The organism is Mesorhizobium sp. B2-5-11 (genome assembly GCF_006440835.1).
In the GTDB taxonomy this organism is placed as follows: domain Bacteria; phylum Pseudomonadota; class Alphaproteobacteria; order Rhizobiales; family Rhizobiaceae; genus Mesorhizobium.
Genome location: NZ_VFUK01000011.1, coordinates 114,518 through 160,621, shown reverse-complemented (window position 1 = coordinate 160,621; position 46,104 = coordinate 114,518). Strand labels below are relative to the sequence as shown.

51 protein-coding genes and 1 tRNA gene (1 of these 52 running past the window's edge) are annotated in these 46,104 nt (G+C 62.6%); 13 read left to right on the top strand and 39 right to left on the bottom strand.

Features of this window, described 5'->3' with window-relative positions; translation table 11 throughout:
* Positions 1-106 precede the first annotated feature (106 nt).
* On the bottom strand, positions 107-523 hold the full coding sequence (locus FJ490_RS27225; protein ID WP_140515339.1) for a hypothetical protein: 417 nt from the start codon (positions 521-523) through the stop codon (positions 107-109).
* A 20-nt stretch (positions 524-543) separates the two neighbouring features.
* Entirely contained in the window at positions 544-1,239 is a 696-nt protein-coding gene (locus FJ490_RS27220) for a metal-dependent hydrolase (RefSeq protein WP_140656318.1), read from the bottom strand.
* A 123-nt stretch (positions 1,240-1,362) separates the two neighbouring features.
* On the opposite strand from FJ490_RS27220, the gene ruvX reads away from it, so the two are divergent.
* Complete coding sequence (ruvX, locus tag FJ490_RS27215; RefSeq protein ID WP_140525331.1) at positions 1,363-1,869, top strand: Holliday junction resolvase RuvX; 507 nt, start codon at positions 1,363-1,365, stop codon at positions 1,867-1,869.
* Here ruvX and FJ490_RS27210 read toward each other — a convergent pair.
* The 3 genes from FJ490_RS27210 to FJ490_RS27200 all read right to left on the bottom strand — a co-directional run bounded on the left by FJ490_RS27210 (position 1,787) and on the right by FJ490_RS27200 (position 4,423).
* Positions 1,787-2,128, bottom strand: a complete 342-nt coding sequence (locus FJ490_RS27210; protein WP_140525332.1) for a DUF6105 family protein — start codon at positions 2,126-2,128, stop codon at positions 1,787-1,789. The two genes, ruvX and FJ490_RS27210, sit on opposite strands and share 83 nt — an antisense overlap.
* On the bottom strand, positions 2,128-2,676 hold the full coding sequence (locus FJ490_RS27205; protein WP_140525333.1) for a hypothetical protein: 549 nt from the start codon (positions 2,674-2,676) through the stop codon (positions 2,128-2,130). Before FJ490_RS27205 ends, FJ490_RS27210 begins: the two co-directional genes overlap by 1 nt.
* 118 nt (positions 2,677-2,794) lie before the next feature.
* Positions 2,795-4,423, bottom strand: coding sequence for a DNA alkylation response protein (locus FJ490_RS27200; protein WP_140525334.1), 1,629 nt, complete (start codon positions 4,421-4,423; stop codon positions 2,795-2,797).
* 149 nt (positions 4,424-4,572) lie between these two features.
* Between FJ490_RS27200 and FJ490_RS27195 the strand changes: the two genes are divergently transcribed.
* Genes FJ490_RS27195 through dprA form a run of 4 tightly spaced genes read left to right on the top strand, consistent with a single transcriptional unit; the run spans position 4,573 to position 8,600 of the window.
* A complete protein-coding gene (locus tag FJ490_RS27195) occupies positions 4,573-5,538 on the top strand; it encodes an aspartate carbamoyltransferase catalytic subunit (protein WP_140525335.1) in 966 nt (321 codons plus the stop codon).
* Complete coding sequence (locus FJ490_RS27190) at positions 5,535-6,821, top strand: dihydroorotase (RefSeq protein WP_140729205.1); 1,287 nt, start codon at positions 5,535-5,537, stop codon at positions 6,819-6,821. Before FJ490_RS27195 ends, FJ490_RS27190 begins: the two co-directional genes overlap by 4 nt.
* 58 nt (positions 6,822-6,879) lie before the next feature.
* A complete protein-coding gene (plsY, locus tag FJ490_RS27185; protein WP_140515331.1) occupies positions 6,880-7,467 on the top strand; it encodes a glycerol-3-phosphate 1-O-acyltransferase PlsY in 588 nt (195 codons plus the stop codon).
* Positions 7,464-8,600: a DNA-processing protein DprA gene (gene dprA / locus FJ490_RS27180; RefSeq protein ID WP_140525337.1), complete on the top strand. Its 1,137-nt coding sequence runs from the start codon at positions 7,464-7,466 to the stop codon at positions 8,598-8,600. Before plsY ends, dprA begins: the two co-directional genes overlap by 4 nt.
* Positions 8,601-8,609: 9 nt before the next feature.
* On the opposite strand, the gene FJ490_RS27175 is transcribed toward dprA, so the two are convergent.
* From FJ490_RS27175 to FJ490_RS27155, 5 genes are all read right to left on the bottom strand, one after another.
* On the bottom strand, positions 8,610-8,822 hold the full coding sequence (locus FJ490_RS27175; RefSeq protein WP_140498769.1) for a hypothetical protein: 213 nt from the start codon (positions 8,820-8,822) through the stop codon (positions 8,610-8,612).
* A gap of 52 nt (positions 8,823-8,874) precedes the next feature.
* Entirely contained in the window at positions 8,875-9,678 is an 804-nt protein-coding gene (gene otsB, locus FJ490_RS27170) for a trehalose-phosphatase (protein ID WP_140557734.1), read from the bottom strand.
* Positions 9,678-11,447: a trehalose-6-phosphate synthase gene (locus FJ490_RS27165; protein ID WP_140564502.1), complete on the bottom strand. Its 1,770-nt coding sequence runs from the start codon at positions 11,445-11,447 to the stop codon at positions 9,678-9,680. Before FJ490_RS27165 ends, otsB begins: the two co-directional genes overlap by 1 nt.
* A gap of 82 nt (positions 11,448-11,529) precedes the next feature.
* Complete coding sequence (locus FJ490_RS27160) at positions 11,530-13,692, bottom strand: amylo-alpha-1,6-glucosidase (protein WP_140525405.1); 2,163 nt, start codon at positions 13,690-13,692, stop codon at positions 11,530-11,532.
* 45 nt (positions 13,693-13,737) lie between these two features.
* Complete coding sequence (locus FJ490_RS27155) at positions 13,738-14,796, bottom strand: glycosyltransferase family 4 protein (RefSeq protein WP_140564501.1); 1,059 nt, start codon at positions 14,794-14,796, stop codon at positions 13,738-13,740.
* Between the two features lie 167 nt (positions 14,797-14,963).
* On the opposite strand from FJ490_RS27155, the gene FJ490_RS27150 reads away from it, so the two are divergent.
* Positions 14,964-15,449, top strand: coding sequence for a hypothetical protein (locus FJ490_RS27150; RefSeq protein ID WP_140564500.1), 486 nt, complete (start codon positions 14,964-14,966; stop codon positions 15,447-15,449).
* Position 15,450: 1 nt separating this feature from the next.
* Here FJ490_RS27150 and FJ490_RS27145 read toward each other — a convergent pair.
* Positions 15,451-15,526 (bottom strand) — tRNA-Lys (locus FJ490_RS27145).
* A 300-nt stretch (positions 15,527-15,826) separates the two neighbouring features.
* Here FJ490_RS27145 and FJ490_RS27140 point away from each other — a divergent pair.
* A complete protein-coding gene (locus FJ490_RS27140) occupies positions 15,827-16,297 on the top strand; it encodes a BA14K family protein (RefSeq protein ID WP_140669967.1) in 471 nt (156 codons plus the stop codon).
* A 99-nt stretch (positions 16,298-16,396) separates the two neighbouring features.
* Here FJ490_RS27140 and FJ490_RS27135 read toward each other — a convergent pair whose 3' ends face one another.
* The 16 genes from FJ490_RS27135 to FJ490_RS27060 form a co-directional block, all read right to left on the bottom strand.
* Positions 16,397-16,864 carry a DUF6882 domain-containing protein gene (locus tag FJ490_RS27135; protein ID WP_140498781.1) on the bottom strand — a complete coding sequence of 156 codons (468 nt, stop codon included), beginning with the start codon at positions 16,862-16,864 and terminating at the stop codon, positions 16,397-16,399.
* Between the two features lie 27 nt (positions 16,865-16,891).
* Entirely contained in the window at positions 16,892-18,385 is a 1,494-nt protein-coding gene (gene glpK, locus FJ490_RS27130; RefSeq protein WP_140633188.1) for a glycerol kinase GlpK, read from the bottom strand.
* 93 nt (positions 18,386-18,478) lie between these two features.
* Positions 18,479-20,203: an ABC transporter substrate-binding protein gene (locus FJ490_RS27125; protein ID WP_140498786.1), complete on the bottom strand. Its 1,725-nt coding sequence runs from the start codon at positions 20,201-20,203 to the stop codon at positions 18,479-18,481.
* 82 nt (positions 20,204-20,285) lie between these two features.
* Positions 20,286-20,573 (bottom strand): DUF2160 domain-containing protein, encoded by a 288-nt coding sequence (locus FJ490_RS27120; RefSeq protein ID WP_140498788.1) that lies wholly within the window; start codon positions 20,571-20,573, stop codon positions 20,286-20,288.
* Between the two features lie 2 nt (positions 20,574-20,575).
* Entirely contained in the window at positions 20,576-21,496 is a 921-nt protein-coding gene (locus FJ490_RS27115; protein WP_140498790.1) for a carbohydrate ABC transporter permease, read from the bottom strand.
* A 1-nt stretch (position 21,497) separates the two neighbouring features.
* Positions 21,498-22,364, bottom strand: a complete 867-nt coding sequence (locus FJ490_RS27110; RefSeq protein ID WP_140498792.1) for a sugar ABC transporter permease — start codon at positions 22,362-22,364, stop codon at positions 21,498-21,500.
* Positions 22,365-23,432, bottom strand: coding sequence for an ABC transporter ATP-binding protein (locus tag FJ490_RS27105; RefSeq protein ID WP_140656334.1), 1,068 nt, complete (start codon positions 23,430-23,432; stop codon positions 22,365-22,367).
* Between the two features lie 10 nt (positions 23,433-23,442).
* The gene (locus FJ490_RS27100) at positions 23,443-24,522 is read right to left on the bottom strand and encodes an ABC transporter ATP-binding protein (RefSeq protein ID WP_140515321.1); all 1,080 of its coding nucleotides are present in this window, start codon (positions 24,520-24,522) and stop codon (positions 23,443-23,445) included.
* 36 nt (positions 24,523-24,558) lie between these two features.
* Complete coding sequence (glpD, locus tag FJ490_RS27095; protein ID WP_140498798.1) at positions 24,559-26,085, bottom strand: glycerol-3-phosphate dehydrogenase; 1,527 nt, start codon at positions 26,083-26,085, stop codon at positions 24,559-24,561.
* Positions 26,086-26,209: 124 nt separating this feature from the next.
* Positions 26,210-26,977: a DeoR/GlpR family DNA-binding transcription regulator gene (locus tag FJ490_RS27090; RefSeq protein WP_140515319.1), complete on the bottom strand. Its 768-nt coding sequence runs from the start codon at positions 26,975-26,977 to the stop codon at positions 26,210-26,212.
* A gap of 128 nt (positions 26,978-27,105) precedes the next feature.
* The gene (locus FJ490_RS27085; RefSeq protein ID WP_140729206.1) at positions 27,106-28,515 is read right to left on the bottom strand and encodes an aspartate aminotransferase family protein; all 1,410 of its coding nucleotides are present in this window, start codon (positions 28,513-28,515) and stop codon (positions 27,106-27,108) included.
* 99 nt (positions 28,516-28,614) lie between these two features.
* Positions 28,615-29,346, bottom strand: coding sequence for a peptidase (locus FJ490_RS27080; RefSeq protein WP_140498804.1), 732 nt, complete (start codon positions 29,344-29,346; stop codon positions 28,615-28,617).
* 133 nt (positions 29,347-29,479) lie between these two features.
* Positions 29,480-30,274 carry a transglutaminase family protein gene (locus FJ490_RS27075; RefSeq protein WP_140498806.1) on the bottom strand — a complete coding sequence of 265 codons (795 nt, stop codon included), beginning with the start codon at positions 30,272-30,274 and terminating at the stop codon, positions 29,480-29,482.
* 7 nt (positions 30,275-30,281) lie between these two features.
* A complete protein-coding gene (locus tag FJ490_RS27070) occupies positions 30,282-31,223 on the bottom strand; it encodes an alpha-E domain-containing protein (protein WP_140498807.1) in 942 nt (313 codons plus the stop codon).
* Positions 31,224-31,362: 139 nt separating this feature from the next.
* Positions 31,363-32,775 carry a circularly permuted type 2 ATP-grasp protein gene (locus tag FJ490_RS27065; RefSeq protein WP_181165357.1) on the bottom strand — a complete coding sequence of 471 codons (1,413 nt, stop codon included), beginning with the start codon at positions 32,773-32,775 and terminating at the stop codon, positions 31,363-31,365.
* A gap of 170 nt (positions 32,776-32,945) precedes the next feature.
* Entirely contained in the window at positions 32,946-33,182 is a 237-nt protein-coding gene (locus tag FJ490_RS27060; protein WP_010909609.1) for an Lrp/AsnC family transcriptional regulator, read from the bottom strand.
* A 264-nt stretch (positions 33,183-33,446) separates the two neighbouring features.
* Between FJ490_RS27060 and FJ490_RS27055 the strand changes: the two genes are divergently transcribed.
* Positions 33,447-33,866, top strand: coding sequence for a DUF4864 domain-containing protein (locus FJ490_RS27055; protein WP_140729207.1), 420 nt, complete (start codon positions 33,447-33,449; stop codon positions 33,864-33,866).
* Positions 33,867-33,870: 4 nt separating this feature from the next.
* Here the strand turns inward: FJ490_RS27055 and tgt are convergent, their stop codons facing one another.
* The 7 genes from tgt to coaD all read right to left on the bottom strand — a co-directional run bounded on the left by tgt (position 33,871) and on the right by coaD (position 38,448).
* Complete coding sequence (gene tgt / locus FJ490_RS27050) at positions 33,871-35,001, bottom strand: tRNA guanosine(34) transglycosylase Tgt (RefSeq protein WP_140729208.1); 1,131 nt, start codon at positions 34,999-35,001, stop codon at positions 33,871-33,873.
* On the bottom strand, positions 34,994-35,263 hold the full coding sequence (locus FJ490_RS27045) for a hypothetical protein (protein WP_140498815.1): 270 nt from the start codon (positions 35,261-35,263) through the stop codon (positions 34,994-34,996). Before FJ490_RS27045 ends, tgt begins: the two co-directional genes overlap by 8 nt.
* Positions 35,253-36,341: a tRNA preQ1(34) S-adenosylmethionine ribosyltransferase-isomerase QueA gene (queA, locus tag FJ490_RS27040; protein WP_140729209.1), complete on the bottom strand. Its 1,089-nt coding sequence runs from the start codon at positions 36,339-36,341 to the stop codon at positions 35,253-35,255. The genes FJ490_RS27045 and queA overlap by 11 nt, the downstream gene beginning before the upstream one ends.
* Complete coding sequence (locus FJ490_RS27035; protein WP_140498819.1) at positions 36,341-36,790, bottom strand: DMT family transporter; 450 nt, start codon at positions 36,788-36,790, stop codon at positions 36,341-36,343. The genes queA and FJ490_RS27035 overlap by 1 nt, the downstream gene beginning before the upstream one ends.
* A 12-nt stretch (positions 36,791-36,802) precedes the next feature.
* Positions 36,803-37,315 (bottom strand): peptidylprolyl isomerase, encoded by a 513-nt coding sequence (locus tag FJ490_RS27030; RefSeq protein ID WP_140525351.1) that lies wholly within the window; start codon positions 37,313-37,315, stop codon positions 36,803-36,805.
* Positions 37,316-37,342: 27 nt separating this feature from the next.
* Entirely contained in the window at positions 37,343-37,837 is a 495-nt protein-coding gene (locus FJ490_RS27025) for a peptidylprolyl isomerase (RefSeq protein WP_224518951.1), read from the bottom strand.
* A 110-nt stretch (positions 37,838-37,947) separates the two neighbouring features.
* Positions 37,948-38,448 carry a pantetheine-phosphate adenylyltransferase gene (coaD, locus tag FJ490_RS27020; protein WP_140525353.1) on the bottom strand — a complete coding sequence of 167 codons (501 nt, stop codon included), beginning with the start codon at positions 38,446-38,448 and terminating at the stop codon, positions 37,948-37,950.
* Positions 38,449-38,642: 194 nt separating this feature from the next.
* Here coaD and FJ490_RS27015 point away from each other — a divergent pair, with 194 nt between their 5' ends.
* Positions 38,643-38,795: a hypothetical protein gene (locus tag FJ490_RS27015; RefSeq protein ID WP_140498827.1), complete on the top strand. Its 153-nt coding sequence runs from the start codon at positions 38,643-38,645 to the stop codon at positions 38,793-38,795.
* A gap of 68 nt (positions 38,796-38,863) precedes the next feature.
* On the opposite strand, the gene gyrA is transcribed toward FJ490_RS27015, so the two are convergent.
* Together gyrA and FJ490_RS27005 are read right to left on the bottom strand one after the other, a co-directional pair.
* The gene (gyrA, locus tag FJ490_RS27010) at positions 38,864-41,662 is read right to left on the bottom strand and encodes a DNA gyrase subunit A (RefSeq protein ID WP_140729210.1); all 2,799 of its coding nucleotides are present in this window, start codon (positions 41,660-41,662) and stop codon (positions 38,864-38,866) included.
* A 183-nt stretch (positions 41,663-41,845) separates the two neighbouring features.
* Positions 41,846-42,676 (bottom strand): AraC family transcriptional regulator, encoded by an 831-nt coding sequence (locus FJ490_RS27005; protein WP_140729232.1) that lies wholly within the window; start codon positions 42,674-42,676, stop codon positions 41,846-41,848.
* Positions 42,677-42,763: 87 nt separating this feature from the next.
* Here FJ490_RS27005 and FJ490_RS27000 point away from each other — a divergent pair, with 87 nt between their 5' ends.
* Positions 42,764-43,300: a hypothetical protein gene (locus tag FJ490_RS27000; RefSeq protein WP_140498831.1), complete on the top strand. Its 537-nt coding sequence runs from the start codon at positions 42,764-42,766 to the stop codon at positions 43,298-43,300.
* Positions 43,301-43,473: 173 nt separating this feature from the next.
* The gene (locus FJ490_RS26995; protein ID WP_140498833.1) at positions 43,474-44,103 is read left to right on the top strand and encodes a MarC family protein; all 630 of its coding nucleotides are present in this window, start codon (positions 43,474-43,476) and stop codon (positions 44,101-44,103) included.
* Positions 44,104-44,108: 5 nt separating this feature from the next.
* Here the strand turns inward: FJ490_RS26995 and FJ490_RS26990 are convergent, their stop codons facing one another.
* From FJ490_RS26990 to FJ490_RS26980, 3 genes are read right to left on the bottom strand one after another with little or no spacing between them, the layout of a single operon-like run.
* On the bottom strand, positions 44,109-44,534 hold the full coding sequence (locus tag FJ490_RS26990; protein ID WP_140633179.1) for an OsmC family protein: 426 nt from the start codon (positions 44,532-44,534) through the stop codon (positions 44,109-44,111).
* A gap of 22 nt (positions 44,535-44,556) precedes the next feature.
* A complete protein-coding gene (locus FJ490_RS26985) occupies positions 44,557-44,970 on the bottom strand; it encodes a DUF2306 domain-containing protein (RefSeq protein WP_140633176.1) in 414 nt (137 codons plus the stop codon).
* A 40-nt stretch (positions 44,971-45,010) separates the two neighbouring features.
* Positions 45,011-45,523, bottom strand: a complete 513-nt coding sequence (locus FJ490_RS26980; protein ID WP_140498840.1) for a single-stranded DNA-binding protein — start codon at positions 45,521-45,523, stop codon at positions 45,011-45,013.
* A gap of 236 nt (positions 45,524-45,759) precedes the next feature.
* On the opposite strand from FJ490_RS26980, the gene FJ490_RS26975 reads away from it, so the two are divergent.
* Both FJ490_RS26975 and FJ490_RS26970 read left to right on the top strand, forming a co-directional pair.
* Positions 45,760-46,074, top strand: coding sequence for a metalloregulator ArsR/SmtB family transcription factor (locus FJ490_RS26975; RefSeq protein ID WP_140498842.1), 315 nt, complete (start codon positions 45,760-45,762; stop codon positions 46,072-46,074).
* Positions 46,071-46,104, top strand: partial view of an SRPBCC domain-containing protein gene (locus FJ490_RS26970; protein WP_140729211.1) — the beginning only. It continues 470 nt past the right edge of the window; 34 of the gene's 504 nt are visible here — the first part of the coding sequence; the start codon lies at positions 46,071-46,073; its stop codon lies off the right edge, out of view. The genes FJ490_RS26975 and FJ490_RS26970 overlap by 4 nt, the downstream gene beginning before the upstream one ends.

Here is a 46,104-nt window from a genome sequence, read left to right as displayed (position 1 = left end):
GAACCGCTTCGACGCCAAAACAGAAGCGGACAGATCATGTGCTACCAAACCGGACAACTTGATTAGCTACCGACACATGTGCATGCCCACAATCGGGCAAATGACCTCACGGCGGGGCCATGCCCTCGCACAGATAGTAGCTGCCGCTGTTGCCGCTCGCCTCGCTCTCGTCTTCGATGGGCCGGACGGAGACGAGATCGATCTGAGTCGGGCTCATCTGCGTCACCGAGAGCACGTCGGGAAAAACGTAGCCCGGCTCCTGGCAAATGGCCGTCACCGCCCAGCTCGGCGAGCGTGTCGCCTTGCTGATCTGCAAGAACTCGCAATTGTATTCGACCCCTTGCAGGCCATGGGCCGACAGCACGATGTTGCCGGCATCGATCAGCGTCTGCAGGGTATCTTTCCTGGCCTGTGCGCAGAGCTCCTCGGACTTGAGGTATACTCCTTCAATGAAATCGTCCGCGGCAAGCGCCGGCGACGCCGCAAACAGCATCGAAACGCAAAGAGAGTTCCTCAAGCCCATGGTTTAATTCCGTTTTCAATTTATAGTGTGACCGCCTCGCCGATCCCAGGCACGACGACATTCACGCCCGAACCCTCCATTCCGGCGACGAATTTGTCGGGCGTCTGGTCGAGCAGGCCGAAAGTCGCATAGTGGCATGGCACGGCGACATCGAACTTGAAATAGCGGCGGCAGGCGAGAGCCGCGACAGCACCTCCCATGGTAAAGCGGTCGCCGACCGGCACCAGGCCGATCTTCGGCTCATGCAGCTCGTTGACCAGCGCCATGTCCGAGAAGATGTCGGTATCGCCCATGTGATAGAGCGTCTTGTCGTCCTGGAAATGCAGGACCAGCCCGCAGGGATTGCCCATATAGATGCCGTCCCCATAGGACGAGGAATGCAATGCCTGGACAAAAGTCGTCGTGAACGGGCCGCAGTCCACCGTGCCACCGGTGTTGCCCTGGTTGACATTGTTCTGGTCGACGCCCTGGCCGCCGAGATAGCCGCAGACCTCGGGGTTGGCGACCAGCATCGCTCCGGTCTTTTTGAGGATCTCGAGCGCATCGCCGACATGGTCTCCGTGACCATGCGTCAAAAGCACATGGGTGACACCTTCGGCCGGGCCTTCCCAGCTTTTCTTCCAAAGCGGATTGCCGCTCAGGAACGGGTCCATCAGGATGCTTGCGCCCGCCACCTCGATCTTGAAGGCGGATTGTCCGTACCAAGTGAGTTTCATCAGCGAGTTCCTCGATTTTTGCTCCGCCGGAGGATAGAACGGCGTCAGCTCAAGAGCAAAGTGTTACGGCGTTCTCGCGTGTTCAAAACGCCGCGACGGCGCTGTCGGGTCAAAGGAAAACCGTTGGCTATCATTACCATCGAGGAATTGCCGGCACGGCTGGCTGGCGGCAGGACGCTTGCCGGGCTCGATCTCGGCGACAAGACCATCGGCGTCGCCGTTTCGGACCGTGGCTTTTCCTTCGCGCATCCGCGCCCGGTCATCATCCGACGGAAATTCTCGCTCGACGCGGCCGTGCTGCTGGATCTGCTGCAAAAGGAGAATGCCGGCGCGGTGGTGATTGGACTGCCGGTCAACATGGACGGCTCGGAAGGTCCGCGCGCGCAGAAATCGCGCGCCTTCGTACGCAACATGGCCGCCTTGAGCGACCTTCCCTTCCTGCTATGGGACGAGAGGCTGTCGACGGTAGCCGCTGAACGGACGCTGATCGAGATGGATTTTTCGCGCGCCAAACGCGCCGGCAAGATCGATTCGGCCGCCGCCGCCTTTATTCTGCAGGGAGTTTTGGACCGGCTTCGCTCGCTCGGTGCAGCCGCTCGAACTGCACCGGAACCGCCGGCCGCCTCCTGATCCAGCCGATGATTTCACGACGGCGGCGAAACGCCCAGATCGCCAGCAGCAGCAGGCCGTCGAATATACAGGCTCTTCCCACCATACCGGGAATGATTGCCGGGTCGATGCCGAGCATCTGGCCGTAGAGTTGGAAGACGAAATCATGCAACTGCCGGCTCAGCATGACGTAGCCGAAATTCATGTCGTTGAGCGACAGGTAGAACCAGCCCCAGAAAAGCGCCATCGGAGCCGCCCACAATGCGAAGATGTAACGCATCAGCGGCCTCCCTTCCGGGTCGGCTGGGGTCGGCCCGATATCAGCGAAAGCAGCGAATTGTGGGCTGCGGCCCTGGCCATGCTGTGCGCCGTGGCGTGGATTTCAACCTCATCCGATGTGGCCAGGGTGCGGCGCTCGGCAAGCATGGCGACATAGGAGGCCAGAAGTGCGGCCAATTGCACGGCGACGCCCAGGAACAGCCCGTTGATGCCTTGCGCCGCGCCTCCGACCAAGATCAGCGACAGCACGCCGGAAGCGCTGATGAAGGCGATGCGGGCAACGCTGTCGGCGCCCGGATTGCTGGCATTGTTGATCAGCGCCTCGACAAAAGCCCAGAAGAACAGCACCGCCACGACAAGCAGGGCCGTTGCCAGAGGCGCAACCACGACGACATTTTCGAGATCGACGAAGCGGGCGCTCTCGATCGTCACGCCCAGCACCCCAAGCGCCCCGGCCACGCCGCGGTTTCCATCGATGCAGATGATCGCCAGCAGGGCGAAAACGATCGTCCAGTGCAAGGCGAGAAAAGAGGTCAATACCTGTCGCATCGTGATTCCTGCTTCGACAGGAATGACAGTGGGCTTTGCCGCCAGCCCTCGCAACGGAAACCATTTGTTAAGGTTAACGGCGCGGGGGAATGACCAAGGCGTGGTCCATGGCTGCTGCTCAGGTGGTTGGCGGATAGAGCGTGTCGATGATCATGCGCGCATCATGGCGCGAATCGAGCATGCCGTAGGTGTTGCGCCACTGGCCCGCCAGCCGCGTCTCGACGAAGGCATCGGCGATCCGCCCTGCCCCCAACCGGCGCAATTCCGCCGCCGCCGCCGACAGCGCCAGTTGCTCCGTCAGCAGGCGGGCCGAGCCTTCGTCGGTCGCGGCGACTTGCATCGCCGCCTTCAGCACACCGATGGTGCCGCGTCCGCCCGCGCCCAGGTCGCGATCGATGCCGGCAAGCACCTCCTCGAACAGGCCCGGCGCGCGGCCAAGCACGCGCAGCACATCCAGCGCCATGACATTGCCCGATCCTTCCCAGATAGCGTTGACCGGAGCTTCGCGATAGTAGCGAGCGAGCGGCGCCTCCTCGACATAGCCGTTGCCGCCGAGGCATTCCATCGCCTCGTAGAGCAGCGGCGGCGCAATTTTGCAGACCCAATATTTGACGACCGGCGTCATGGCACGGGCAAAGGCCGCCTCGCCGCGATCGCTCGCCGCCTCGTCGAAGGAACGCGCCAGACGGAACGACAGCGCCGTGGCAGCGGCGACGTCGAGCGCCATGTCCGCCAGCACGCGCTGCATCAGCGGCTGCTCGATCAGGTTGGTGCCGAACACCTGGCGATGGCGGGCGTGATGAACGGCTTCGGCCAGACCCGCCCGCATGATCGCCGAAGACGCCACGGCGCAGTCGAGCCGGGTCAAGGTCACCATGTCCATGATCGTCTTCACGCCGGCGCCCGGCTCGCCGACCATCTCACCGATCGCGTTGACGAACTCCACCTCGGAAGACGCATTCGACCGGTTGCCGAGCTTGTCCTTCAGGCGCTGGAAACGGAAGCCGTTGCCCGAGCCGTCGCCAAGGACGCGCGGCACGAGGAAGCACGACAATCCCTCCGGCGCCTGCGCCAGCACCAGGAAGGCATCCGACATCGGCGCCGACATGAACCATTTATGGCCGGTCAGGCGATAGAAGCCGCTGCCGACGCGCTCGGCCCTCGTTACATTGGCGCGCACGTCCGTGCCGCCCTGTTTCTCTGTCATGCCCATGCCAAGCGTAAGCCCGGTCTTCTCGACCGGCGGCTTTTGGCTCTGGTCGTATTTGCGCGTCGTCACGCGCGGCGCCCACTCGCGGAACAGTTTCGGGCTCGCCATCAGCGCTGCCAGCGAAGCGCTGGTCATGGTGATGGGACACAGATGTCCGGTCTCGAGTTCGGCCGTCAGGTAGAACCGGGCCGCGCGCACCTGATGGCGGCGGCCGATCTCGGCATCGCCATTCTCCCAGACCGAGGAGTGCAGCCCGTTGGCTACGGAACGGCGCATCAAAGCGTGATAGGCGGGGTGAAACTCGACCAGATCGATGCGCCGGCCCTGGCGATCATGCGTCCTGAGCCTCGGCGTTTCGACATTGGCGAGGCGGGCCAGTTCCTGGGCCTCCTGCGTCAGCACGAAGCGGCCGAGCCCGTCGAGATCCTTGCGCACCGGATCGGAAAAGCGCTCGGCAAGCTGGATCAGCAACGGATCGCCCCGCCAGGCGTTGCCGCCTGTCAGCGGCGGCGGCTGGTTCGTCACGTCGTCGGTCACGCTTCATCCTTACTGCCAGGCGGCTACGAATCCGGAGCCATCGGCTAGATATAGCCCAAGGCTCGCGACGAAAATACCGGGGAGAACAGCCGCAATCCAAAGCTGGCGCTTGCAGCCATGGAACGTCCACCCTATAGCAGCCCCTTGAGATGACCGACGCTTCGTCCCTGCCACTCTATCCCCACCGCCATCTTCTGGGCATCCGCGATCTTTCCCCCGCCGACATCGAGCTTCTGCTCGACAGGGCGGACCGGGCTGTCGCGATCTCGCGGCAATCCGAGAAGAAAACCTCGACACTGCGCGGCCGCACCCAGATCAACCTTTTCTACGAAGCCTCAACGCGGACGCAGTCGTCGTTCGAACTGGCCGGAAAGCGTCTCGGCGCCGACGTCATGAACATGTCGGTGGCGAGTTCCTCGGTGAAGAAGGGCGAGACGCTCATCGACACGGCCATGACGCTGAACGCCATGCGGCCCGACATATTGATCATCCGCCACCAGTCGGCCGGTGCGGCCGCCCTCCTGGCGCAGAAGGTCGGCTGCTCCGTGGTCAATGCGGGGGACGGCGCGCACGAGCACCCCACACAGGCGCTGCTTGACGCGCTGACCATCCGTCGCGCCAAGGGTCCGCTGTCGAAACTGATCGTGGCGATCTGCGGCGACATCCTGCATTCGCGCGTCGCCCGCTCCAACATCATGCTGCTCAATGCGCTCGGCGCGCAGGTGCGCGTCGTCGCACCCTCGACGCTGCTGCCTGCGGGCATCGACAGGATGGGTGTGATCGTCACCGGCTCAATGGCCGAGGGCCTGAAAGATGCCGACGTGGTGATGATGCTGCGCCTGCAGCGCGAGCGAATGGAAGGCGCCTTCGTGCCTTCGGTGCGCGAATATTTCCGCTATTTCGGCCTCGACGCCGAGAAGCTGAAGGCCGCGAAAGACGATGCGCTGGTGATGCATCCGGGCCCGATGAACCGTGGCGTCGAGATCGCTTCGGAAATCGCCGACGGCCCGCAGAGCGTCATCCAGGAACAGGTCGAGATGGGCGTCGCCGTGCGCATGGCGGTGATGGAAGCGCTGCTCGATCCGCGCCGCAACCATGAGGGCCGCGGCGCATGACCATTACGGTGTTCGAGCGCGCCCGCATCATCGACCCCTCGCGCGGCGTAGACGAGACCGGGACGGTCATCGTCGACGGGAAGAAGATAGCCGCCGCCGGCAAGGCTGCGCTGAACCAGGGGGCGCCCGAGGGCGCCACCATCATCGACTGCGCCGGCAAGGCGGTCATTCCAGGCCTGATCGACGGCCGCGTCTTCATCGGCGAACCGGGCGGAGAACATCGCGAAACGATCGCGTCGGCAAGTGTCGCCGCGGCTGCCGGCGGCGTCACCTCGATCGTCATGATGCCCGATACCGATCCGGTCATCGACAATGTGGCCCTGGTCGAATTCGTGCTGCGCACCGCCAAGGACACGGCAATCGTGAATATTTTCCCGGCCGCAGCCATCACCAAGGGCCTCGACGGCCGCGAGATGACCGAATTCGGGCTGCTGCGCGAGGCCGGCGCCGCCGCCTTCACCGACGGCCGCCACACCATATCAAGCGCGCTGGTGATGCGCCGGGCGCTGACTTATGCCCGCGATTTCGGCGCAACCATCGTGCACGAAACCCAGGATGCCGACCTCGCGTCGTCGGGCGTGATGAACGAGGGACTCTGCGCCAGCTGGCTGGGGCTTTCCGGCATTCCGCGTGAAGCCGAAACCATCCCGCTGGAGCGCGACCTTGCCCTGGCGCGCCTGACGCGCGGCTCCTACCATGCGGCAAAGATATCGACGGCGATGGCGGCGGCATCGGTGGCGCGCGCGAAGACCGACGGCGCGACCGTCACATCGGGCGTGTCGATCCACAATCTGTCACTCAACGAAAACGATGTCGGCGAATATCGCACCTTCTTCCGGTTGACCCCGCCGCTGCGCGCCGAGGAAGACCGCCTGGCGATGATCGAAGCGATCAGGGACGGCACGGTCGACATCATCGTCTCCTCGCACGATCCGCAGGACGTCGACACCAAGCGCCTGCCCTTCGCCGACGCCGCAGCCGGCGCCATTGGGCTCGAAACGTTGCTGGGCGCGGCCTTGCGGCTCTACCACAATGGCGACGTGCCGCTGCCGCGGCTGATCGAGACCTTGTCCACGGCGCCGGCAAGGCTGTTCGGCCTGCCTGGCGGCACGCTCAAGCCCGGCGCTGTCGCGGACCTTGCGCTTGTCGATCTGGATGAACCCTGGATCGTCAGCGAAAGCGGCATTCGCTCGCGCTCGAAGAACACCTGTTTCGAAGGCGCGCGCCTGCAGGGCAAGGTCTTGCAAACGCTGGTGGCGGGCCGCACAGTGTTCTCGGTCTGAGCTGGCGGCGGCGCATCGCGCCGAATTCAGCCCGTCAGGGGGAAATGCGGGGGGAACAATGACTTACAACCTGATCCCGGCGCTGGTGCTCGGCTATTTCTTGGGCTCGATTCCGTTCGGGCTTCTGCTGACCCGTGCGGCAGGGCTTGGCGACGTGCGCCAGATCGGCTCCGGCAACATCGGCGCGACAAATGTGCTCCGCACCGGCAACAAGGGCCTTGCCGCGGCCACGCTGCTGCTCGACGCGCTGAAGGGCACGGCCGCGGTGCTGATCGCGGGCCATTTCGCGCCCGAACTCGGCGCTTGGGCCGGCCTTGGCGCCTTCCTCGGCCATCTCTTCCCGATCTGGCTCGGATTCAAGGGAGGCAAGGGCGTCGCCACCTATCTCGGCGTGCTGATCGGCCTTGCCTGGCAGGTGGCGCTGATCTTCGCCATCGTCTGGCTGGCCATGGCATTCCTGTTCCGCTACTCCTCGCTTGCAGCGCTGACGGCCGCGGTCGCCGTGCCGATCGCCCTCTATTTCCTGAGCACACCGCAGATTGCCGCATTGTTCGTCGTGATGAGCCTGATCGTCTTCATCAAGCACCGGGCCAACATTTCACGCCTGCTTGCCGGCACCGAGGGCAAAATCGGGGCGAAGGAGTGAGCAAGCCGCTCGCCGGACCGCGCCTCAGCGACCGGCAGCGGTTGAGCTGGCTGCGGCTGATCCGCACCCAGAATGTAGGTCCTGCCTCCTTTCGCGACCTGATCAACCGCTTCGGTTCGGCCGAAGTCGCGCTGGAAATGCTGCCGGAACTGATGATTTCGGGCGGCGCCAGCAGGATCGCCCGCATTCCCTCGATCGCCGAGGCCGAAGCGGAACTGGAGGCCGCAAGGCTGGCAGGCGCCCGCTTTGTCGGTATCGGCGAGCCGGACTATCCCGCCCTGTTGAAAAACATGGACCATCCGCCGCCGCTGCTGGCGGTGAAAGGCGAAGGCGCGGTGTTTCGGCTGCCCGCGGTGGCTATCGTCGGCGCCCGCAACGCCTCGCTCGCCGGCATCAAGATGGCGCGCATGCTGGCGACCGACCTTGGCCGCGACGGTTACGCCATCATCTCCGGCCTCGCGCGCGGCATCGACACTTCAGCACATCAGGGCAGCCTCTCGACCGGCACGATCGGCGTGCTGGCCGGAGGCCTCGATCTGCCCTACCCGCCTGAGAATGCCGGCCTGTGCGACGAGATCGTCGAGCGCGGCGGCGCCATCATTTCGGAGATGCCGTTCGGCTGGCAGCCGCGTGCCCAGGATTTTCCGCGCCGCAACCGCCTCGTCGCGGGCGCGGCAGTCGGTCTGGTGGTGGTCGAGGCGGCGCAGCGTTCCGGGTCCCTGATCAGCGCCAGGCTCGCAGGCGAAATGGGCCGGCTGGTCTTCGCCGTACCCGGCTCGCCGCTTGATCCACGCGCCGCCGGCACCAATGGCCTGCTCAAGGACGGTGCCACCTTGGTCACCGAAGCCGCCGACATTCACAGGGCAATCGCGCCGCTGACCGGTTTGCGGGCCCCCGAACTGCCGCCCTTTGAAGATCCCCCCGATTTCTCGGCCACGCCGCCACCCGGCGAAAACGACCGCGCCAGGGTGACCGAAGCGCTCGGCCCGACGCCGGTGGCGATCGACGAGATCATCCGCCACACCGGCCTGCATCCGGCCCAGGTGTTCATGGTGCTCCTGGAGCTCGACCTCGCCGGCCGGCTCGAACGGCATGCCGGCGGCAATGTCTCGCTGGTCTTCGCGGAAGGCTGACAGCCTCCGTCAGTGGTGATCGCGCTTCTTCTGTTCGGTCTCGGTATAGTCGGGCGTGTTTGCGCCGAACAGGTCCCTCTCGACGGCCTTTCGCCAGACGGCATCGGCGTCTTCAGGACGCGATGGATCGAAAGTTGTCTCCGTGTCCTGCATGCGCCGGCGCGAACGCCGCCGGAGCCACGCGGGCATGATCTCGTGGATGAGGCTGGTGAATTGGATCATTGATCAACTCCTGAAACCCGTTCTTCAAAGGCGCAAAATGCGTTTTGCGGCCTCAACTCTGCCGGACAGTGGGCTGGACCGCCTCCTCAAACCGGCCAGTGCCCGATTGGTCGTGACATAGGGATTCAAGCCAGGCCAGGGTCTCGCCGACATCGGCCAGCGCGTGGCGCGCCACGGTTTTCCCTTGCGGTTTGATGCGGACCGAAATGCCATCCATTTCATTGACGGCTTCGAAGCCGTTCTCATCCGACGTGTCGTCTCCGAGGAATACGGGAATCCGCCCCCGGAAAGCCGGCAACTCGCAGAAACGCCTGATTGCCGCTCCCTTGGCCGCCTCGAGCGGCATCAGTTCCACCCCGGCATTGCCGGCAAGAACCCGATATCCCCGCGGAAGCCGCTCCAGGGCCTGTTCGACCAGTTGCGTCGCCCGTTGCAGCAACTGCGGCGCCGCACGCGTATGAATGGCCAGGATCGGGCCCTTGCGCTCGATATAGACGTCCACATTGTCCAGTTCCGCCTCGATTTCCTCGGCAAGCGCGGCAATGTCGGCGGGCTCGTCGGCCGCCTCGACAGGCCCGTCACGGACAAGCCGGTGCTCCAGGCCGTATAGACCCGCAGCCGGCAGGCGCAGCGGCTGGAAGAGCCGGTCGACGGCGGAAACGGATCTTCCTGTAATGAAAGCCAGAGCGCCAGCCAGACGCCCGTCCAGCCTTGTCAGCATGCTTCGCAACGCATCACCGACGACCACCGCGTCGGGATGCGCGGCATGTTCCAGAAGCGTACCGTCAATGTCCAGGAAGAGTGCCCATCGGCCTTGCGGGACGGTCGGCACGGACAGATTTGCCGATCCCGACATCACAGCGCCGCGACCCGTTTGCGATCAAGCAGCGATATCACATTGGCCGCGGCAACGGAGCCCGGCCCGGCGGGGTCGATCGCGATTCGCTTGCGCAAGCGGGCGGCGTCGAGAAGCATGCTGCCCGCCCAGCGATAGACATTGTTGTCGCGGACGATCTCGCGCATGCGCTGCATGCGCTGGCGCTGCTCGGCGGGCACCATGGTCAATGCCTGCAGCAACGCCTCGGCCATCATCGTCGCGTCGTAAGGATTGACGATCAGCGCCTCGAGAAGCTCCTTGGAAGCGCCGGCAAACATGCTGAGCATCAGCACGCCCTGCTCGTCGTCGCGTGCGGCGACAAATTCCTTGGCGACCAGGTTCATTCCGTCGTGCAGGCTGGTCACCATGCAGACATCGGCGGCCCGGTAGATTTCGTAGACCTGCTCCTGGGAATGGTGTTCAGCCACCATCAAGACAGGCGTGTAGCCGTCCCGGCCATAACGCTCGTTGAGCTCCGCCGCGCAACGCAGGCATTCCTCGTGCAGTTGCTGGTAGGCCGGCAAGGTTCCACGGCTTGGCGCCGCGATCTGCAGGAAGGCCACCTTGCCGATCCACTCCGGGTGTTGCTTGAACAGTTCGTCCAATGCGTGAAACCGGTCGAGAATGCCTTTCGTATAATCGAGGCGCTCGACGCCGACACAGAGGCTGACATTGTCCGCCAGCCCGAATTTTTCGCGAATGCGCGCGCGGCACTGCGCGATAGCGGGCAATTTCCCGAGTTGAGCCGGCGGCCACTCTATCGAGATCGGATAGGCGTGGACCAGGCTCGTCTGGCCGCCATAGGAGATGGCCGAATCCTCGCGCTCGATCCTGCTTTCCAGGAAGCGGTCGACGCTCTCGATGAAGTTGTTGCAGTGGAACTGCGTATGAAAGCCGATGATCGAGCTCCCCAGCAGGCCGTCCAGGATTTTTTCCCGCCAGGGGCAGATGCTGAAGACTTCCGAATTCGGCCACGGAATGTGCCAGAAGGTGATGACGATCGCATCGGGCAGGCGTTCCCGGATCATTCGCGGCAGCAGCGCGAAATGATAATCCTGGACGAGGACGATCGGGCGTTCGTTCCGCGCTTCGGCAACGACGGTATCGGCGAATTTGCGATTGACGGCTTCGTACGTTTCCCAGTCGGACGTGCGGAAGACGGGCCGCGTAAAGGCTATGTGGCACAGGGGCCAGAGACCCTCATTGGCAAAGCCCAGATAATAGCCTTGCTGTTCCTCGTCGGTCAGCCAGACACGGCGCAACGTGTAGGATGGGTTCTCAGGTGGGACCTCGATGCGGTCGTTCTGGTCGACGACGAGATGATCCGCCGAACCGCCGCCATAGGCTATCCAGGTTCCCGCGCAGGCACGGGTGATCGGCTCCAGCGCCGAGACAAGTCCACTGGCCGGCACAACCAGGTCGACATTGTCATCCCTGAGATTGTGAATGTAGGGCTCGCGGTTGGAGACGACGATCACTTGCGCATCCGGCAGTTCCTTCGCCAGGATTTCGCGCAGTGTCGAGGGCGACCAGTTGACGAGCGCCGCGTCGGCGGAATGGCCATTCTTTTCGAACTCCCGCAATACGACACGAGCCGGTGGAGGCTCGACATTCGCCGGTTCCGGCGGGGTCCGGCGGGATCGCAGCGCGGAAATCACCAAGGCAACAAGGGAAACGCAGAGGCTGGCAAGAATGACGAACCATAGAGCGGAGGCAGAGTGGAGGAAGTCAAAATTGTTGTCTGGCATCGATGTGAATTGCTCCGGCCTAGGTCGCGCCTCTCCGCGGGGGAGATGGTGCAACGCACGTCGCCGGTGATGGTTCCGGTTTTTAGCTGCGCACGATCAAAGGCGCCAACCCTTCATGGCGGTCGGCCAGAAACGCGCCCACACGGTCTCCTACCCGCTGGAACGTCAGGTCGACTGCCGTGCCCGCCACCGCGAGATGGCGGATCACCAAGCTGTCGATGCCGATTGGCAGGCGTGGCCTTGTGACATGGATTTCGCCGGCCCAGCCGTCGATATGGAGGCCCAGACAGGCCTGCATCAGCATGAAGGCGGAACCTGCCGACCAGGCCTGCGGCAGGCAAGCGACTGGATACGCGATCGGCGCCTCGCCCGGTGCGCGGGTGAAGCCGCAGAAGAGTTCGGGCAGGCGCATGTTGAAATGGACGGCGGATTCGAACGTCCCGCTCATCAGCCGCACCACATTGTCGCGAATGCCGTACCGCGCAAGGCCTGCCGCGCATATCGCCGTGTCGTGCGGCCAGATGGAGCCATTGTGATACGACATGGGATTGAAGAATATTGCGTCGTCGGCGAGCGTCCTCAATCCCCAGCCGGAGTGAAAAGAAGCCGACAGCAACTGATCGGCGACGATCCGCGCCCGATCCGGATCCGGAAGCCCCACATAGAGCAGATGTCCAGCATTGGACGTGCGCACCTCGCATGGTCGGCCGTCGCCATCGAGCGCCAGCGCGTAGTAACCCAGCTCTTCGATCCAGAAATGACTTTCAACCCGCCGGCGGATCTCTTCGGCCCGCCTTTCCCAGCCTTCCGCCTTTTCTGTCTCGCCTCGCCGGCGAGCCAGTCTCGCCAGCCCCTGGAACGCCGCGAAGACGTAGCCCTGCACCTCGACCAGCGCGATCGGCCCCTTCGGGATACGACCGTCTGCATGAAAGACCGAATCAAAGCTGTCCTTCCATCCCTGGTTGGCGAGGCCTGACTCCGCCGCACGCCGGTAGGTGACGAATCCGGTCGAAGCGCTTGCCGCCTCGATCCATTCGGCGGCTGCACATAGCGACTGCCACAGGCCGTCGATAAAGACCATGTCGCCGGTGCGGTCCGCGTAAGCGCAGGCGAGATGAACGTAGAGCGGGGTGGTGTCGACGCCGCCATAGTAGCGGCCGAACGGCAACTCGCTCAGCGCCGTCATTTCACCTTTGCGCGTTTCATGCATGATCTTGCCGGGCTGAGAGTCGCTGAAGGGCGAGGTTTCGGTCGCCTGATGTTGCGCGAGAAAGGCAAGCACGCCGCGCGCCAGGCCGGGATTGAGCCAGAGCATCTGCAACGCCGAGATCACGCCGTCTCTGCCGAAGGCCGTCGAGAACCACGGAATGCCGGCATAGGGATAAGGGCCGGTCGCAAGTTCGGTGGTGAGCAGCGCCACATCGGCACGGGCGCGCTCCATCCAGTCGTTGAACACCCTGCCCGAACTGTGCAGCGTCGCGCCATGGCGGCGCTTGGCGCGCATGCCGAAACGCGCGCGCGCCGCTGCGGCGCGAAACCGGTCGCGGTCGGGCACATCGGCCATCTCGCTGCCGACCTCGACATACAGTGTCTTGCGGCTGCGTTTGGTGACTGCAATGAAGAAATCCGCCCGGTCGGAGGTCAATTCGTCGGGTTTCTGCGAAAACGATATCGTCGACGTACGCACCACCTTGTCCAGGCCTTCATAGCGAAGCAGAACCGAGTTCTGGTCCATCTCGGCGGTATGGGCGGTGCCTCGTTTGGCGCGTGTCGAGCCACGAACTTCGAACATGTCGCGGAAATCGGCGGCGAAGCGCAGCGAAAGCAGGACGGTCGAATGTTCCTGGCTGTAGTTGGAAAGGGTCAGGCGCTCATACAGCCGGTCCTCCCACAGCAGCCTGACACGCTCGATGTGGATCGCTCCTTGCGGGATGGGACGGCCGCCGGCACTCTCTATAGGCAGATTGGTCAGGTTGGAGGTGAACAGGACATTGTCCTGGCTCAGCGATGCGCCCAGCAACGACGTCGAACGACCGCCCACCGCGAGGCGGAATTCGGAAAGCACGCGCGTGTCGTCGCGGAAGAAGCCGTCGCCCACACCGCGTATGTCGCCATAGGAATCGGCGACGGCGAAGCAGTCGCCATGCTTGAGTGCGAAGAGCCGGTGCGGTTCCCTCGGCGCGGTTTCGTCCAGGGAGGCCAGGGCTATTGCGGGATCAAGCTTGCGCTCGTCAAGTTGGGTGATGGTCAAGAAGACTGTCCCGTGCTTGTTTCTGAACGGGGCACTGTACTAGGAAGCCCTGATTTGTTGAGTGTCGATCGCCTGTGAATAGGTGGCGACATAGTCGCGCGCCATGCGGTCGGCCGAGAACCGTCCTTCGAAAACGGCCCTTATCCGGCGCCTGTCGAGCTGAAGCAGGGCCGGCATGGTGGCGACGGCATCCTCGAGGGTTTCGACGACGAAGCCGGTCACACCGTGATCGATGATCTCGGGCATGGCGCCGCAGCTCCAAGCCATGACAGGGGTTCCGCAGGCCATCGCCTCGATTACCGCCAGACCAAAAGGCTCGGGCCAGTCGATGGGGAACAGCAAGGCAGCGGCATTGCCGAGAAACCTGCTCTTCTGGTCCTCGCTGATCTCGCCGACATATTCGACGCGATCGCCATCGATCAGCGGCTGGACGACCTCCTCGAAATAGGCCCGGTCGCCGTCGCCCACCTTGGCCGCGAGCTTGAGCCTCAGGCCCGTGCGCCTGGCAATCTCGATCGCCCGGTCCGGCCGCTTGTCGCGCGACATCCTGCCGAGGAACGCCAGATATGTGCCGTCGGAGCCGGCTTCAAAATCCGGCCTATAGAGATCGAGCGGCAGCCCATGATGGATGGTCGCCAACCAGTTGGCGGACGCGAGCCTCGTCCTCTGGCTGCGTGAAATGGAAATCATCGGAAAACGCGGGAACCGCTCATAGGCCTGTGCCAGATCCACATAGTCCAGCCTGCCATGCGGCGTCGTCACCGTGCGCTCCGGCATATGGCGGAAAAACGGGAAATGCAGGAAGTGGCTGAGATGGAAGTGAAGAATGTCGAAATCGTCGGCCTGTCTCCTGACTTCCTCGAGCATCGAAAGATGCGCCGCGATCTCCGACTTCAACGGCCGGGGATCGAGGCGCAGCGCCCGTTCCCGGCACGCGACCAGCCGGGCGGAGGTCCTGGTATCGCCGCTGGCAAACAACGTTACATCGTGGCCGAGCCCGACCAGAGCTTCGGTGAGATAGGAGATGATGCGTTCGGTGCCTCCATAGAGCCTTGGCGGCACGGATTCATACAGCGGCGCGATATGGGCGATCTTCATTGGCCTGCGTTCCCTCAATAAGCTGGTCAAAGGCAAAAATGCATCAGCGGCGCGATCGTTCCTCCGCTATCGGCAGATGCGTCATTTCTCATGTTTGATGTTCTTCCGGGCGGCCCTATCTCTTTAGGTGCTGCTCCTGCGCGCCATGACGACCCGAGGAGGTTCCGATGCAGCAATCAAAGGACATTGCAGCCCGCCGGCTTGACATGATCATCGAACAATATGTCGAAGCTAGAAAACAGCGCTTCGGCTATGTTTCGACGGACCAGGCCGCCAGGGTGATTCACAGAATCCTGAAACCCACGCCTTCCGACCCCAGCTTTTCGGACCACGAACTCGACGACATGGTCGCGGCCCTCGCCGTCAAGAACGGGTTGGCCGTCGTCTTTGACCGCGGCATCAGAGGATCGGTCGGCGGCACCGAGGCGGAGCTGGACAGAAAGGATCCGACCATGAGAGCACCAGCGGAAGGCCCCGACGTTGCCGGCGCGGTGGACGCGATCCTGATTCAGCAAAAAACCGCCCCGCTTTCGATGAGCGCGATGATCTCCCTGCTGCGCCAACGCACCGGCACCACCCGATCGGACGCGGATCTGGAAGGACTGATCGCCAAAAAAGCCGCTGTCCTGAACGTGCATTTGTCACGGGACTGAGTGGTGAGCGCGTCGGGGTTCGAACCCGAGACCTACTGATTAAAAGTCAGTTGCTCTACCGGCTGAGCTACGCGCTCCCGTGGGCTGGAAACGGCGCCCTCGAAATTGCGCGGAACATAGGGAGAGTGCCTCGACCGGTCAACCGGAAAAAACGGGCCACCAAGCCATGCGTTCCCGCCGTGCCGGCTCTCCCGGCCGGCCGTTTCCGCAAGGACATGCCGAACCTTTGCCAGGCAGGCGAAAGACCCTGTGGCCTCCGTCGATCCCAAACCGGAGAAACATTACAAATCAGCAACTTGCCTTTTTTTCCAGGAACAATTCGCGAGCGTGCCCGTTTCCTCCGCCACAAGGGACGTCAACCTCTCAAGGAGAAGATCATGAACAAAGTCCTGTCGGGTTTGCTGGCGACCACACTGTCAGCTTCCTTCGCAGTGGCGGCTGCCATGCCGGTCGAAGCCGCACCGGCCTATGTACCGCAGCCTGCATCGGTCTCGTCCGATGTCCAGACCGTGCAGTACAGGCCCTGGGAGCGGCGCCGTAACTTCCGCGGCGAGTTTCGCGGCAACCGCAACTTCTACCGCGACAACCGCGGAGCCTACTGGAACGGCCATCGCGGCTACCGTGAATATCGCCCGGGCTATCGCCGTCACGGCGATTTCTGGTTCCCGCTTGCTGCTTTCGCCACTGGCGCGCTGATAACCGGCGCGATCGCCAACAACCGGAACCGCGTCTATGAAGGCAATTCGCATGTGCAGTGGTGCTATGACCGTTACCGTTCCTACCGCGCATCCGACAACACGTTCCAGCCGTATAACGGCCCGCGCCAGCAGTGCATTTCACCCTACTGATGGGCGACAGTGTTCGTCAGAGGGATAGAAAGTCAAAGCCCGTGCCGGAAATGGCGCGGGCTTTCTGTCGTGCGAGGACGGTCCCCGGGCAGGCTGTGATCAGCTGGCCCAATTAATGGTCTTGAAGATATAATAAAGCGCGCCACCTTCACCACGGGGTGATCGGTACGCTCCGACGGCATCGCAAATTCGGACCGTGACGGCCGCCAATTCCCAACCCAGCACTTCCAGCTGATCCCCATCTATCACGTAAGCCTGAGCCAGTTCGTCAATGCCGTTCTTCTCGCCGAAGGACCGAACCAGCTTTGCGTCTCTGAGAAGACTATCGGGCAAATTTGAATTTGCCCACGCCCAGAGCCAGTTCTGTGCCTTGGCATTCGTGGAACCGGCGATCTGGATTTCGGTGATCACCTCGATCGCCCCGTCCTTGGAAAACAAGAGCTTTCCGTTGCTCAAGTCATAGCGCGACCAGTGGCCGATGCGGAATTCTTCCTCCAAGCGCTTATTCTTGGCCTTCAGTTGTTTGATAGCCTCGGCGCGCCAAGCAGAGTACCAGTTTGGCTTCATTTCCCCCTCGCCCAATCTGACTGTTGATTATGATACGCTCAGCGTCCTGCGAACAGCATCGCGCCACCCCGCCAGCTTGGCCGAGCGCGCCGCAGGCTCCATGTCTGGTCTGAAGCGGCGGTCGAGCGCCCATGTCTTGGCGAACTCCCGCGCCTTAGGCCACACGCCCGCCTTCGAGCCGGCGAGCCAGGCGGCACCAAGCGCGGTCGTCTCAAGAATGGTCGGACGGTCGACCGGGGCGTCGAGAATGTCGGCCAGCCGTTGCATGGTCCAGTCGGACGCCACCATGCCGCCGTCGACCCGAAGCACCGTCTTGGCCGCCGTACCTTTCCAATCCTTGCGCATGGCATCGAGCAGGTCGCGCGTCTGGTAGGCCACGGATTCGAGCGCGGCGCGGGCAAACTCCGCCGGCCCCGAATTGCGGGTCAGGCCAAAGATCGCGCCCCGCGCCTCGGCATCCCAGTGGGGCGCGCCGAGCCCGACAAAGGCCGGCACCAGATACACGTCCTGGGTCGGATCGGCCTCGGCCGCCAGCTTGCCGCTCTGTTCGGCCTTGCCGATCACCTTGATGCCGTCGCGCAACCACTGCACGGCGGCGCCGGCGATGAAGATCGATCCTTCCAGCGCATAGGTGGTCTTGCCGTTCAGCCGATAGGCAATCGTGGTCAACAGCCGGTTCTTCGAGCGCACCAGGTCGGTGCCGGTGTTGAGCAGCGCGAAACAGCCGGTGCCGTAGGTCGATTTCATCATGCCGGGCTCGAAACAGGCCTGGCCGATGGTCGCGGCATGCTGATCGCCGGCAACGCCGAGGATCCTTATCTCGGCGCCAAAGAGATTTTTCTGCGTGATTCCAAAATCATCGGCGCAGTCCTTCACCTCGGGGAGCATCCTTGCCGGAATGTTCAGGATGGCCAGCAGCTCGTCGTCCCAGGCATTCTTCTCGATGTTGTAGACTAGCGTGCGGGAGGCGTTTGTGGCGTCGGTGGCATGCACCCTGCCGCCGGTCAGGCGCCAGATCAGGAAACTGTCGATGGTGCCGGCCAGCAATTCGCCTTTCTCGGCGCGTCTCCTGGCGCCTTTCACCTTGTCCAGCATCCAGGCTATCTTCGTGCCGGAGAAATACGGATCGAGCAGCAGGCCGGTCTTCCTGGTGAAGGTCTTTTCCAATCCCTGCTTCTTCAGCTTCCGGCATAGCGGCGCGGTGCGCCGGTCCTGCCAGACGATGGCGTTGTGGATCGGCTTGCCGGTCGCCCTGTCCCAAATGACGACGGTCTCGCGCTGGTTGGTTATGCCGACCGCGGCGACGTCCGATGCCTCCCGCCCGGCATTCTTCAATGCGCCCTTCACGGTCGCCACGACGCTGGCCCAGATATCTTCCGGGTCATGCTCGACCCAGCCGGAAGCAGGATAGTGCTGGGTGAATTCTTGCTGGCTGCTGCCGACGACTTTCATGTCGCCGTCGAACAGAATCGACCGGCTCGACGTGGTGCCTTGGTCGATTGCCAGGACAAAGCCATTCATTCGCACTTCCTCCGTCACGACACAAAGAAGGGAGACGGCAACGTGCCGCCTCCCTGAATTTTACACGGGCGCGAACGCCCGCATAGGTCAGTCCTACTTCTGCCAGCTCTTGACCAGCTCGTCATAGTTGATGGTCTGGGGCTTCTCCTTCTCGTTCTCGATCTTGAGCTGGGGAGCGAGATTGCCGGCCTTGACCGCGTCGGCATTCCAGTAGGCGAGATCATGTTCCTCGGCGAGCTTCGGCCCGATATCGCCCTGGACGCCGGACCTCTCGATGCGGCCCATGACCTTCTCCTGCTCGGCGCAAAGCGAATCCATCGCTTCCTGCGCACTCTTTGCGCCCGACGAGGCATCGCCGATCGCCTGCCACCACAGCTGTGCCAGCTTCGGATAGTCCGGCACGTTTGTGCCGGTCGGCGACCATTGCACGCGGGCCGGCGAGCGATAGAACTCGATCAGGCCGCCGAGCTTCGGCGCGCGCTCCGTGAAGCTCTTGTCGTGAATGGTGGAGTCGCGGATGAAGGTGAGGCCGACATGGCTCTTCTTCACGTCCACCGTCTTCGAGGTGACGAACTGGGCGTAGAGCCAGGCGGCCTTGGCACGGTCGGTCGGGGTCGACTTCATCAGCGTCCACGAACCGACATCCTGGTAGCCGAGCTTCATGCCGTCCTTCCAGTAGACACCGTGCGGCGACGGAGCCATGCGCCATTTCGGCGTGCCGTCGTCGTTCATGACGGGCAGGCCGGGCTTGACCATGTCGGCGGTGAAGGCCGTGTACCAGAAGATCTGCTGGGCAACATTGCCCTGCGCGGGAACCGGACCGGATTCCGAGAAGGTCATGCCCTGCGCTTCCTGTGGTGCGTAGGCCTTCAGCCAATCGAGATATTTCTGGATCGAGTAGACGGCGGCCGGGCCGTTGGTGTCGCCGCCCCGCGCCGTGCAGGAGCCGACCGGCTGCGATTTCTCGTTGACCTTGATGCCCCATTCGTCGACCGGCAGGCCGTTCGGGATACCCTTGTCGCCATTGCCGGCCATCGATAGCCAGGCATCGGTAAAGCGCCAGCCGAGCGACGGGTCCTTCTTGCCATAGTCCATATGGCCGTAGACCTTCTTGCCGTCGACGTCGCGGCCGGTGAAGAACTCGGCAATGTCCTCATAGGCCGACCAATTGACGGGAACGCCGAGATCGTAGCCGTACTTGGCCTTGAAGTCGGCCTTGTTCTTCTCGTCGTTGAACCAGTCGTAGCGGAACCAGTAGAGGTTGGCGAACTGCTGGTCGGGAAGCTGATAGAGCTTCTTGTCCGGAGCGGTGGTGAAGGAGGTGCCGATGAAATCCTTCACATCGAGGTTCGGATTGGTGACATCCTTGCCTTCGCCCGCCATCCAGTCGGTCAGGTTGCGCACCTGCTGGTAACGCCAGTGGGTGCCGATCAGGTCGGAATCGTTGACCCAGCCGTCATAGAGGTTCTGGCCAGTCTGCATCTGGGTCTGGATCTTTTCAACGACGTCGCCTTCCTGGATGACGTCGTGCGTGACCTTGATGCCGGTGATGGCGGTGAAGGCCGGAGCCAGAACCTGCGACTCGTATTGATGCGTCGTCAGCGTTTCCGACACGACCTTGATATCCATGCCGGCGAACGGCTTGGCGGCGTCGACGAACCACTGCATTTCCTTTTCCTGATCGGCGCGCGAAAGCGTCGACAGATCGCCTATCTCCTTGTCAAGAAAGGCTTTTGCCTCGTCCATGCCGGCATAGGCGTTGCCCACGCCGAGCAAGAGGACAAGGGCGGTCGTAGATGTCAATAATTGCCGTCGCATTGTGTTTCCTCCACGTTTGAAAAGACTTCAAGTGCGATCTGGAGAGGCCGCCAACAAGCGGCCGCTCCAACAGTTTCCCCCTCTATACGTAGCGGAAGACGCCGATGGCGTAGACCACGGAGAGAGCGAGAGCCCACCACAGGCTGGGTCCGACAAGACCCAGCCAAGCGAGATGGATGAAGGCGCTGCCAAGCAGCGAAACGAAGAGACGATCGCCGCGCGTCGTCTTGAAACGCAGCACGCCGATGCGCGGATCGCCGCCGGGCGAGGCATATTCCCAGACACCCATGCCGACCAGCAGCAGCGCTATGACGGCGAAGAAGGCGGCCGTCGGCCAGGTCCACGCCATCCAGGAGAAGTCGAGGTTCATGGTCACACCCTCCCCAGGGCGAAGCCCTTGGCGATGTAGTTGCGAACGAACCAGATGACGAGCGCCCCGGGGATCAGCGTCAGCACCCCGGCGGCTGCCAGCAGCCCCCAGTCCATTCCCGACGCCGACACGGTGCGGGTCATGGTAGCGGCGATCGGCTTGGCATCGGTGGTGGTCAGCGTGCGGGCGATGAGCAGTTCCACCCATGAGAACATGAAGCAGAAGAAGCAGGCGACGCCGATGCCGCTGGCGATCAGCGGCATGAATATCTTCACGAAGAAACGCGGAAACGAATAGCCGTCTATGTAGGCCGTTTCGTCGATCTCCTTCGGCACTCCGGACATGAAGCCCTCAAGGATCCACACCGCCAGCGGCACGTTGAACAGGCAGTGCGCCAGCGCCACCGCGATATGCGTATCGATGAGGCCGAATGCCGAATAAAGCTGGAAGAACGGCAGCGCGAATACCGCCGGCGGCGCCATGCGGTTGGTCAACAACCAGAAGAACAGATGCTTGTCGCCGAGGAAGCGGTAGCGTGAGAAGGCGTAAGCCGCCGGAAGCGCCACGGCGACCGAGATCACCATGTTCATCACCACATAGGTGATCGAATTGATGTAGCCCGAATACCACGACGCATCGGTGAAGATGATGGTGTAGTTGCGCAGCGTCGGCGCATGCGGATAGAGCGTCAGCGAATTGACGATCTCCGCATTGGTCTTGAAGCTCATATTGATGAGCCAGTAGATCGGCAGCAGCAGGACGATGATGTAGAGCGTCGGCACGATCCACCACCAGCGCGATTCCTCGCCACGGCGGCGCATGCGCCTGTCCAGCTCGCTCTGCGACAGCGAACTGGCGAGTCTTTCCGAAGCGGCGGTCCCGTTCACCAGGTTGCGCTCGGTACGTTCGTTGGCGCCGGCCATATCAGCGTTCCGCGTCGTAGTTGGTCATCACGGTGTAGAACACCCACGACAACAACAGGATGATCAGGAAGTAGACCAGCGACATCGCCGCCGCCGGACCGAGGTCGAACTGTCCGAGCGCGGTCTTGACGAGGTCGATCGACAGGAAGGTCGTCGAATTGCCCGGACCGCCGCCGGTGACGACGAAGGGCTCGGTGTAGATCATGAAACTGTCCATGAAACGCAGCAGCACCGCGATCAGAAGCACGCGCTTCATCTTCGGCAACTGGATGTAGCGGAACACCGCCCAGCGCGAGGCGCCATCGATCTTGGCCGCCTGGTAGAAGGCGTCGGGGATCGAGACCAGGCCGGCATAGCAGAGCAGCACGACGAGGCTGGTCCAGTGCCAGACGTCCATGATGATGACGGTGACCCAGGCGTCGAACGGATCCTGCACGTAATTGTAGTCGATGCCGAGCGCGTTGACGTAATAGCCGAGCAGGCCGATATCGTTGCGGCCGAACACCTGCCAGATCGTGCCGACGACATTCCACGGGATCAAGAGCGGCAGCGCCATCAGCACCAGGCAGACCGGCACGCCCCAGCCCTTTTTGGGCATGTTGAGGGCAATGAAGATGCCGAGCGGCACTTCGATCGCCAGGATGATGAAGGAGAAGATCAGGTTGCGCACCATGGCTTCCCAGAAGCGATCGGAATGCAGCAACTCCTCGAACCATTCGGTCCCCGCCCAGAAGAAGACGTTATTGCCGAACGTGTCCTGTACCGAGTAGTTGACGACGGTCATCAGCGGGATAACGGCCGAGAACGCCACCAGCACGAGCATCGGCAGCACGAGGAACCAGGCCTTGTTGTTCCAGGGCTTTTCCATTTACGCCCCCATCTCGACACGCCAGGAATCGGCATAGATGTTGATGCCGGCTGGATCGAACCGCACTTTTGGATCGGCGGGAACGGTTTCGTCCTCGCCGACGACGGCGGCGATCTCGCGGCCTTCCAGACTGGCGCGCACGACCTTGTGGCGGCCCACATCCTCGACCTTGCTGACGTGGACGGCCATGCCATCGCGGCCGAGCCTGACATATTCGGGACGGATGCCGAGTTCGACGACGCCGCTTCCGGCCTTCGGCGCGCCTGGCAATTGGATGCGCTGGGAACCAAGCGTCGCTGTCTTGCCATCGATCGCTACCGGCATGACGTTCATGCCGGGCGAGCCGATGAAGTAGCCGACGAAGGTGTGGCGCGGCCGCTCGAACAGCTCGGCCGGCGTGCCGATCTGCACGATGCCGCCATCATACATGACCACCACCTGGTCGGCGAAGGTCAGCGCCTCTGTCTGGTCATGCGTAACATAGACCATGGTGTAGCCGAAGCGGCGGTGAAGCTGCTTCAACTGCGAGCGCAGCACCCACTTCATGTGCGGGTCGATGACGGTCAGCGGCTCGTCGAACAGGATCGCATTGACATCCGAGCGCACCAGTCCGCGGCCGAGCGAGATCTTCTGCTTCTGGTCGGCGGTCAGGCCCCTCGCCTTCTTCCTGGCCCAGTCTGCCAGGTCGATCATGTCGAGCGTCTCGCGCACCTTGCGGTCGACGTCGGCCTCCGGAACGCCGCGGTTGCGCAGCGGGAAAGCCAGGTTGTCGTAGACGGTCATCGTGTCGTAGATGACAGGGAACTGGAACACCTGCGCGATGTTGCGCTCCTGCGTCGACAGTCTCGTGACATCCCTGCCGTTGAACAGCAATTGGCCGTGCGAGGGGTGGAGCAGGCCGGAAATGATGTTGAGCAGCGTGGTCTTGCCGCAGCCGGATGGGCCTAGCAGCGCATAGGCGCCACCGTCCTCGAAAGTGTGGTGCACCTCCCGCAGTGCGAAATCCGCATCGGTACGCGGGTTCGGCAGATATGAGTGCCTGACATGGTTGACGTCGATGCGCGCCATCGTTTTCTCCTCAGGCCGCCAGCTTTGCCGCGGCCACGGCGACGCCGTGTTGGTCGAAAACCATGATGTGACGCGGGTCGATGAACACTTCGACCACTTCGTCGGTCTCGAAATCGCGGATGCCATGGGTCAGCATCACCCAGCGCGCGTCGGCGAAATCAAGATGGATGAAACTTTCCGAGCCGGTGATCTCGGTGATGGTGACCTTTGCCCGCACCGGCACGGCACTCGCATCCGGCCGCTCGAGCGACAGATGGTGCGGCTGGAAGCCGATCGTGTAATTGCCGTCGGCGATGCCGACAAGTTCAGGCGGCACCGGCAGCTTGACGCCGCCCTCCAGGAGGAAATCGGGCCCGTTCTTGGCCAGCACGATCGTGTTGAGCGGCGGATCGGCGAAGGTCCTGGCCGTCACCAGGTCGACCGGTTTGCGGAACACCTCGATGGTCGGGCCGAACTGGGTGATGCGGCCTTGCGACAGCGTCGCCGTATTGCCACCGAGCAGCAGCGCCTCGTGCGGTTCGGTCGTGGCATAGACGAAGATGGTGCCGGCGGCGGCGAAAATCCTCGGCAGTTCGGCGCGCAGTTCCTCGCGCAGCTTGTAGTCGAGATTGGCGAGCGGCTCGTCGAGCAGCACCAGGCTTGCGTTCTTGACGATGGCGCGCGCCAGTGCGGTGCGCTGTTGCTGGCCACCGGACAGGCTGAGCGGCGTGCGGTCGAGATAGGGCGTCAGCTTGAGCAGGGCAGCGGCTTCACGTACCTGGCTGTCGATCTTGGCCTTCTCGACTCCCGCCACCCGCAGTGGCGAAGCGATGTTTTCGTAGACGCTCATCGCGGGGTAGTTGATGAACTGCTGGTAGACCATGGCGATCTTGCGCTTTTGAACAGGCTGGCCGGTGACGTCCTTGCCGTCGAACCAGACCGAGCCGGAAGTCGGCGCGTCGAGGCCCGCCATCAGCCGCATCAGGCTGGTCTTGCCGGACAGCGTCGGCCCGAGCAGCACGTTCAGCGAGCCATGCTGGAGCGTCAGCGACACGTCGCGGATATGCTCCACCGCGCCGACCGTCTTGGTGACGTTCCTCAGTTCCAGCATGATGCCTCCTCCCAGGCCGTGTGCATCAGCAGCCCTTCATTCCGCGGCCGCGACGTGGCGGCGGCTTATGCCGCGCATGAATTCATCCAACGCCGCCGTCTGCTCGCGGCTGAAATGCAGGCCGCGCTTGGTCCGGCGCCACAGCACATCTTGCGATGTGACGGCCCATTCGTTCTCGACGAGGTAGCGCACCTCGGCCTCGTAAAGGTCGGCGCCGAAATTGCGGCCGAGATCGGCATTTGATTTGGCAAGGCCAAGCAACATCTGCGCGCGCGTGCCGTAGAGCCGCGTGAGCCGACGTGCCAAACGCTGGTCGAGAAAGGGATAGGCGCTCTTCAGCCTCGCCACTTGCGCATCAAAACCGGTCGCCGCGAAATCGCCGCCCGGCAGCGGCGCATTTGCCGTCCACGGCTTGCCGCGCCTGCCGAGAAAGCCTTCGATCTTCTCCAGCATAGATTCCGACAGCCGGCGATAAGTGGTGATCTTGCCGCCGAACGTGTTGACGATCGGGGCTGTGCCCTCGCCGCCATCGGCCTTCAGCACATAGTCGCGTGTCGCCTCCTGCGCCTTGGAAGCGCCATCGTCATAGAGCGGACGCACGGCCGAATAGGTCCAGACGATATCCGAGCGCTTGACGGGTTGGGCGAAATACTCGCTTGCCGCCGCGCAGAGATAGTCGATCTCGGTGTCGCTGATCTTCACGTCGTGCGGATCGCCGGGGTAGTCCTGGTCGGTGGTGCCGATCAGCGTGAACTCGTCCTCGTAAGGAATGGCGAAGATGATGCGGCCATCCTTGTTCTGGAAGAAATAGGCGCGTGGATCGTCGAATTTCTTCGCGATGACGATGTGACTGCCCTGCACGAGACGGACATTGTGCACATCGTTGAGGCCGACGACGCCGGAAAGCACATGATCGACCCAGGGGCCGGCGGCATTGACCAGCAGCCGCGCCTTGACCTCTTCGGTCTCGCCGGTCCGCAGATTTTCGATCCTGATCGTCCACAGCCCGCCTTCGCGGCGCGCCCCGACCACCTTGGTGCGGGTGCGGATGGTCGCGCCCCGGTCGGCGGCGTCACGCGCGTTCAGCGTCACCAGCCGCGCATCGTTGACCCAGCCGTCGGAATATTCGAAGGCCTTCTTGAACAATGGTTTCAATGGCTTGCCGGCAGGGTCGGTGGCCATGTCCAGGGTCCTGGTCGCCGGCAGCAATTTGCGCCCGCCAATATGATCGTAAAGGAAAAGGCCGAGCCTGATCAGCCAGGCCGGACGCAGGCCCTTGGCATAGGGCAGCACGAAGCGCATCGGCCAGATGATGTGCGGCGCGTTCTTCCACAGTACCTCCCGTTCCATCAGCGCTTCGCGCACCAGGCGGAATTCGTAGAATTCGAGATAACGCAGGCCACCATGGATCAGCTTGGTCGAGCCTGAGGAGGTTCCGCTGGCGAGATCGTCCATCTCGGCCAGAAATACCGAAAACCCGCGGCCGGCGGCATCACGGGCAATGCCGCAGCCATTGATGCCACCGCCTATGACGAAAATGTCACGGATCGAAGATGCGTCCACCAATTCCTCCAGCGATTTCGCATTGCACCATTTGGCTCTTTTGCGAAACCGTGGCGGAATTATTTCGAACTCATAACGAATGTCAAACGAAATATCACAAGCTCGTGAAAGCGCTGCAACGTCCTCAATCGAGCGAGGTTTCGATCAGTTGAACCTCGGCCTCCTGGCAGATCTTGCGCACCGAGGGGATATCGCAGCGGTCGGTGATGAAGGTGTTGACCTGCGACAGATGGCCGATGCGAACCGGCGCCGTGCGCTCGAATTTGGTCCGGTCGGACACTAGGATGACGTGCCTGGCATTGGCGATAATGGCTTGCGCGACCTTGACCTCGCGGAAATCGAAATCGAGCAAGGCGCCGTCATGGTCGATCGCCGAGGCGCCGATGACGGCGTAGTCGACTTTGAACTGCCTGATGAAATCCACCGCCGCCTCGCCGACGACGCCGCCATCCGAGCCGCGAACCACCCCGCCCGCGATCACCACCTCGATCGAAGGATAGATGCGCATCCTGTTGGCAACATTGATGTTATTGGTGATGACCATGAGGCCGCTGTGATCCAGCAGCGCCTTGCTGACCGACTCCGTCGTGGTGCCGATATTGATGAACAACGAGGCGTTGTCCGGAATCAGCCTGGCGGCCGCGCTGCCGATCGCCTCCTTCTCCTCGGCGGCGATCTTGCGCCTGGCTTCGTATTCCATGTTCTCGATGCCGGAAGGAAACAAGGCGCCGCCATGGATGCGCGACAGCAACCGCTGGTCGCAAAGATCGTTGAGGTCCTTGCGGATGGTCTGCGGCGTGACGTTGAAGTGGGTGGCCAGATCGTCGACCAGAACGCGGCCGTGATCCTTGGCCATTTGGACGATTTCGGCATGGCGCGGCGACAGATACATCTGAAGACCTTTTGCTTTCGTTTTTCTTGATCATAGACGAAAACGAAAGCAATGAAAAGGCGTAAGCCGGCTAATGGAAACCGCATGATAGCAAAGGCAAACTTGGACGCAGTTCCGACTCAGCAGCCTCAGGTTAATCCGCGCGCGATTTCGGTGATGGCGGCAAAAGCCGAATCGACATCCGCCGCGGTCGCCTCGAACTGGCCGACCTGGAAGCGGATGGCGACGCGCCCGTTCACCCTGGTCTGTGTCAGGTAGATGCGTCCGTCATCATTGATCGCATTGACCAGCCGGAGATTGTGCTCGTCGGCATCGGCTCCCTCCGCCTTGTGCCGGAACGAAAACAGCGACAGCATCGGCTCGGTGACGATCTCGAAGTCCGGCTCGTCGGCCAGGCGCGCTGCCAGGCCTTCGCTCCAGGCGACGTGGTTGCGGATCATCGTGCGCAGGCCTTCCAGTCCATAGGCACGCAGCAGGAACCACAGTTTCAGCGCGCGGAAGCGGCGGCCGAGCGGCACCGACCATTCGGAATAGTTGACGATGCCGTCATGACCGTGCGTCTTCAGATAATCCGGCTTGATGGCGAGCGTTCTGACATGGCTTTCGGGGTCGCGCAGGAACTGGATCGAGCAGTCGAACTGCGCGCCCAGCCATTTGTGCGGGTTGAAGACGATAGAATCCGCCTGCTCCACACCGGCCCAGAAATGCCGGTATTCCGGGCAGATCATCGCCGATCCCGCCCAGGCGGCATCCACGTGAAGATAGACCCCGTGGCGTTTGGCGATCGCGGCGACGCTGGCGATATCGTCAGTGCCACCGGTGCTGGTGCCGCCGACGCAGGCGATGATACCCGCGGGCAGCAGGCCTGCCTTCTTGTCGGCGACGATCGCCGCCTCGAGGGCCGCTATGTCCATGGCGCGAAAGCGACCGGCGACTGGAATGCGCACGAGATTGTCCTCGCCGATGCCGGCCACCCAGATCGCCCGGTCGATCGAGGTATGCACCTGATCCGACGAATAGATGCGCAACCGCGCCTGCCCCGCCAGGCCCTTTTTGTTGCCTTGCCAGTCGAGCGCGCGTTCGCGCATCGTCAGCACCGCCGCCAGCGTCGCCGAGGAGGCAGAATCCTGGATGACGCCGGAAAAACCTTCCGGCAGGCCGAGCGCCTGGCGCATCCAATCGACAGTCCGAGTTTCGAGTTCTGTCGCCGCCGGCGAGGTCTGCCACAGCATGCACTGCGCGGCCATTGCCGAGACCAGATACTCAGCCACCACAGAAACTGGTGCCGCGTTGGCCGGAAAATAGGCGAAGAAGCGAGGATGCTGCCAATGCGTCATGCCCGGCACGATCTTCTCCTCGAAGTCGGCGAAGATCCTGTCCATCGGCTCCGCGTCTTCGGGCGGCGACGCTTCTATGCTCCTGAATATGTCGCCGGACTCGATCCGCGGCCGCACCGGGCGCTGGCGCAGCGTTTCACGGTAGTCGGCGCCCCAGTCGGCGGCCCGCCGCGACCATTGCCGGAAATCGTCACTGTTCATCCTGTCCTCCCGACATGATCGCTTCACCGGCGCCCTTCGCCCCGGTTGTCAAAAACCACTGTTAAACATTTGCAACCACCGGAGAAATCCGGCGCGTCCTTATCCCGGAAAATCCGGCAGACTGGCAAACGCCGTCTTCAAGGCGCTCGACCATCCCTCGGAGATCGTGCGGTAGTACGGGTCGTCATGACCGATCCGTTTCTTCAACCCGACCTGGAAGGCATCCTTTTCCAGGAAAAGCAGATCCAGCGGCAGCCCGACCGACAGGTTCGACTTCAGCGTGGAATCGAACGATACCAGAAGCAGCTTCACGGTCTCCGCGAGACTCATCGACCGGTCATAAGCGCGAATGATGATCGGCTTGCCGTATTTGGTCTCGCCGATCTGGAAAAAGGGCGTGTCATCGGTCGATTCGATGAAATTGCCCTCGGGATAGATCATGAACAGGCGCGGTGCGCTGCCCTTTATCTGGCCGCCCAGGATGAAGGAGGCGTTGAAGTAGGAATCGGCCTTGTCGCCGGCGGGCGAGGAATGGGCGATGACGTCCTTGACGGTTTCGCCGACCAGCCGCACCGTCTGGTACATGGACGGCGTTTCGAGCACTGCCGCGTGCCGGTCGCCAACCGCCTTGGTGCGCTCGTCGAGCACGCTGATCACGGCTTGCGTCGTCGCCAGATTGCCGGCCGACATCAGCACGATGACGCGCTCACCGGGATCTTCCCAGACATGCATCTTCTTGAAGGTGGAGATCGAGTCCATGCCGGCATTGGTGCGCGTGTCCGACATGAACACGAGCCCGCGATCGATCTTGAGGCCGACGCAATAGGTCATGGTTTACTCTTCCGGCAGCGAACCGTAAAAACCGCGTCGCGTCGGAACGGATCCATGCGGCGCGCTCAGGTCCTTGTTTTCATGCATGTCGTCACCCAAACCAAGGTGGCGTTGGACGACCTGCATCGGGTGACTACTGCTCCACCGTGACGGTGACGGCAAGCCGCTCTTGCGCCTCTCCCAGCAGAATCCCCGAAACCGGCGACGCATCGCGATAGTCGCGCCCCGTCGCCACTCTCACATAGCGCTCATCAGGAGAGATACCGTTGGAGGGGTCGAAGGCAACCCAGCCGAGGCCCTGAACATGCGCTTCGGCCCAGGCATGGCTTGCCGCCTGCTCGATGGCCGCGTCCATCATCAGATAGCCGCTGACATAGCGTGCCGGGAAACCCATGGCGCGGGCGGTGGCGGCAAAGATATGGCTATGATCCTGGCAGACCCCGGTTTTCAGCGCGAGAGCCTCTTCAGCCGGGGTCGTCGCATTGGTGGTGCCCGGCGCATAGGCGACCCGCTCGGAGATGATAGCCATCAGACGGTGCAGTCTTTCGATATCGGTGCCCTTGCCGGCTGCCTCGGCGAGTGCGCGAATGCCATCGCCGATCATGGTCAAAGGCGTCTCCTGTGCGAACAGCCAGAGCGGCGCGAATCCCTGATGCGGCCCACAAACCCCCGATGTATCGCGCGTCACCACCTCGCCTGACGCCTCGACCGTAATGAAATCATGGTCACCCTCGACGCTCAACAATCGGGTGTCATTGCCGTAGTGGTCGGCAAATCGCACTTCCTCGCGCGCGCCTTCTACCTTCAGGGCCCAGGACAGCACGGTCTGCGTGCGCCCGCTCACCGGAAGCAGCCGCAGCCGCTGCAGCAGGTACTGCACCGGTGCGTCGTAACGGTATTCGGTCCGATGGGTGATCTTGAGCCGCATGGCCTCCTCAATAGAACCTGTAATCCTGCGCGATCTCGTCGCCGAGCCTGGTGTTGTCGCGAATGAAGCCGGCAAGGAATTCATGCAGGCCGGCGTCGAAAATATCCTTGATCGAGCCTGCCTGCAGCATGGCCTGGGTCTTTTCCGCCGTCGCATGGCAGGGATGGCGCCCGCCATAGTCGTCGCCGAGGAACTTCAGGTGCTCGGCCAGGAAGCGATAGCAGAAGGTCAGCGATCGCGGCATGCGCACATTGAGGATCAGATAGTCGGCGATGTTGGTCGGCTTGTAGTCGGCGTCGTAGACCCAGCGGTAGGAGCGGTGCGCCGATACTGAGCGCAGGATCGATTCCCACTGGTAATTGTCGAGCGTCGAGCCGACCCAGGAGATCGACGGCAAGAGCACGTAGTACTTCACGTCGAGGATGCGCGCCGTATTGTCGGCGCGCTCGACATAGGTGCCGAGCTGCGAAAAATCGAAGATCTCGTTGCGCAGCATGGTGCCGTAGAACGAGCCGCGGATCAGCGCCGTTTCGCGCTTGATCGCATCGAGCACGTTTGGCAGGTCACGCTCGTCGATCGGCCTTGCCAGCATGCGCTTCAGCGCCATCCAGGCCTCGTTGATGCTTTCCCAGGTCTCCCGCGTCAGCGCGGTACGCACCATGCGGGCATTGTTGCGTGCCGTCTCGATCGACGACATCGTGCTCGACGGGTTCGACGTGTCGCGCAACAAGAAGTCGGCTACATCGGCCGCCGTATAGTCCTGATACTTCTGCGTGTAGGCGACGTCGGAGCCGGCGCTGAGCAGCACCGAATTCCACTCTTCCGACGCGCTCTGCGTGCGCGTCAGCGCCATGCGCAGGCCCGCATCGACCAGACGCGCCATGTTTTCCGCCCGCTCGATATAGCGGTTCATCCAGTAGAGCCCGTTGGCGGTGCGGCCGAGAAGCATGGAGTGGCCCTTCGGGCTAGTGAGCAGGGAATAGTGAGTAGCGAGTAGGGAATGTTCGAATTTCGATTGGATACGGCATCGTTCTGTCCCCTCTGATACCAACTACTGCCTACTGCCTACTGCCTACTGACTACTCATCTCAATCATCCAGCACCCAGGTATCCTTCGTGCCGCCGCCTTGCGAGGAATTGACCACCAGAGAGCCCTCCTTAAGCGCGACGCGCGTGAGCCCGCCCGGCACGATCTGGATGCGGTCGGAGACCAGCACATAGGGTCTCAGATCGACATGGCGCGGCGACAGGCCCTTTTCGGTCAGGATCGGACAGGTCGAGAGCGCCAACGTCGGCTGGGCGATGTAATTGGACGGCTTGGCCTGCAGCTTCTTGGCGAAATCCTGGCATTCGTTCTTGGTCGCCGCCGGTCCGACCAGCATGCCATAGCCGCCTGAACCGTGCACTTCCTTGATCACCAGCTCATCGATGTGTTCGAGTACATATTTCAGGCTGTCCGGCTCCGAACAGCGCCAGGTCGGAATATTGCCGAGGATCGCCTTGCGGCCGGTGTAGAATTCGACGATCTCGGGCATGTAGGAATAGATCGCCTTGTCGTCGGCGATACCGGTTCCCGGCGCATTGGCGATCGTGATGTTGCCGGCCCGGTAGACATCCATGATGCCAGGCACGCCGAGCGCGGAGTCCGGCCGGAAAGTCAGCGGATCGAGGAAGGCATCGTCCACCCGGCGATAGAGCACGTCGATCTGCTTGTAGCCTTCGGTCGTGCGCATCGCGACATGACCGTCCACCACGCGCAAATCCTGCCCCTCGACCAGTTGCACCCCCATCTGATCGGCCAGGAAGGCATGTTCGAAATAGGCGGAGTTGTAGCTGCCGGGCGTCAGCACGGCGATGGTCGGCGTGCCCTTGGCGTTCTGCGGCCGCACCGCCGCCAGCGACTGGCGCAAAAGCTGCGGATAGTTCTCCACCGGCCGCACCTTGATTTGTTGGAACAACTCGGGGAAGAGCTGCATCATCGTCTCGCGGTTTTCCAGCATGTAGGAAACGCCCGATGGGGTGCGCGCATTGTCCTCCAGCACGTAGAACTCGTTTTCGCTGATGCGCACGATATCGACGCCGATGATGTGGGTGTAGACGCCGGCGGGTGGCCTGACCCCGATCATCTCGGGCAGGAAAGCTTCGTTCCTGGCGATCAGGTCGCGGGGAACGCGTCCGGCCCGCAGGATTTCCTGGCGGTGATAGATATCGTCGAGAAAGGCGTTCAGCGCCTGCACGCGCTGCTCGATGCCTTGCGTGAGGCGGCGCCACTCATTGCCAGAAATGATGCGCGGAACGATGTCGAAGGGGATAAGCCGCTCGGAGGCTTCCTGTTCGCCATAGACGGCGAAGGTGATGCCGGTCTTGCGGAAGACGCGTTCGGCATCCTGCATTTTCTCGGTAAGCCTGGCCGGGTCCTGCTCTTTCAGCCAGCGATCGTAAGCCGAATACGGTCTTCTAAGTCCGGAGACCTCCGGAAGCATTTCATCGAACGCTGCCAATCGCATACTCCCCTGTGACGCCATTTCACTGGCGCCGCCGGAGAAAATCAAGCGCAATCGGTGATTTGAGGGATGCGGGCGATCAGTATGTCGCCCCTGCCTAAAATTGAGGCAGCGGAAATATGAGCTTGGTCACGCTTTGCCTCATGCTCGGGCAATGGGCTCCGACGCTAGAAGGCGCGAAAGGTGACGACGGTGAACGTGTCCTTGATGCCGGGGAGAATCTGCACCTTCTCGTTGACGAAGTGGCCGACATCCTCCTCGTCGTCGACATAGAACTTGGCGAGCAGATCGTAATTGCCGGCAGTGGAGTAGATTTCCGAGGCGATCTCGGCGTCGGCGAGCGCGCTGGCAACCTCATACGACTTGCCCAGTTCGCATTTGATCTGCACGAAAAACGCCTTCATGGCTCCGCCCTGCTAAACGTCCAATCCAAGCGGCCCTTCTGGCAGACTGGAGGCGGGCTTTCAAGCGCTGGAACGGTACTTAGCCGGTTCGGGCGTTGGCCACGCCTCCCGCAATTCCGCCAAGGCTGCCTGGACTTCGTCGCGCGACAACACTGAATATTCGCCGCCGGTGAAACCCTGAAGCGCCACCAAACGTATGTTAGGATGCCTGCACGGGCAGGATTTTTCGAAAGGCAAGTTCTCGAAAGACAAGGGAAACAGGCTATGCGCCGCACGCTTTTCGCATTCGCATTCCTTCCTCTCCTCCTGCCCTTGTCGGCGTTTGCCGGCGAGGCCGAGATCAAGGCGGCGCAAGCGGCCATTGACGGCCAGCTGAGAGCGTTCCTGGCCGATGACGGCGTCACGGCCTACAGCTTCGCCGCACCGAACGTGAAGCGGATCTTCCCGACCGTCGACACCTTCATGAACATGGTGACCAACGGCTACGCGCCGGTGCGCAACCCACGGAGCTACTCGTTCGGCAAGGTCGAGGAGACGGGTCCGACCTCGATCATCCAGCAGGTGCTGATCGTCGGCCCTGACGGCAAGGACTATGAAGTTGTCTACACGTTGGAGCGACAGCCCGACGGCACGTTCCAAATCACCGGCTGCAGCCTGCGCGCGTCGAATTCGCTGAGCACCTGAACCGTCACAGCGCCGGGATATCGCCCCTCGCCCAGCCCTCGGTAATTTCGGCAGCGAGTGCCTCGAAAGTGCCGGTCTCTATCGCGGCGCGTATGTCCTGCATCAGCTTCTGATAATAGGACAGATTGTTCCAGGTCAGAAGCATCGCACCGAGTGCCTCTTGCGAGCGCACGAGATGGTGCAGATAGGCGCGGGAATAATCGCGTGCCGCCGGGCAGTCGCTTTCCTCATCGAGGGGTCGCGGATCGTCGGCATGGCGGGCGTTGCGCAGATTGACCTTGCCGCGCCTTGTATAGGCAAGCCCATGCCGGCCGGCCCGCGTCGGCATCACGCAGTCGAACATGTCGATGCCGCGCGCCACCGATTTCAAGATATCGTCCGGCGTGCCGACCCCCATGAGATAGCGGGGTTTGTCATCAGGCAGTTCCGGGCAGGTGATGTCGAGCATGTCGAGCATGACCGCCTGCGGTTCACCGACGGCAAGACCGCCAACCGCATAGCCTTTCAGATCCATCGCGCTCAGCGCTTGCGCCGAACGCACGCGCAAATCCGCATTGTCGCCGCCTTGCACGATGCCGAACATCGCCTTGCCGGGCTGGTCGCCGAACGCCGTCTTGCAGCGCTCAGCCCAGCGCAACGACAATTCCATGGCGCGCTCGATCTCCTTGAGCGCGGCCGGTAGCGCCGTGCATTCGTCGAGTTGCATCTGGATGTCTGAATCGAGCAGGCCCTGGATCTCGATCGAACGTTCCGGCGACATTTCGTATGCAGCGCCATCGATATGGGAGCGAAATGTGACGCCCTTCTCGGTCAATTTCCGAAGCTTTGACAGCGACATCACCTGGAAGCCACCGCTGTCGGTCAGGATCGGATGCGGCCAGCGGGCGAATTCGTGCAGGCCGCCAAGCTTCGCCACGCGTTCGGCGCCGGGCCGCAGCATCAAATGGTAGGTATTGCCCAGGATGATATCGGCGCCGACGCCGCGCACCTGATCCATGTACATCGTCTTGACCGTGCCGCCGGTGCCGACCGGCATGAAGGCCGGCGTGCGGATTTCGCCGCGCGGCATGCTGATCAAACCGCGCCGCGCCTTACCTTCGGTCGCCAGCACCTTGAAGGTGAACGTCTCAGCCATTGAATTCCTTGTCGTGTGCCGGTGCGCCCGGAGCCTGTTCGTCCAGCGACTGGCGATAATGGATGCAGCCGCGCATGAATTTTGGCCAGGGCGGCACGGCGATTGCCGGATCGATCTTCTCGGGCAGCAGGTCCCACAAATCGGGATGATGCCAGCAAAGATCGTGCCCCGATGCATCGCGATGCTGGCGAATGCCGGCGCGCAATTTTTTGACTTCGGCGATCAAACTGCTCCGGTCCAGCCTGTCGAGGTCATCGTCCATCGCTCATCTCCGCTCGATACAGCAGGCTTGCATCTCCGTAGGAGTAAAATCTGTAATCGTGCTCAATGGCGTGTGCATAGGCGGCGCGCATCGTATCGAGGCCGCTGAAGGCCGAAACCAGCATGAACAGCGTCGAACGCGGCAGATGGAAATTGGTCATCAGCATGTCGGCGGTGCGAAAACGGTAGCCGGGCGTGATAAAGATGTCGGTCGGGCCGGACCATGCAGCCAGCACGCCATCCTCTCGCGCGGCACTTTCCAGCAGGCGCAGCGAGGTCGTACCGACGGCAATGACGCGCCCTCCCCTCGCCTTTGCCGCATTCAACGCGTCGGCAGTTGCCTCGCTGACCGAGCCCATCTCCGCATGCATCTTGTGGTCGGCGGTGTCGTCCGCCTTCACCGGCAGGAACGTGCCGGCGCCGACATGCAAGGTGACGAAGCGGCGCTCGATGCCCTTGGCGTCGAGCGCGGCAAACAGCTCCGGCGTGAAATGCAGGCCCGCCGTGGGTGCTGCGACGGCGCCTTCCTCCCGGGCATAGATGGTCTGGTAGTCGGCCCGGTCGCGCTCGTCGTCGTCGCGCTTCGAGGCGATATAGGGCGGCAGTGGGATGTGGCCGACCGCATGCAGCGCCTCGTCGAGGAAAGGGCCCGACAGGTCGAAGCCGAGCAGCGCCTCGCCCGCCTCGCCCTTTTCGATCACCGTGGCGTCAAGCTGGCCGAGGAAGCAGGAATTGCCGTCATGGCCGAAATGGATGCGGTCGCCGACGGCAACGCGCTTGCCCGGCCGCATGAAGGCCAGCCAACGGTCCGGCGCCATCCGCATGTGCAATGTGGCTTCGACCTGCGCCGCCGCCTCGCCGCGCCGCCTGATACCTTTGAGTTGCGCCGGGATGACCTTGGTATCGTTGAAGACCAGCACGTCACCAGCCTGGAGCAGGGAAGGCAGCTCGCGGACCGCCCGGTCCGAAAACCCCTCGCCCGGCCTGACCACCAGCATCTTTGCGCTGTCGCGCGGCTCTGCCGGGCGCAGCGCGATACGCTCTTCCGGCAGGTCGAAATCGAACAGATCGACACGCATCAGAAGAGCCTGATAAGCAGCGCCCCGGCCAGAAGCAGCACCGCGCCGGTCACGCGGCCGAGCGAGATTTCGCGAACCGCGACGCCGAGGAACCCGACGCGGTCGATCAGCATGCCGGCCAGCAACTGGCCCGCCACCAGGAACGCCATCAGGGCGGCGGCGCCTATGCGTGGCGTCAGGATGGTGGACAGTGTGACGTAGAAGCCGCCCAGCATGCCGCCGGCGATGAACAGCCACGGCGCGGGCGCCTTCCAGTCGAGCGAGATGCCTTGCAGCCTCACCACCGCGACGGCAATGATGCCGAGCACGATGGCGCCCGACAGGAACGAAAACGCGGCAGCCGCGACCGGGAGCCCCAGGCCGCGCGCCAACTGCGAATTGATCGGCGCCTGAATGGCAATGAAGGCGCCGGACAAGATGCCGAGAAGCGACCAGACGACGCCCATCATTGTCCTGTCGCCTTACTTGACGTCGGCCGCGACCTTCAGCGACACGATCTTGTCGGGATCCTGCACCGGCTCGCCGCGCTTGATCTTGTCGACATTGTCCATGCCTTCGATGACCTGGCCCCAGACCGTGTACTGGCGATTGAGGAAGGCTGCATCGTCGAAGCAGATGAAGAACTGCGAATTGGCCGAGTTCGGATTCTGCGAGCGCGCCATCGAGCAGGTGCCGCGGCCGTGGTTGGCATTGGAGAATTCGGCCTTGAGATCCGGCTTGTCGGAACCGCCCATGCCAGCGCGAGAAGGCGCGAAAGAGGGCTTGCTCGAATTGCCGAACTTGACGTCGCCGGTCTGCGCCATGAAGCCCTCGATGACGCGGTGGAAGACCACGCCGTCATAGGCACCTTCGCGGGCCAGTTCCTTGATGCGGGCGACATGGCCGGGCGCCAGGTCGGGAAGCATTTCGATGACGACCTTGCCCTTGGTCGTTTCCATGATGAGCGCGTTTTCGCGATCCTTGATGTCGGCCATGTCTGATATCCTTTTCAAAAAACAGAACTATTTGTCGGCGGCGATGCGCACCTTGATCATCCGGTCGGGATCGGTGACCGTGCCGTTGTCGGCCTCGTCGCCCTTCTTGATGTGGTCCACCAGTTCCATGCCGCTGACGACATTGCCCACGATCGTGTACTGGCCGTCGAGCGGCGGTGCCGGCGCGAACATGATAAAGAACTGCGAGTTTGCCGAATTCGGATCCTGCGAGCGTGCCATGCCGACCACGCCGCGCTTGTAGTGCTCGGTCTGCGAGAATTCCGCCGGCAAGTCCGGCAGGTCGGAGCCGCCGGTACCGACAGCCTGGGCGTTGAAGCCTTTGTTCATGTTGCCGAATTTGACGTCGCCGGTCTGCGCCATGAAGCCGTCGATGACGCGGTGGAAGGCGACGTTGTCATAGGCATGCTCACGCACCAGCTTCTTGATCTGCGCGACATGCTTGGGCGCGAGATCGGGACGCAGCGCGATGGTTACATCGCCGTCCTTCAGGGTGATGATCATGGTGTTTTCCGGGTCGGCGGCATAGGCCGAGGCCGATGCTGTCACGAGACCGGCAAGCACGACGAGGAACGAGGCGAGCTTTTTCAGCTGCATGGTCTTCTCCGAGAACCCTATTTTGTGAATTTGGCGGCGAGTGCACCGGCGACCGCGGCCGGCACGAAGGGGCGGATGTCGCCGCCCATCGAGGCAATCTGGCGCACAAGTGTGGCGGTAATGGTGCGCACCGAGGGGCTGGCGGGCAGAAAAACCGTCTGCAGCTCAGGCGCCATGGTTTCGTTCATGCCGGCCATCTGCATCTCGTAGTCGAGATCGGTGCCGTCGCGCAGGCCGCGGATCATGATCGAGGCCCCCTGTTTCCTGGCCGCATCGATGACCAGCCCGTCGAAGGCGACCACCTTGATGCGTGTGCCGTCGCGGCCAAATTCGGCCTTGGTCGCGGCCTCGATCAGTTCGACCCGTTCCTCGAAGGAAAATAGCGGCTTCTTGCCGGGATGGATACCGATCGCCGCATAGACGATGTCCGCCACGGCCAGCGACGCCTTCAGCACGTCGAGATGGCCGTTGGTCAACGGGTCGAAGGAGCCGGCATAAAGGGCAATTCGTTCGTTCATGCCGGTGCTTCTAACGGGCGCGCGGACGGAAGGCAAATCTCATTGATGCGATCCCCTTGAACCTTTTTGCAGGGATGAACGACAGATGAATGCGCCGATCACGAACGCTTCACGCAGCGTTCACTACCTTGCCCCTTTAAGAAGATGAAACCAAAGTCCCATCTAAGCGTTGTAGAGCGCAGGAGAACACGCACATGCTGATCTACATGCTCGCCACTGCAATGACCGTCGCCATGCTGATCGCCACTGTATTCGGGCTGCATCAGGAGGCCCAGCGCGTCCGCATCAAGACCAACGCCAAACGCTTCGAAGGGTTCGGCCCCCGCAAGCCTCACCGTCACTATTGAACTAGCCTGAATTTGTTGCGACGCGCCGGCCGATTGGCCGGCGTTGCCATGTCCGCGGCAAGCCAGACTTATTGCGTATCATCCGGGCCGGCATCCGCCGCCGGATCGATCTCGGCACCAACCTCGACGATTTCTTCCTCGTCCGATTGCGGCTCGGAAATCCGCTCGACCGAAACCACCTTCTCGCCTTCCGCCGTGTTGAAAATGGTCACGCCCTTGGTGGCGCGGCTGGCGAAGCGGATGCCATTGACCGGCACTCGGATGACGGTACCGCCGTCGGACACCAGCATGATCTGGTCGTCATTGCCGACCGGGAAGGTCGCCACCAGCCTGCCGATCTCGGCCGTCTTCGACACGTCGGTGGCCCGAATGCCCTTGCCGCCGCGTCCGGTCAGACGGAAATCATAGGACGATGAGCGCTTGCCGTAGCCGTATTCCGTCACCGTCAGCACGAACTGCTCATGCGCCTTGAGGAACTCATAGCGCTCGTCCGACAGCTCCGCCTCCTCGCCGACCTCTTCGTTGGTCAACGCGATCTCTTCCTCCTCACCTGCCGGGATGCCAGCGGCCAGGCGCCGTTCGGCCACCACGCGCTTCAGATAGGCGGCGCGTTCGGCCGGCGGCGCATCGACATGCTCGATGACAGCCATCGAAATGACGCGATCGGTTTCGGCCATGGCGATGCCGCGCACGCCGACCGAGTTGCGGCTCTGGAAGACGCGCACGTCGCCGACGGAAAAGCGGATGCACTGGCCGGAGCTGGCGGTCAGAAGCACGTCGTCATTGTCGGTGCAGGTCTCGACGCCGAGGATCTCGTCGCCCTCCTCCTCCAGCTTCATGGCGATCTTGCCATTACGGTTGACCTGGACGAAGTCAGAGAGCTTGTTGCGGCGCACCGTGCCGCGCGTGGTGGCGAACATCACGTCGAGCTCGCCCCAGCTTGTCTCGTCCTCCGGCAACGGCATGATTGTGGTGATGCGCTCGCCCTGCTCCAGCGGCAGCATGTTGATCAGCGCCTTGCCGCGTGACTGCGGATTGCCGATCGGCAGGCGCCAGACCTTCTCCTTATAGACGATGCCGCGCGAGGAGAAGAACAGCACCGGCGTGTGCGTATTGGCCACGAACAGGCGGGTGACGAAATCCTCTTCCTTGGTCGACATGCCCGAGCGACCCTTGCCGCCGCGGCGTTGCGCCCGGTAGAGCGACAATGGCACGCGCTTGATGTAGCCGGAATGGCTCACCGTCACGACCATGTCCTCGCGCTGGATCAGGTCCTCGTCTTCCATATCCGCGCCGCCCTCGCTCAGCTCGGTGCGGCGCGGCGTGCCGAATTCGTCGCGCACGGCCGCGAGCTCGTCCTTGACGATCTGCTGGACGCGGGCGCGGGACGAAAGGATATCGAGATAGTCGACGATCTCGGCGCCGATCGTGTTCAACTCGTCGGCGATTTCGTCGCGGCCGAGAGCCGTCAGGCGCTGCAGGCGCAACTCCAGGATCGCGCGCGCCTGTTCCTCGGACAGATTGTAGGTGCCGTCCTCGTTGATGCGGTGGCGCGGGTCGTCGATCAGGAGGATCAGAGATTCGACGTCGCCGGACGGCCAGCGCCGCTCCATCAACTGCTCGCGCGCCGTCTGCGGGTCCGGCGCGGTGCGGATCAGCTTTATCACTTCATCGATGTTGGCGACGGCGATTGCGAGGCCGACCAGCACGTGGGCCCGGTCGCGCGCCTTGCGCAGCAGGAACTTCGTGCGCCGGGTAACCACCTCCTCGCGGAAGGACACGAATGCCCTCAGCATATCGGTCAGCGTCAGCAGTTCGGGCTTGCCGCCATTCAGCGCCACCATGTTGGCGCCGAAAGAGGTTTGCAGCGGCGTGAAGCGATAGAGCTGGTTGAGGATGACGTCGGCGACGGCGTCGCGCTTCAGCTCGACGACGACCCGATAGCCCTGGCGGTCGCTCTCGTCGCGAATGTCGGAAATGCCCTCGATGCGCTTGTCGCGTACCAGTTCGGCCATCTTCTCGATCATCGACGATTTGTTCACCTGGTAGGGAACCTCGGTGATGATGATCGATTCGCGGTCATTGCCGCGCGCCTCGATGTTGACCTTGCCGCGCATGACGATGGAGCCGCGGCCGGTCGAATAGGCGCTGTAGATGCCGGAGCGCCCGAGCACGATGCCGCCGGTCGGGAAATCCGGCCCCGGAATGATTTCCATCAGCGCCGGCAGGTCGATGGCCGGATTGTCGATGATCGCGATCGCGGCGTTGCAGACTTCGCCCAGATTGTGCGGCGGGATGTTGGTGGCCATGCCGACGGCGATGCCGCCCGAGCCATTGACCAGCAGATTGGGAAAGCGCGCCGGCAGGACCTTCGGCTCGCTGCCGGAAGCATCGTAAGTGTCCTGGAAATCGACCGTATCCTTGTCGATATCCTCCAGCAGTTCATGCGCGACCTTGGTCAGCCGCGACTCGGTGTAGCGCATGGCCGCCGGCGGATCGCCGTCGATCGAGCCGAAATTGCCTTGCCCGTCGATGAGCGGCACGCGCAGCGACCAGTCCTGCGCCATGCGCACCAGGGCGTCATAGATAGAGGCGTCGCCATGCGGATGGTATTTACCCATCACGTCGGCGACCGGGCGCGCCGACTTCACATATTTGCGATTCCAGTGATAGCCGCTCTCATGCGCGGCGAAGAGAATGCGGCGATGCACCGGCTTCAGGCCGTCGCGCACGTCGGGCAGCGCGCGGCTGACGATCACGCTCATGGCGTAATCGAGATAGGAGCGCTGCATCTCCTCGATAATCGAAATCGGCTCGATGCCGGTGGGGCCGCCGTCGGCGCCGCGCGGTGTTTTTTGGTCGGTCAAATCGGATCACAATCTAAACAGGAATCACTTGCCGTATATATAGGAAGCGCGGCCGAAACTCCAATGTCGACGGCACTTTTCCAGTGTCGATTTTGGCGGTGATTTCAAAAGGATACCGGTGATTGCGACGATATGGCCAAGATGCTTTTCGGAGCCGTCGACGCAAAGGCCCGCCATCTCGTGTTAGCGGCGGCCCGCGCGGCGGGCGCGATAGCCGCCGGGCGTCTCGCCCATTTCGCGCCGGAAGCGGCGATTGAAAGTTGACAGGTCGTTGAAGCCCGCCTCGAAGGCGATCGTCGAGATCGCCTTGTCCGAAGCGTGGAGCCGCACTGCTGCCCGGTGCAGCCTGGTCCTCAGCAGAAACCGGTAGGGGGTCATTCCGGCAATCTGCCGGAATGTGCGCAGGAAATGATACGGACTGGTCGCCGTCTCCCGGGCCAGCACGGCCAGCGAAAGCGGCTGATCGGCATCGATCTCGATACGCCGAACCGCCTCCGCGACCCGTTTCTGGTCGCGGCCGCTGGGTGTCCGCGCCATCTTGGTGCGCCCTGAGCTTGCGGCGACTGCTGCGCTGGCAATGCGCAAGCCGAGTTCCTCGAAAGCAGCGGTTTCGCCCACATCGCGCGCGGCCTCCGCTTCGGCCAGCAGCGGCATCAGCGCCGGCAGGGGCGGCAAGCGCGGCGCCTCGAAGGCCAGCATTCTGGCGCCCGGTACGTCCTCCACGATCCGTTCCATATAGGCCGGAGCAAAATGGAAGGAGAGGCAGCGGTCACCGGCGCCGTGCTCGTGGCCGCATTCGTACCATGTGCCGGGATTACCGAGCAGCACCGCGCCTGGCGCGAGCATCGCGGTACCCTGGCTGGCGCGATAGCGGAAGGTGCCGCTGGTCACCGCGGCGACGCAGAATGTCCGGTGCTCCTCCTCGAACGGCCGGTCGCCGGCGCCGGCCGTGCACACCACGTCCGACACCTGCCAGCCTGGCCCCGAGGCAATGATCCTGTCGCTCGTCGTCATAGCCTGAAAGATAGCAATTTTTCCCAAGCGCAGAACCCTGCCCCGGCCTATCGCTTGCGGCCTCCTGACAGCATGAAGGCACCAGCCATGACCAACCAGCCCACTTTTACCGAAGCCCTGCACAGCGACGGGCCAGCCCCCGGCTTTGCCGAGAATTTGGATCTCTACGGCCGCTTCGTCGGCGCCTGGACTTTCGATGCCAGCCGTCATCTCGAGGACGGCACCGTGCTGACCGGACGCGGCGAGGTGCATTTCGGCTGGGTGCTGGAAGGCCGCGCGATTCAGGACGTCTGGATCCTGCCCGCGCGCGATGCAGGCCCCTCACCTTCTCTCGGCAAATGGACCTTTTATGGCACGACCTTGCGCGTCTACGATCCCGGCGCAAATGCCTGGCATATTTTCTGGAGCGATCCGCGCAACCAGTATTACAGCCGCCAACTCGGTCGCGCCGAAGGCGACACGATTGTCCAAGTGGGCGCCGACGGCACCGGTTCCTCCGTACGTTGGAGCTTTTCACGAATAACCGAAAATTCCTTCCGCTGGCTCGGCGAGCGCTCGCACGACAATGGCGCGACATGGCGGCTCGAAGTGGAGTTCCTGGCGCGGCGCTCTGGCCGTACCTGATCAAGCAAGCCCGCGACGCAAACTCAGGCATTCCCTGCGTTCTTTCGCGTCTCCCTCGGCCCAGCCGGCTTTCGCAGAGTTCGCGAGCCGCCTCTCCCCAGCCGGTTTCCTCCGTCCCTGCTTTGCTCTACCAATGTCGGGATGCGGGCTCGGCCCGGCGGGAGGGGTGAGAGATGCCGAGTTTCGACAGCCTGTTCAACGCCTTCGTCACCATTCTGGTGACCATCGACCCGCCCGGGCTTGCGCCGCTGTTTCTGGCGATAACGCGCGGCATGAACCGCGAGGAGCGCCAGCAGGTCTCGGTCCGCGCCTCGGTCATTGGCTTCCTTGTGATGGCGCTGTTCGCGGTTGCCGGCGCGTCGATCCTGTCGGTGTTCGGCATCACGCTGCCGGCATTCCGCGTCGCCGGCGGGTTCCTTCTGTTCTTCATCGCTTTCGAAATGGTGTTCGAGCGCCGGCAAGACCGCAAGGAGAAGATCGGCGACGTCGCCATCACCAAGGACATGATCCACAACATCGCCGCTTTCCCGCTGGCGATCCCGCTGATCGCCGGCCCCGGCGCGATTTCGGCGACTGTGTTGCTCTCCGGCTCGTTTCAGGGTTTTGGCGCCCAGGCGGCACTGGTCGGCATCATCTTCGTCTGCCTCGCCATCACCTATCTGGTATTCGTGCTGTCGGAGCGCATCGACCGCATCCTCGGCCAGACCGGCCGCTCGATCCTGACTCGCCTGCTCGGCGTCATCCTGGCGGCACTTGCCGTGCAGTTCGTGGCGGACGGCATCAAGGCGCTGATGGCCTCGTAGGCCGCTTATTTTGCCGTCGTGTCGATAATTTCGAAATCGTGGGTGATGGTGGCAGTCTTGGCCATCATGGCCGAAGCCGAACAGTATTTTTCGATCGAGAGATCGATCGCCCGCTTCACCTTGTCGGACGACAGCGCCCTGCCCTTGACCACGAAGTGCATATGGATGCGGGTGAATACCCGGGGGTCCGTCTCGGCCCGGTCGGCGTCGAGTTCAACAATACAATCTTCGACCGCTTCGCGCCCCTTTTCGAGGATATGGACGACATCGTAGGCGGAGCAGCCGCCGGTGCCGATCAGCACCAGTTCCATCGGGCTCGGCCCCGGCGTTCTCCCTTCAGGGCCGAACGCGGTCCCCAGCACGACCTTGTGCCCCGTGCCGGACTCGCCGACGAAGGTGCGTTCCTCGACCCATTTGATGCGTGCTTTCAACTGATATTCCTTCCACTCGGGATCACGGTCTGGCTTGCGCGACGCCGAAGACCACGTCGTGCATGATTCTGCCGGGCACCAGCGTAAAGACACCGGCACCCACCAGTGCAAAGATATACAACGCAATCATCGCCTTGCGGTGCTTGGCGACGCGGTGATTGCGTGCATGCCAGACCGCCAGCGGCACCGTGACCAGCACCAGGATCGACAAGAGATGGATCGGGCTGAAAGGGCCAATGAGCCGTATCTGCTGGATCCAGAAACTCGAGATGGCGACGGCCAGCATCAGCGCCGCCCAGAGATAGCCCATCGCGCGGTGGCGCAGCGTGCCTTTCGGCAGCGCCAGCTGCACGCCGCCTATCGCCAGCGCGGCAAAGGCCGCGAGCGCATGCCATGGGATCGGAGGACGTGCCGATAGGAGCGGTCCGAGCGACATCGCGCCCTCTCCTCAAATGCCCGTCACGCCGTGTCGATGCTCAGAACGGAATTTCGTCGTCCAGCTCGCGCGACGAACCGCCGCCGCCCTTGGGAGCACCGCCGCCACGATTGAAGCCTTCGTTCGGGCCGGACTGGCCAAAATCGGAACCACGGCTGCCGCCGCCGGAATAACCGCCGACCTGGCCGCCCTCGCCCTGGCCGCGCGCGTCGAGCATCTGCAGCTCGCCGCGGAACCTCTGCAGCACGACTTCCGTCGTGTATTTGTCGGCACCGGTCTGGTCTTGCCATTTGCGTGTCTGCAACTGGCCCTCGACATAAACCTTCATGCCCTTCTTCAGATACTGCTCGGCAACCTTGGCGATGCCCTCATTGAAGATGACGACATTGTGCCACTCGGTCTTTTCCTTGCGCTCGCCGGAATTCTTGTCGCGCCAGCTTTCCGATGTTGCGATGCGGATGTTGACGACCGGCTCGCCAGAATTCAGGCGGCGGATCTCCGGGTCCGCTCCGAGATTGCCGACCAGAATGACCTTATTGACGCTACCCGCCATGATACTTCTCCGCGCTCGTCCGAAACAAATTTTTGTCGCAGCACCTTACAGGTTGCGCACACCCGTTGCCTGCTGTGGCTGCCTTTTCCCACAAGGTTTTTGTTCTCTTTTCGTTCCTATATGCATCGCCGCTCATTGTCAAGGATTGGCAGCAATGCCCGAGCCGCCAGCTTCCTTTTATATGGGCCGCAAAAGACCGCTTGCCAAACCAATAAGTATCGACTTATGCTTTCACCATGATCGAAGCGGAAATTTTCCGGGCGCTGGCCGACCCCACCCGACGCGCCGTCTATGAACGCCTCGCCACCAGCGAGATGACGGTGTCGCAACTGCGCACCGGCATGACGGTGTCGCAGCCGGCTGTGTCGCAGCACCTGGCTGTGCTGCGCGGCGCAGGCTTGGTGGTCGAACGGCGGGCGGGCCGCAATGCCTATTACCGCGCCGATCCGCAAGGGCTCGACCCGCTGCTCGGCTGGATCGAACGCTACCGGACCTTCTGGCCCGAGCGCATCGAAAAACTGAAGACGGTTCTCAAGGACATGGACCAATGACGCACGCACCAGTGACCGGCGAAAGCCATG

Coding starts and splice junctions, on each gene's coding strand:
- FJ490_RS27005 (WP_140729232.1), bottom strand. CDS start 42,676: ATGACGACGAGCGACAGGATCATTGCCTCGGGGCCAGGCTGGCAGGTG.
- FJ490_RS27045 (WP_140498815.1), bottom strand. CDS start 35,263: ATGGACGATGACCTCGACAGGCTGGACCGGAGCAGTTTGATCGCCGAA.
- FJ490_RS27070 (WP_140498807.1), bottom strand. CDS start 31,223: ATGCTTCTCGGCCGCACCGCCAACGGGCTCTACTGGATGAACCGCTAT.
- tgt (WP_140729208.1), bottom strand. CDS start 35,001: ATGGCTGAGACGTTCACCTTCAAGGTGCTGGCGACCGAAGGTAAGGCG.
- FJ490_RS27135 (WP_140498781.1), bottom strand. CDS start 16,864: ATGAAGCCAAACTGGTACTCTGCTTGGCGCGCCGAGGCTATCAAACAA.
- FJ490_RS27165 (WP_140564502.1), bottom strand. CDS start 11,447: ATGCCAGACAACAATTTTGACTTCCTCCACTCTGCCTCCGCTCTATGG.
- FJ490_RS27015 (WP_140498827.1), top strand. CDS start 38,643: ATGCTGATCTACATGCTCGCCACTGCAATGACCGTCGCCATGCTGATC.
- FJ490_RS27205 (WP_140525333.1), bottom strand. CDS start 2,676: ATGCGACAGGTATTGACCTCTTTTCTCGCCTTGCACTGGACGATCGTT.
- FJ490_RS26975 (WP_140498842.1), top strand. CDS start 45,760: ATGATCGAAGCGGAAATTTTCCGGGCGCTGGCCGACCCCACCCGACGC.
- FJ490_RS27210 (WP_140525332.1), bottom strand. CDS start 2,128: ATGCGTTACATCTTCGCATTGTGGGCGGCTCCGATGGCGCTTTTCTGG.
- FJ490_RS27115 (WP_140498790.1), bottom strand. CDS start 21,496: ATGGCCGGCGCCAACGAACGTACCGAGCGCAACCTGGTGAACGGGACC.
- queA (WP_140729209.1), bottom strand. CDS start 36,341: ATGCGTGTCGATCTGTTCGATTTCGACCTGCCGGAAGAGCGTATCGCG.
- FJ490_RS27085 (WP_140729206.1), bottom strand. CDS start 28,515: ATGAACAGTGACGATTTCCGGCAATGGTCGCGGCGGGCCGCCGACTGG.
- FJ490_RS27055 (WP_140729207.1), top strand. CDS start 33,447: ATGCGCCGCACGCTTTTCGCATTCGCATTCCTTCCTCTCCTCCTGCCC.
- FJ490_RS27120 (WP_140498788.1), bottom strand. CDS start 20,573: ATGAACCTCGACTTCTCCTGGATGGCGTGGACCTGGCCGACGGCCGCC.
- FJ490_RS27125 (WP_140498786.1), bottom strand. CDS start 20,203: ATGCGACGGCAATTATTGACATCTACGACCGCCCTTGTCCTCTTGCTC.
- FJ490_RS27080 (WP_140498804.1), bottom strand. CDS start 29,346: ATGACCTATTGCGTCGGCCTCAAGATCGATCGCGGGCTCGTGTTCATG.
- FJ490_RS27060 (WP_010909609.1), bottom strand. CDS start 33,182: ATGAAGGCGTTTTTCGTGCAGATCAAATGCGAACTGGGCAAGTCGTAT.
- FJ490_RS27110 (WP_140498792.1), bottom strand. CDS start 22,364: ATGGAAAAGCCCTGGAACAACAAGGCCTGGTTCCTCGTGCTGCCGATG.
- FJ490_RS27025 (WP_224518951.1), bottom strand. CDS start 37,837: ATGATCATCACCCTGAAGGACGGCGATGTAACCATCGCGCTGCGTCCC.
- FJ490_RS26980 (WP_140498840.1), bottom strand. CDS start 45,523: ATGGCGGGTAGCGTCAATAAGGTCATTCTGGTCGGCAATCTCGGAGCG.
- FJ490_RS27090 (WP_140515319.1), bottom strand. CDS start 26,977: ATGTATCTGTCGCCGCGCCATGCCGAAATCGTCCAAATGGCCAAGGAT.
- FJ490_RS27075 (WP_140498806.1), bottom strand. CDS start 30,274: ATGCGGCTCAAGATCACCCATCGGACCGAATACCGTTACGACGCACCG.
- plsY (WP_140515331.1), top strand. CDS start 6,880: ATGACTTACAACCTGATCCCGGCGCTGGTGCTCGGCTATTTCTTGGGC.
- coaD (WP_140525353.1), bottom strand. CDS start 38,448: ATGAACGAACGAATTGCCCTTTATGCCGGCTCCTTCGACCCGTTGACC.
- FJ490_RS27175 (WP_140498769.1), bottom strand. CDS start 8,822: ATGATCCAATTCACCAGCCTCATCCACGAGATCATGCCCGCGTGGCTC.
- glpK (WP_140633188.1), bottom strand. CDS start 18,385: ATGAATGGCTTTGTCCTGGCAATCGACCAAGGCACCACGTCGAGCCGG.
- FJ490_RS27000 (WP_140498831.1), top strand. CDS start 42,764: ATGACCAACCAGCCCACTTTTACCGAAGCCCTGCACAGCGACGGGCCA.
- FJ490_RS27220 (WP_140656318.1), bottom strand. CDS start 1,239: ATGAAACTCACTTGGTACGGACAATCCGCCTTCAAGATCGAGGTGGCG.
- FJ490_RS27155 (WP_140564501.1), bottom strand. CDS start 14,796: ATGAAGATCGCCCATATCGCGCCGCTGTATGAATCCGTGCCGCCAAGG.
- otsB (WP_140557734.1), bottom strand. CDS start 9,678: ATGTCGGGATCGGCAAATCTGTCCGTGCCGACCGTCCCGCAAGGCCGA.
- FJ490_RS27140 (WP_140669967.1), top strand. CDS start 15,827: ATGAACAAAGTCCTGTCGGGTTTGCTGGCGACCACACTGTCAGCTTCC.
- FJ490_RS26995 (WP_140498833.1), top strand. CDS start 43,474: ATGCCGAGTTTCGACAGCCTGTTCAACGCCTTCGTCACCATTCTGGTG.
- FJ490_RS27150 (WP_140564500.1), top strand. CDS start 14,964: ATGCAGCAATCAAAGGACATTGCAGCCCGCCGGCTTGACATGATCATC.
- FJ490_RS27030 (WP_140525351.1), bottom strand. CDS start 37,315: ATGGCCGACATCAAGGATCGCGAAAACGCGCTCATCATGGAAACGACC.
- FJ490_RS27225 (WP_140515339.1), bottom strand. CDS start 523: ATGGGCTTGAGGAACTCTCTTTGCGTTTCGATGCTGTTTGCGGCGTCG.
- FJ490_RS27190 (WP_140729205.1), top strand. CDS start 5,535: ATGACCATTACGGTGTTCGAGCGCGCCCGCATCATCGACCCCTCGCGC.
- FJ490_RS27105 (WP_140656334.1), bottom strand. CDS start 23,432: ATGGCGCGCATCGACGTCAACCATGTCAGGCACTCATATCTGCCGAAC.
- FJ490_RS27195 (WP_140525335.1), top strand. CDS start 4,573: ATGACCGACGCTTCGTCCCTGCCACTCTATCCCCACCGCCATCTTCTG.
- FJ490_RS27100 (WP_140515321.1), bottom strand. CDS start 24,522: ATGCTGGAACTGAGGAACGTCACCAAGACGGTCGGCGCGGTGGAGCAT.
- FJ490_RS27035 (WP_140498819.1), bottom strand. CDS start 36,790: ATGATGGGCGTCGTCTGGTCGCTTCTCGGCATCTTGTCCGGCGCCTTC.
- FJ490_RS26985 (WP_140633176.1), bottom strand. CDS start 44,970: ATGTCGCTCGGACCGCTCCTATCGGCACGTCCTCCGATCCCATGGCAT.